The following is a 52,828-nucleotide window of genomic DNA, read 5'->3' as shown; positions in this document are numbered from 1 at the left end:
ATTCCGAACAGAGAAGTTAAGCCCGTTAGCGCAGATGGTACTGCTATTTGTGGGAGAGTATGTCACCGCCTTTTTTTTAAAGACCCTTACAGTTAACTGTAAGGGTCTTTTTTTTGCCCTAAAGTGAGGGGCTGTAAAATGTTATAGAAGTAGCTTAAAAAGTTAAGGATGGCCATCCCCAATAGGACCATGGCGTTTTTATTATATCCTTACACTTAAGGTCTACACTTCAAAGTCCTTGCTAAACCTGAACTTCCATTTTTTAAAAATTCCTTAAGAATTGTTAAACCTATTGTAAATCATATTTTTTGAATAATAGGCTTACTTCAACTCCGTTAGTATATCATATCATAACAAAGCTGAGTCTTATAGGGAAAAATTACTTGCGCAGGATGCGCTAAACCAAATCTATAAATTACTAACTGTTGTGTGAAACAACAAAAAACTAAACACTTATGAATTTGAAGTATTTGTTCAAAACGGGAGTTTTAATTTTATGCATGGGGCTTGTAGTCTCTTGTTCAGAAGAAGACAATGATTTAGATACTGACGAACCTGGTGCGCAGACCTACAATTCTGAAATTTATCTAACCGATGCACCTATTGACAATGCAGAAGTTGATGCTGTATTTATCACTGTTAGCGGTGTGAAGGTGAATGGGAAGGCTATTGAAAATTTTGAAAAAACTACTTTGAATATTAGTAGTTTACAAAACGGAGAAACCCAGCTATTAGGAGACCTGAAACTTGAAAGTGGCAGTACCTCTGAAATTAGTTTAATGCTGGATAATGAAACAGATGCTTCAGGAGAAGCACCAGGTAACTATGTGTTAACTACAAATGGTGAGAAAAAAGCACTTGCTACTACTTCGCAAGAAATTAGTATAGCAGATCAGGTGGACATTCAGGAAAATGATAACAACAAGATAATCCTGGATTTTGATCTTAGAAAATCTATTGTTACTAATGCAGAAGGGGAATATCATTTTGTAAGTGATAGTGAGCTTGCTCATAGTATAAGAGCAGTAAATAGTCTAGAAGCCGGTTCAATTACCGGTACAGTAAGTGATTTTGGTTCCACCGATGCTGAAACAATGTTGGTTTTTGCTTATGAAGAAGGCACTTATGATGAAGCAGAAACTTCTAAAAATGCTGAAGGCGTATTATTTGCGAACGCGGTGGGAAGTAGCAAAGTAGACCAATCTAATGGTGATTTTGGAATTTATTTTGTTGAAGAAGGAGATTATGAACTCCATTTCGCCTCTTTTAAAGATGAAGACGAGGATGGTAGTCTTGAATTTAAGGGAGAGGTAGAGGCAACCTCCGAATCGGAAATTGATCTTCTAGGGTTTTCTGTTGATGCAAATTCAGAAGTAAATCTGGAAGTTATTTTATTAGGATTACTAGGTTTATAAACCATCAAAAATTTACGACTAATTAAAACCACCTTCGGGTGGTTTTTTGTTATTATTTTGGTAAGCCCGAATTTTCCATCCTGCTAGAAATTTATTTATTTCAGATTTCCGATATCAAAGGAGTTTCTCTATTTCAAAAATGTGATTCATATCAGCTTTACATTCTTTTAGGATAAACTTAAAAGCTGTTTCTTTTAATTAAGTTTATTTTTGTTCAACAATTTATATACTATGAACAAAGGAATTTATATCGCCACTCTAGAATCTCACAGCGGTAAATCTATGATTAGCTTGGGACTTATGCGTACCCTTTTGGGCAAAATGGTTAAAGTAGGTTATTTTAGGCCAATTATAAATGATACCTCTAATGGGGAAAAAGATAATCATATAGACACAGTTTTAAGTTATTTTAATTTGAACATCCCTTATGAAGATACTTTCGCATTTACTCGAAGTGAAGTAATCCAAAAAAGAAATGAAGGTAGATCTGGGGAGATTATAGACACTATAATTACCAAATATAAAAGGCTTGAAGAGGAATTTGATTTTATACTTGTAGAAGGCAGTGATTTTTCTGGTGAAGGCAGTGTTTTCGAGTTCGATGTGAATGTGGTAATTGCAAAAAATCTTGGAATTCCGGTTATAATTGTCGTTAGTGGTCAATTTAAAAGCTGGGAAGAATTACTGGGGAATCAACAAATGGCTTATCGCGCTTTTAAAGACAAGGAGGTCCAGGTAATAGCTATGGTAAGTAATAAAATTCAGGAAGAAAACCTGGAGCCTGCAATAAAAAATATGCGAGGTTTTTTGCCTGAAGAAGTGGGTGTATTTGCGATTCCATTAATCGATACGCTTAATAACCCTACCTTAAAGGAAATAGTCAAAGTTCTTGATGGTGAAGTTTTATTCGGCCACGATTTTCTTGATAATCAAACCGGTAATTTTGGAGTGGGTGCAATGCAGCTTCGTAATTATCTAACCACCCTTAAAAACGAAAGTTTAGTAATTACTCCAGGAGATAGGGCCGATATTATCCTTGGCGCATTACAGGCTAATATTTCCAGTAACTACCCAAGGATTTCAGGGATTATTCTAACCGGTGGGCTTAGGCCGGAAGAATCGATTTTAAAATTGATTGAGGGCTTGTCGGATATTGTTCCTATAATATCGGTTCAGGAAGGAACCTTTGCAGTTACTAATAAAGTGGGTGCTATAAAGTCTAATATATATGCAGATAGTATCCAGAAAATTCAAACCACTATCAGTATTTTTGAGCGTTATGTTTCTTTTGATCCCCTGGTTGAAAAACTTACCAATTATAATCCACAAGGAATTACGCCCAGAATGTTTCAATATGGATTGGTCAAACGAGCCAGGCAGAGTAAAAAACATATCGTTTTGCCAGAGGGAACAGACCAGCGTATTCTTGCTGCAGCTAAACGTCTTATAGATATGGATCTGGTAGAACTTACCCTGTTGGGAAATTTTGATGCCATACAGAAAACTATAGCTAAAATTGCTTTGGATATTGACTTGTCAAAGGTTCATATTGTGGAACCTGTAAATTCACCGAATTTCCAGGATTACGCAGAAACTTTTTATGAATTGAGAAAACATAAGGGTGTGAACATGGATATGGCTAAAGATCGTATGAGCGATGTTTCCTACTATGGAACAATGATGATCTATAAAGGTCATGCAGATGGAATGGTTTCTGGTGCAGCGCATACTACACAACATACTATTTTACCGGCTTTACAATTTATTAAAACAAAACCAAATGTATCTGTGGTTTCTTCGGTGTTTTTTATGTGTTTAGAGGATAGGGTTTCCGTGTTTGGAGACTGTGCGATTAATCCCAATCCTACTGCGGAGGAATTAGCAGAAATCACCATTTCTTCAGCAGAAAGTGCTTTAGCTTTTGGTATTGAACCAAAGATAGCTATGCTTTCTTACTCGTCCGGAACCTCAGGAAAAGGAGAAGATGTAGATAGAGTAAGAGAAGCTACCGAAATAGTAAAAAGACGAAGACCGGATCTTAAAATTGAAGGTCCAATTCAATATGATGCAGCCGTTGACATTAGCGTGGGTAAAAGTAAATTACCGGAATCTGAAGTGGCAGGACAGGCGAATGTTTTAATTTTCCCAGATTTAAATACGGGTAATAATACTTATAAGGCCGTACAGCGTGAAACCGGAGCTTTGGCCATAGGACCAATGCTTCAAGGCTTAAATAAACCAGTAAATGACCTAAGCCGGGGTTGTACCGTAGCCGATGTATATAATACCGTAATTTTAACCGCCATACAGGCACAAGGAATCTAAATTTTACCATGAAAAATATTTTAATTATAAATTCAGGGAGTTCATCTTTAAAATTTCAATTAATACAAATGCCTTCAGAAGCTGTAATGGCTTCTGGTATGATAGAAAGAATAGGGCAAGTAGGTGCAAAATTACATTATAAAACCGAAATCGATTCGATTTATGAAGAACGAGAGGTACTAGATCATGCTATTGCCTTAAAGGCTATTACAGACCTTTTAATGGATTCTGAAAAAGGTGTTATAAAAAATGCTGAAGAAATAACTTCTATTGGCCACAGAGTAGTCCACGGAGGAGATAGTTTTTCTAAAACAATAGTGATAGATGAAAAAGTAAAGGCAAAAATTAAAGAATATTTTTCCCTGGCGCCCTTGCATAATCCACCGAATTTAAAAGGTATTGAGGTTGCAGAAGAACTTTTTCCGATGGCCCAACAGGTAGCAGTTTTCGATACGGCATTTCATCGAAGTATTCCAGAGAAAGCAGCGCAATATGCCATTCCTACTGATTTTTTTGATAAACATCATATACAACTTTACGGATTTCATGGAACTAGCCATAAATACGTAACCGAGAAGGCAATTGCACTTTTACAGAAGGAAAATTCAAAAATTATTAGTATTCACCTCGGAAATGGTTGCAGTATCACAGCCGTTAAGAATGGAAAAAGTATTGACCATTCCCTTGGTTTTGGCCCGGTTAATGGCCTTATTATGGGAACCAGAAGTGGTGATATTGATCAGTCAGTTATTTTTTACCTTATTAATCAATTGGGATATTCAGCACAGGATGTTAGCGATATTCTCCATAATAAAAGCGGGATGTATGGCCTTACCGGTTATAGTGACCTTCGTGATATTGAAGCGCAGGCCGAAAAAGGTGATAAACAGTGCCAGTTAGCCCTTGAGATGAACGCCTACCGAATTAAAAAGTACATTGGATCATATGCGGCTGCAATGAATGGTGTCGATGCCCTTGTTTTTACCGCGGGAATTGGGGAAAATAGTAATGTCATTCGCAGTTTGGTTTGTAAGGATATGGAATTTTTCGGAATTAAACTAAATGAAGAAAAAAATAAACAACATTTAAAGGAATTGAGAACTATTAATGCGGATGATGCTAAAGTTCAGGTCATTATTATTCCTACTAATGAAGAATTGGAAATTGCAAAGCAAACCTATAATATGTGAACTTAGCACAGAATGCTATTTTTTTAAATCAGGTATTTATTTACCAGGATTAATTGTTTTTGTAAAGGTTTTGAGGTGTGCTTATGAGCTAAACAGGTGTTTCTCAAATTTCCATCCGTCAAATTTGAAAGGGTGTGATGCAACTGTTTAATGAATTGCTTTTCCATCTCGATACATATTCGGCCTGATTTTAGGTTAGGAGTTTCACTCAATTTTCGCTGCATTTGAAGTATTTCTTTCTTGCATTTTTTAATAAGTATGTCAAGATATTCCTGATCCTTTGCTTCCAAAATATGCTTATCTAAATCATCTTTAAGAGTTTTTTTATGGTTGTATAAAGATTTAAAAAGCCTTTTTAAAAAAGGCTTTTTAGTGGATAGGACTCCATGTTTATAGTATATCGCCGCAGTATAGTTAGCGATATAATAACTTTCTAAATAATCTATTTCAGATGGTCTTCTCAACATGATTTTTTCTTTCAACTTTTGACAAAGACGGTAAAAAAGTAGCAAAAGTTTTATAATGAAATTACAGGAAATATGGAAAATGAGGTGTTAAATAAGATTAAACAATACTTAAAGCTTACTTAATATAAAAATGGGTTGAAAACATTTATGGTTATTAATAACCTCGGATTACATTTCAATTTAGCATATTACCCTTGGGGTTTTATCTTCAATTAAACCTGTTAATTTCATTTACTTCCACTTGAGGAAATGAAAAATCTCCTGGTAAAGATTTTATACTTAAAGAAAAAATAATTTGAACTTGGGCCTGATTCAGCTAGTTTGTTATTCAGACCATTGATTTTGGTGGTGAACATTTCTACTGTTGAAAATTATTTCAAAGGTGTCGGCTTAATTTATTGCTTTCACTTTAACTTAAAATTTTAAATAAAGTAAGCCAATAAAATACCTCCAATGATGACTGTCAGTTTAGAAATATTGAACTTATGATTTTTTGAAGCTTCAAATAAGATTGTTGTAGAAACATGCAAAAAAATGCCAATTACCAGCGCATTGATGTAAATTGAGATATCCTGTAGGAAGCTAAATTGTGATTTAAAGAAACTACCAAGGGGGGTCATTAAAGCAAAAACGCCTAGAAATAATCCGACTTTAATTTTGCTCAAATTAGAATGAATTAGAAATACCGAAAGAATAGTCGCCACAGGGATTTTATGAATAACTACGCCGTGCAAAATATGGTCACCTTCATCCATTGGAAAGCCTTCCAGAAATGCATGAATACTTAAACTTATCAATAACAAGATTGGAAATTTATTCAATCCTTCCTGGTGGTGCAAATGTCCATGTTCCACTCCCTTTGAAACAAATTCAAGGATGATTTGAAGCAGTAAACCGAGCATAATAAAAATCCCAACTTCCTGAGATGGTTTTGAATATACCTCTGGTAGTAATTCAAAAATTGTAATCGCCAGTAAATAGGCGCCACTAAAACTTAAAAGCAATTTAAAACCGATAGATGAAGTTGGTTTTAAGAACATAGCGACAAAATAACCTGCAAATACTGAAATTAGGGGTAAAATATAGATCATCAATTAGTGTCAAAAATAATTAGCAAATTTCCCTGGAATACACCTCAAGGTCTAAACTTTAAAAAAGCAATACTAGTTAAGATAATTTCCAGGCTCCTTTATTTAGTTGGAAATATAAGTCGTAAAAGCATCTGTAATATTTCAGCATCCCAGCCGGCAATACTATTATTCAGCAAAATTACCCTATTTTTGTGGACTGTAAAAAACCGATATGGAAAATAATTTTAAAATGATCGCCAAGACTATGTATGGTTTTGAGCCAATTTTGGCCAAAGAATTAATGGCACTTGGCGCTATGGATGTAAAAGAAGGAACAAGAAATGTCAGTTTTGTGGGAGATAACGGCTTTATGTATAAGGCAAACCTTTGCCTGAGAACTGCCATTAAAATTCTCAAGCCTTATCAAAGTTTTAAAATATATTCAGAAGAAGATCTTTACAAGCAAATCTATGAATTACCCTGGGAGAATTTTATGGATGTTGACGATACCTTGGCTATTGATGCAACGGTACATTCTGAAACTTTTACGCATTCTCAATATATTTCCCTTAAAACCAAGGATGCAATTGTAGACAGGTTCCGGGACAAATTTGATAAGAGACCAAATGTCGACCTTGATTTTCCAACTTTAAGAATTAATATTCATATTGAAAAGAATTTTTGTAATGTTTCTTTTGATTCTTCGGGGCAGTCTTTACATAAACGTGGGTATAAGACCGCGACTAATATCGCGCCTATAAATGAAGTTTTGGCCGCTGGAATGTTACTGCTTTCTGGTTGGGACGGACAATGTGACTTTCTAGACCCAATGTGCGGTAGTGGTACCATTTTAATTGAAGCTGCAATGATCGCTTGTAATATTCCGCCGAATTTAAACCGAAAAGAATTTGCTTTTGAACGCTGGAAAGATTGGGACGAAGATTTATTTGAGACCATTGAAGCCTCGGTGTTAAAAAAAGTAAGGGAATTTCATTTTACCATTAAAGGTTATGATAAGGCTCCCTCGGCAGTAAATAAAGCTATAGATAACATTGAAAATGCTAATCTTACCGAATTCATTTCTGTAAAAAGAGAGGATTTTTTTGAATCTGTAAAAGAAGGTGAAAGGCATTTGCATATATTGTTTAACCCTCCATATGGTGAGCGTCTGGAAATTGATATGCCGAAATTCTATAAATCAATAGGAGACACCTTAAAACAAGGTTATCCTGGCACCGATGCCTGGCTTATAACTTCCAATCTTGAAGCTATAAAACACGTAGGTTTAAGGCCTTCTCGAAAAATTAAGTTGTATAACGGAGCCCTGGAGTCTAAATTACTGAAATACCAGGTTTATCAGGGATCAAAGAAGACAAAGTACCAGGAATAGTAAGTTCAATACCTAGGTATTTTAAATTTAACCTTGAATTAAATGCTCTATTTTTTATAAAAAGGAATCAGATAACTAATAGTGTAGCCATATCCTACACCAATATTGCTATCGTCGTATGTTCGGTTAAAACCAGGAATAGCTAGATTGGCAAAATTATCTGGTTCGTTTTGAAATAGCATACGCTTTAACTGCACGTGTGCAGAGAGGTATAAGTTATTGAATAATTCCACTTTTATTCCTGCCACAAGTTCCAACCAATTAGCCGTTAGGCTTGTATATTCAATATTTTCTGTCCGAATATCAGGTTCGAAAAAAGAATTTGTAGTGTAGATTTGGTATTCTTCGATTTCCTGAGAAAAGGTAGAAAATCCATATCGAGCACCTACAAAAATAAGGTTTTGCATCCCTGTCCAGTTTTCATAGGCATTATAATCCCCCCCTAATTTTATATAACTTCCCCGTGAAGTTATACTTATATTGTCTTCCTCATAGCCAATAGTTTCATTGCCCAGTTCCGCTGCAGCATAATAATCCTTATAAACCCTGTAATCTCCCAGAATCTCAAATCCGGAATATTCATCCTGAAAAGCAGTTCTTAGCAATTTGCTGATATCTGTTCCCACCCGAAGTCCAAATTTCTCGCGATCGGCAAGACTATCATTTACCCCTTCTTCCTGGCCTAGTAAAGGACAGGTTAGCAACAGGAATAATAAACTAAAAAAATACGCTGATATGTTTTTGTGTTTCATCTTCAATATCGGGTTCTTCAATAATATAAGAATCTATCCATTGGCCATCTTCCCCGCCTTCAATTGTTACCTTTAAACTATTATAAATAACTTTGTAGGCGCAGGCTCGGTTTACATATACTTCTTCGGTACCATAGGTAAAACTTAAAGTATCGGTATTTGGCAGGAATTCTGGATCTTCTTCTTCCTCATCTTCTTCTGAATCAAAAATGGTAAAGGTATACCTTGTAATATTTTGATCTGTTCTCAAAGGAATAGGAATACTATCCTCATTTATTCTTTGATATAAGGTTTTAATAGAATCATTTACTATAGCTCTTATACTTAAATTGGTAGGAGTTGCCGGGTTTTCTCTTTCTTCAATATCATAAAACCGCATAATGAGGTTAGGCGTTGTTGGGGTGGTTGGAGGACAAATATCGTCCCTCTGGCATCCTAAAATAACCAGTAATAGAAATACTACTGGTACCAGTTTCTTAAAATAGCTTTTATTCATTTATTTTCTTTCTAAACAGACAACATTCTCTACGTGATGTGTTTGGGGGAACATATCCACAGGCTGCACTTTGGTGACTTTATAATACTGGTCAAGCATAGAGAGATCCCGGGCCTGTGTAGCCGAGTTACAACTGACGTAAACAATACGCTTTGGCAATATACCAATTATTTGAGCAATCACATCCTTGTGCATACCGTCTCTTGGGGGATCGGTTATTATAACGTCGGGTTGACCATGATTATTGATAAATTCTTCAGAAAAAACCTTCTTCATATCGCCTACAAAAAACTCTGCATTTTCAATCTTGTTGCGTTCTGCATTCTCTTTGGCATCAGAAATTGCTTCGGGAACAACTTCAACCCCAATTATTTTTTTAGCTTTTTGAGCAACAAACTGAGCAATAGTTCCTGTGCCAGTATAAAGATCATAAACAATCTCGTCTCCCTTTAGATCAGCAAAATCCCGGGTTATTTTATATAATTCGTAAGCCTGGGCAGAATTGGTTTGATAAAAGGACTTGGCGTTTATTTTAAACTGTAATCCTTCCATTTCTTCAAATATATGGTCCCTACCTTTGAAGCAGATCACTTCCTGATCATAGATGGTATCATTTCCTTTTTCATTAATGACATACTGAAGGGATGTTATTTCTGGAAACATTTCTACTATGGCATTAAGTAACAATTTACGTTTTTCCTCATTTTCATGAAAGAACTGGATTAGAACCATAATTTCACCATTAGATGAGGTGCGAATCATCAAAGTTCTTAATAATCCTTCCTGTTTGCGAGCATTAAAAAAACTCATTTCATTAGCTGTTGCGAATTCTTTCACAAAGTTTCTTATCGCATTGCTGGGGTCTTCTTGTAAATGGCATTTTTTTATATCCAGGATTTTATCCCACATTCCAGGGATGTGAAATCCAAGGGCATTTTTATCATCGAAATCTTTTCCACTATTAATTTCTTCAGGAGTAAGCCAGCGGCTATCACTAAAAGAGAACTCCATTTTATTACGGTAAAAATAGATTTCTTTACTTCCTAGAATTGGAGACATCTCTGGTAGCTCAACTTTCCCTACACGAATAAGGTTATTTAGAACCTCGTCTTGTTTATATTCAAGCTGAAATTTATAATCCATATTTTGCCATTTGCAACCTCCACAGGTACCAAAATGCTGGCAAACCGGTTCCACACGTTTGTCGGAAAATTGATGAAAATTAATCGCTGTTCCCTGGTAGTATGATTTACGCTTTTTGGTAGTTTTTATATCGGCGATATCACCAGGGACTACATTATCTATAAATATTACACGACCATCTGATGATTTACCAATTCCTTTTCCTTTTCCACCGGCTCCGGTAACCTCTACGGCCTCAAATACCTTATTTTTATTCCTTCTTCCCATAGCGCAAAAATAGAATAATTGTGAAGATTTATTCCCTGTGTTCTTCAAAATTTCGACAAACATTTAGTAATTTGCGAAAATTGAATAATGGATGATTTCTCTCCCATGTGACCGGGTTTTTAAAGGAAAAGGCACAAAAGAAGGAATTATAGAATTATTGATTTTTAAAAAAAATTGAACATGTCATTACCAAAAATCACATCTTCAAAAGAAGCTATTGAATTAGAAGACCATCACGGAGCTCATAATTATCATCCTTTGCCTGTAGTGCTTAGTCGTGGCGAGGGCGTGCACGTATGGGATGTAGAAGGAAATAAATATTACGATTTTCTTTCAGCTTATTCTGCGGTAAACCAGGGACATTGCCATCCGAAAATTGTAGAGGCACTATGTAACCAGGCTTCTACCTTAACCCTCACCTCCCGGGCATTTCATAACGATGTGTTAGGACCTTATGAAAAGTTTGCTACGGATTACTTTAAATTCGACAAATTGCTACCTATGAATACCGGGGCAGAAGCAGTCGAGACTGCAATTAAAATTGCAAGAAAATGGGCTTACGAAAGAAAAGGAGTAAAAGAAACTGAAGCTCAAATTATTGTATGTGAAAATAACTTTCATGGCAGAACCACCACAATTATTTCATTCTCGAATGATGAAGGAGCCAGAAAGAATTTTGGACCATATACGCCAGGATTTATCAAAATACCTTATGATGATATTGATGCCCTGGAAAAAGTGCTTAGGGAAAATGATAATATTGCAGGTTTTTTGGTAGAACCAATCCAGGGAGAGGCCGGAGTTTATGTGCCTTCGGAAGGATACCTGAAAAGAGCGCGTGAACTTTGTAAGGAGAATAATGCTTTGTTTATCGCTGACGAAGTGCAAACAGGAATCGCCCGTACCGGTAAGCTACTGGCAGTAGATCATGAAGACGTAAAGCCAGATATGCTTATTCTTGGAAAAGCTATTTCCGGAGGTGTTTATCCTGTATCAGCCGTTTTAGCCAATAACGAGGTGATGGATGTTATCCAACCCGGTCAACATGGATCTACTTTTGGAGGTAATCCTTTAGCCGGTGCTGTGGCAACTGCGGCTCTTGAGGTTATCCGGGATGAGAGTTTAGCTGAAAACGCTGAAAAATTAGGAAATCTTTTCAGAAAGCTACTCAATGATTTTATTCGCAATTCAAATATCGTAGAATTGGTAAGGGGTAAAGGTTTGCTTAATGCTATCGTTATCAATGATTCGGAAGATAGTTCAACAGCCTGGGATATTTGTATGGCGCTAAAAGAAAATGGACTTTTAGCAAAACCTACCCATGGAAATATTATTCGATTCGCTCCACCATTAGTGATGAGTGAAGAACAGATCAGGGATTGTGTAGATATAATTACTTCTACCCTGAAACAGTTTGAGAAATAAATAAGATTTCTGAACTGAAATATCAAATTAAAAAGCCAGCTTTTTTAGCTGGCTTTTTGATTCTAGAAAGAAATATTGATTATTGATTTTGTTCAATTCCTCTTAAAATTTCTTCTTGCATTTCATAGATTCCTTCTACTCCACCATACATTATAAGCATTACAATGGAACTTATTAAACTAATTGCGCTTAATGCAAGACCTATAATTGCCAGGATTTTTCCGGTTTTTACATTTTGGTAACCGGTGTATAAGTCGGGTTGAGCATTGTAGATTTCCGTGGCACGTTTTGACATCACCAGGGCGATAATTCCGAAAATGATTCCTAGTACTCCGTAGCAGCAGCAACCTATTATTGAAAGGATTCCGAAAATTAAAATTAAAGTTGAATTGGGTAATTGTTGTCTTTCCATAAAGTTTGGTTTATTGGGTTAGTTGTATAAAATTATTCATTTTTATTAAATAGCTAATTAGCATTACCGCGCCACTAAAAATAATTAGCGCGATTTTTATTTGAAAATCATACCTGAATTTCACAAAGAGGTTCAGAATTAAGAAACAGAATAAAAATAGAATGGGGTAAATAGCCGGGAACATAATAAAAGCCTGGTGAAATTCTGCCCGGAAAACCATTAATAAAGCTCGTTGTCCACCACAACCAAAACAGTCTACGCCAAAGAGACTTTTGTTAAGACAGGGCAACATATATTCTTCCATAACTAATTTTTATCGCTACTCCTGGTGAATATAAAATTTTTAATAGAGGTTGTTTTTAGGACATAATTCGCGTTCTGCAAATCTAAAAGCAGCAAAGCATATGTATCACTTCCCGATAGCATGATTTTATTATAGACTATTTTTTCTCTTTAGATATCTAAAGATTCTTGTTTCTTTTTGTTTCCACAAGGAAAGCACATCAGAGATCAAAGCTTTTTGTACTTTTCAGATATTTCAAATTGAGGTTTTTCCTCTTTTCCTGCATAAAACTAATAAAAAATCGATTACTATACCTGCCTTTTTTTAAGTCTATAAAAACATCACCTTTATGTAATTGATGATAGGTTTTTAATTCGGCATCAAAAAGATATATTTCATCAATCTCAAAAGATTCGAAATCCTGTAAACTGAAACGAAGTTTTCTAGCATGGATTAATTCAATAATTAATGGAATTTTATCGTTTTTTCGAAATGGCCTCACCTGAATATTGTAAAAAGTTTGCTGAATATTCCAGCCAACATCATTTTCCAATACGTTGCTTATCCTAGCATCCATAGCCCAATCTTCATCTCTGGATGAATCTTCCCTAAAAGTTAAAAGCAAGGCTCGTGAATATAGATTATTAAAATCTATGTCGAGCTTTATTAATGGAATTTTCCTTCTTTGTCGATTTTTAAACTCGAAGATCTGTGCATTATCTTTTTTAAATCCATGTGGAGTAATTTTTAAGCCAATATGACTTTCTTTTTTTCCGGTTTGTAAAAATCCATGATGTACGCAGCTGTATCCCACCCGGAGGTTTTCCTTAAGCCTTCCGATTTCTTTTTTTTGGTCGATATATGCTTTGAATACTCCGCAGGAAAAAGAATCATTACTTTTTAGGGCACAAAATCTGTAAGCATTTTTATAGAAAATCACGGTATCTATGATTGACCTTGGAGAAGAATGCAACTGGGCATTTGTGTCGTAAAAAGAGAAAATAAAAACTAAGAAGTACATTTGCCTCATAATTCCTGTAACTTTGCAGAAAATACAAGAACCGTTATTTTTATTAATTTATAAATAAGGGATAACAGGTAAAAAAATGAATAATTCTCAAGTATTAAATACGATCTTAATAGCAGTTGGAGGTGGACTTTTAATTTACGCTATTGCTGCTGAAAATGCTCATGCTTATTTTAAAATTGTCGGACTTATAATAATTATGCTAGGTCTCTACCGCGCGACAAATTTTTGGGTGGCAACAAAAGACGATCATAAGGAAGACGAAAATAACGAATAATGGAGCTAAAAATAGGAGATAAAGTTGCAGTTTTAGATGATGTGCTTGAAGGTGTGGTTGTAAAAGTTCAAGCTGGTTCTGTTTATATTGAAACTACCGATGGTTTTGAAATGGAATTTGCAATAGAAGAACTGGTGAAAATTGAAACACCAATTGAAGCTCTGCCTGAAGATGTGGATTTTGAGGAAGTTATAAAAGAAAAAAAACTGCCCCCAAAGCCAAAGTCGCAACGAGTAAAACCAAAAGAAAGAAACCTTCCTCCAATGGAAGTGGATCTGCATATAGAAAAGCTAACCCATTCTTCTCGAGGAATGAGTAATTATGATATGTTAAACCTTCAAATGGAAACAGCAAAAAGGCAACTGGACTTTGCGATGAGGAAACGAATCCAAAAAATTGTCTTTATTCACGGTGTAGGGGAGGGGGTGTTAAAAGCCGAACTGGACTTTTTACTCGGGCGCTACGATAACCTGAAATTTTATGATGCCGATTATCAAAAATACGGTCTCGGGGCTACAGAAGTATATTTTTTTCAGAATGCTTAAGGTGCGGTAGTTTCTTCTTCTTCTTCTTCCTGGTTTTCTAACTGCTGGTCGGTTAATTGTATAAAAATTATCTGGTCAGAAACAAATACCCCGAAGTCATAAAAATCAAACCGAATATTTTCTATTTCACCTTCATCGGGAGCTAAATCTAAATCCATAATTCGAATAAAAGACCGATAAGATCTTTGGATACTATGATCTATTTGAAGCTCATGGATAAAAGAAGGGTTTTCCAGTTCCTCCACCAGGTAGTTAGGAGTACCATCATCAGAAGTAGTCAGTAAAAGCGGATCTAAATTTCCGTCTTCTATATCAGACTGCCGTACTTCGTAGCGGGTTAAAACCCCATCGTCATCATCATCAGGATCTAAATAATTTGGCAGCCCGTCTTGATCTGTATCCAGATCTCCACCTTCCGTGGTAGGTTCACCAGGATCTGCAGTTAATTCTCTTTCAGTTGGTGCATTGTCGTTATCGTCATCAATATCGAGATAATCTGGAATTCCATCATTATCGGTATCTAAATGATTCCCTCCTTCCGGATCGAAACCTTCTTCACCATTTTCCAACTCATCACCATCGGAATCAGCACTGAAGGAAAGATCATTATAATTTGTTATGATTCTTACTGTTCCTCCTTGTGAAATATACTCTTCCAATACCCTGGGTGAACCGGGTGGAATCCCCTGGCAGAAATATTCATTCCCATTAATCTCTCCATCATAAATCCTGTACACAAGTCGGTTATTACCTGCTAAAGTGAATTCCAATGTATCCTCTACATTTAATGTTAATAGGTCTTCTTCCAGGTCATCTATTAAACTGCTTTCAGCAAGTTCTAAGGACATGGATTCATTTACATCGCTATTATTGACTACCCAAAGAATCTTTTTATCACCAATTTCGCAAATTTCAAGGTTACTTTCTTCAAAATCAAAATTGGTTACACTGATATCCCCGTCGTCACAAGAGTATAGGCCAATGGAAAATAAGAGTATTACAAGAATCTTTTTCATAGGAGAAATTAAATATGCTTATGAAACAAAAATAGCGGAATTAAGGATTTTTTGGGTAGGTTCTTTCAAATAATTTTATTTCGTTTAATTTTGCGGCCATGAAAAATGTATATCTCGATTCAGCCGCTACCACGCAAATGCGTGATGAAGTTATAGACCGAATGATTACTGTTATGCAGGAGGTCTACGGAAACCCTTCTTCTACCCATTCTTTTGGAAGATCGGCCAAGTCGCTAATTGAGCAGGCCCGTAAAACTGTTGCTTGTTATTTAAAGGTAAAAGCTTCAGAAATAGTGTTTACCTCCGGGGGAACTGAAGCGGATAATCTTGCGTTAAATTCTGCGATCCGAGATCTGGGAGTAAGGCGAATTATTACATCAAAAATAGAACATCATGCGGTTTTATATACCGTAGAGCAGCTTCAGGATTGTTTTGATGTTGAAGTAGTTTACCTCGAACTGGATTCTCTGGGAAATATAAAAACAGCTCATTTAGAAGAACTGCTAAAAATTTCCGATAAGAAAACATTGGTCAGTTTAATGCACGTAAACAATGAAATTGGAAATAAGCTGGATATTAAAAAAGTTGGCAGCCTTTGTAAAGAACATGGCGCTTTATTTCATTCCGATTGCGTGCAGTCAGTAGGGCATTACGATCTTGATTTCAGTGAAATTCCGGTTGATTTTACCGCGGTTAGTGCTCATAAATTTCACGGCCCGAAGGGCGTGGGGTTTGCTTTTATAAGAAAAAACAGCGGCCTAAAGCCACTTATTTTTGGAGGAGAGCAGGAGCGGGGACATCGAGCAGGTACCGAGGGGGTTCATAATATAGTTGGTCTGGAGGAGGCATTAAAACTTTCCTTAGATAATTTGGAGGAAGAAAAAACTCATATCACCGGTTTAAAAACTCACTTTATTGAAAAAATAAAGACCGAAATTCCTGAGGTGAAGTTTAATGGTAATTGTGCCGATCTGGATAAAAGTACCTATACATTGATCAATGTATGTTTGCCAGTTCCAGCCGATAAAGCCCTTATGCTTTTATTTCAGTTGGATTTAAAGGGAATTGCTTGTTCCAAGGGAAGCGCCTGTCAGAGTGGGAGTGATAAAGGTTCTCACGTATTGAATGCTTTTTTAGATGAAGAAGACCTTAAAAAACCATCAGTGCGTTTTTCATTTTCCAGGTATAATACCAAGGATGAAATAGATTATGTAATCAATACCTTAAAAGAGTTTATTTCGTCTTAAATCAATTCTCTTTACCCTGATGCTGATTTGAATCATATTTTATTGTGTTCAATGGTTGTTACTTTGTAGATGAAAATTACCCTTCTGGGTAGTAAAGAAATATAAAGCTATGGCTGAGCATCACAAATACCAGGTAGATCTTATTTGGAAAGCAGACCGAAAGGGAGAAGTTAGTTCTCCCGAATTAACTGATACTATTGAAACAGCAACTCCCCCGGATTTCCCCAAGGGAATGCCTAAAATATGGTCGCCGGAGCATTTTTTAGTTGCTGCGGTAGAAAGTTGTTTAATGACTACTTTTTTAGCAATTGCCGAAAATTCTAAACTAGATTTTATTAGTTTTCGATCTAAAGCGATAGGAAAACTTGATAAGGTTGATGGAAAATGGCAAATGACAGAGATTCTTTTAAATCCTATACTGGAAATCGCCGACAGGGTGAATGCCGATAGAGCAAAGCACATTTTAGAAAAAAGTGAAAAAGCCTGTTTAATCTCAAATTCTATAAAGAGCAAGATCATACTCCAGCCTGAGATTATAATTAATGCTATAGAAAAAGCATAAATCAAACAGATATTCTTTCACCGTTTTCAGATTTCCTGCCAGTAAGCTTCTTTAGGGCTTACCCAGGGTAGCAAAGCGTGAGCTTTTTGAGGTTTAGGATTAATTAGGAAATAATCATTTAAAGATTGATGAATCGGTTTATACCTACTGGAATCGATTCGGAAAAAAGTTCGAAAAAACAATGTTTTCTTAAAACAATTATTGTTGGTATCTTTGCAGCCCTAAAAATCGTTTAACTTCTACAGAAACAGGCAGGTGTATGAATAATAAGAAGGTCGCATTTTATACCTTAGGTTGCAAGCTCAATTTTTCAGAAACTTCTACCATCGCAAGATCTTTTAAAGAGGAAGGTTTTGAGCGTGTTGAATTTACGGAAAATGCAGATATTTATGTGATCAATACTTGTTCGGTTACCGAAAATGCCGATAAGCGATTTAAAACAATTGTAAAGCAGGCACAAAAAGTTAATGAAGATGCTTATGTAATTGCCGTGGGCTGTTATGCACAGTTAAAACCGGAAGAATTAGCCGATGTTAATGGGGTAGATTTAGTGCTTGGTGCCACGGAAAAATTTAAAATTACCGATTATCTGAATGATCTTTCTAAAAATGATTTTGGTGAAGTACACTCCTGTGAAATCGATGAAGCCGATTTTTACGTGGGGGCTTATTCAATAGGAGATAGAACACGAGCCTTTTTAAAAGTGCAGGATGGTTGTGATTATAAATGCACTTACTGCACCATTCCTCTGGCACGTGGGATTTCTCGAAGTGATAAACTTGATAATGTATTAAATAACGCCGCGGAAATTTCAGCAAAAGGAATCAAGGAAATCGTTCTTACTGGTGTAAATATTGGGGACTACGGAAAAGGAGAGTTTGGCAATAAAAAACATGAACATACCTTTCTTGACCTGGTAAAAGCTTTAGATGAGGTAGGTGGTATTGAACGTTTACGGATTTCTTCTATAGAGCCGAATTTACTAAAAAATGAAACAATAGACTTTGTTGCTCAAAGCAATAAGTTTGTGCCTCATTTTCATATTCCCCTGCAAAGTGGAAGTGATGATCTGCTCAAAAGAATGAAACGTCGCTATATGAGCTCTCTTTACACCAATAGGGTAGAGCAAATAAAGGAGGTGATGCCAAATGCATGTATCGGGGTAGATGTAATAGTTGGCTTCCCTGGAGAAACTGAAGAGCATTTTTTGGAAACATACAATTATTTGAATGAATTGAACATCTCTTACCTGCACGTCTTTACGTACTCTGAAAGAGATAATACTCCTGCTGCAAAGATGGAAGGCGTTGTTCCTCCTAAGGTGAGAAAAAAACGAAGCAAAATGCTACGCGGACTTTCAGCTAAAAAGAGAAGAGCTTTTTATGAAAGTCAGTTAGGAAATATTTGCACTGTGTTATTTGAAGGTGAAAACAAAGAAGGTTATATACACGGGTTCACAGAGAACTACGTCAAAGTTAAAGCGCCATGGGATCCTGGGCTGATAAACACTTTGCATCAAATTGAATTAACTTCAATAGACCTCGATGGAATGATTAGATTTGAATTTGTTTCGGAACAGGTTGCAGTCTAAATATTGATTCCAACCGGAAGTAAGTCTTTATATTTGCGTCTGTTTTTCCGCATAAATTTTGCTACATCTGGGCTGGTAGGCATTACGCGTGTATTTCGCTCTTTAATCTCCTCGAGAACCGCTTCAATAAACAGGTCCATATAACCCTCTTCTTTCAGGGCCTCGGGCATAAATACTTTAGTTAAGAATATTTTTCGTTCCTGTTGTGCGTATTCTATAGTGGCTAGTTGCTCGTTTAGGGTAGTTTCAAATTGTCTTAAGAACTCGTTGTCGGTAATTATAATTTCTTCAGCATTCATCATTTCTCGTTTTTCTTTTATAAACCTTTAGGCTAGCAAATTAAATCGCAAAGAGCGACAAAAATTAACTATTAAAATTTTTTCGGCGATATTGTAAAGGTAGTTAAATAAAGCTTTTGTAGCTGAACAATTAACAGCGTGAAATGAAATTAAAAGCTTTAAAAAAATCTCCATTATTTTTAATCTTTCAATTGTGAAAGCCAAATAAATAGCAGTAATTTTGATTAGCAGACTACCTTGGACTAAGTCGTAAGGCATAAGGGGAATAAAAACATTTTTAGTATCAGGACAGAAGCGTTTGCTTACTTAAGTAGTAAATTTACGGCAATAATGAAATTTCTAGTGTTATATACTTGTTAAAATGACGGAAGAAAACCAGTTGATTCACGTTTATTTTATGCCGGGAATGGCTGCTAATTCTTCTATTTTTGAGTTTATAAAACTTTCAGAGTCGCGGTTTAAAACACATTTTTTAGAATGGATAATTCCAACAGCAGACGAAAGCCTAGAGAGTTATGCTCTACGTATGAATAAATATATAAAGCATAAAAATGTAGTGTTGATTGGAGTGTCATTTGGCGGGATTATTGTGCAGGAAATGGCAAAGAGCCTTAAATTGAGAAGGTTAATCATAATTTCTAGTGTGAAGTGCAGAGGTGAATTACCAAAGCGAATGCGTTTTGCTGCCAGCACAGGTTTATTTAAATTAATACCTACAAGTTTATTAGATTATGTAGATCATTTTGAAAAAATTGCTGTGGGCGATTTTATTAAAAAAAGAGCAAAACTTTATAGGCAGTATCTATCAGTTAGAAATCAGCGATACCTAAACTGGGCTATTAAGAATATGGTTTTGTGGAATTGCGCCGAAGCTCGTAAAGATATTATTCATATTCACGGGGATAAAGATGAAATTTTTCCTATAAAGTATATTCCAGAATGTCTTATAGTAAAGGGTGGCACTCATATAATGATTTTGAATCGTTACCGTTGGTTTAATAAAAACCTTCCGGAATTAATCCTTACTGGAAAGATTAAGAAATAAAAATAAATTTAAGAACTATGAAAATTTTAAAATCTGCTTTATTAATAGTTGGCTTTTTTGCTATAATAGTAATAAGTATTCAAGCCACCCAGCAGGCACCAGATGCTAATATGGAGCAATACGTGGAAACTACAAAAAATAATAGACCAGTAAAAGATTATAATATTTACGCCTTGCCGATGCCCGAAAATATAGATTTTGCGGGGGAGGAAGTTCCTTTAGACGATCCGGATATTTATGAAAGAATGGATAGAGAATTATTGGTAAACACTTATTGGCAATCTAATGCATTGCTTTTGATAAAACGAGCCAATAAATATTTCCCTATTATTGAACCCATTTTAAAAGAAGAAGGTGTACCTGATGATTTTAAATATTTAGCTGTAATTGAAAGCGGATTAACCCAGGCGGTTTCTCCTGCTGGTGCCAGGGGTTTTTGGCAAATTATGGAAGGTACAGGAAAAGATTATGGTCTAGAAATTAATGACAACGTGGACGAACGTTATCATATTGAGAAAGCTACCCGCGTGGCAGCTGATTATTTAAAAGAATCTAAAGAGAAATTCGGAAGCTGGACCCTGGCAGCAGCAGCGTACAACGCAGGAAACTGGGGTGTTGAAAGACAATTGGAGCGCCAAAAGGTAGATGAATACTACGAATTATTACTTGGTGAAGAAACAGGGAGGTATATGTTTAGAATTCTGGCGGTAAAAGAAATTTTAAGCAATCCTGAAAAATACGGTTTCAATTTTAAAAAGGAACATCTCTACAAACACATCCCTACAAAAACGGTAAAAGTAGATACCGTTGTAAATGACTTTGCAGATTTTGCTAAGCATTTTGAAATAAATTATAAGATCCTAAAAATACATAATCCATGGCTTAGGGAAGCACATTTAAACAATGCTTCCAGGAAGGAATACGAAATAAAAATTCCGGAAAAAGATATTTATACAGCTGTAGATTAAATGAATGATCTTTTGGATAATCTTTGGTGGATTCTGCTATCCATCAACTTTCTAATTGTTTTTATAACGGCAGGTTATGAAGTAATGCATTTTAGGGAGCCTGTAAAAAGTATTTCCCTAATATTTGCACTTTTTATGCTACCGGTAATTGGCCTTTTGGTCTACTACTTTTTTGCGCAGGAATTTCGCAAAAGCAAATTATTTAATAGAAAGAAACTTTACGATCAAAGAATTATTCAGCACTGGGAAGATAAGCTCTTGCTCAAAGAGCAACAGCTGATCGATATCAATCAGGATTGTATAGCACAAAAAATAAAACTGGTTCGGCTTCTGCAAAATAATCAGAAAAAACCTGTCACATTTTTGAATAAAGTTCGGGTGCTTATAAACGGTGAAAATAAATTCACAGCCCTATTTGAGGATATTAAAAGTGCCCAGCACCATATTCATATTGAATATTATATTTTTAATAGCGGGCGAATAGGAAACCGACTCATATTATTGCTTTGTGAAAAGGCCAAAGAGGGTGTTAAAGTTCGGGTGAGTTACGATTATGTAGCGAGCAATCTTTCTAGGAAGGCAGTTAAAAAGATGAAATCCTGCGGAATTGAAATTTATCCGTTTATGCCTGTTTGGTTTCCAAACCTGACACGAAAATTAAACTATCGAAATCATCGAAAAATGGCAATCATAGATGGTTATGTTGGCTTTATTGGAGGAATTAACATTTGCGATGAATATGTAAATTTCGAAGAAAATCCTAAAGAAAAATTGTTTTGGCGTGACACGCATCTTAGAATTCAAGGGCATGCTGTAAAATCTTTGCAGGCCCAATTTATACTGAATTTTAATTTCATCAGTGGCCAGGAGTTGATTATTGAAGACAATTTTTTTCCAAAAATCGATTTTACTGATAAAACGGCTGTTCAAATTGCTGCAAGTGGTCCAGATACCGATTGGCAGAACATTATGGAAGCAATTTTGACCGCAATCAATACGGCCGATAAATATATTTATATTACCACCCCTTATTTTATTCCTAATAATCAAATTCTTACTGCCCTTTGTATGGCAAGTAGGATAGGCGTTGAGGTGAAAATTATTATTCCTGAAAAAGGAGATTCCGTAATTGCAAGATATGCTACCAATTCTTATATCGAAAAGTTGCTGGAATCCGGAGTGCAGGTTTTTCATTACCATAAAGGGATGGTGCATGCCAAGACGATGGTTGTAGATGGTGTTTTAACCAGTATTGGTTCCTGTAACCTGGATAACCGTAGTTTTGATATAAATTTTGAGATTAACGCATTCATATACGATAAAAAACTTGCTTTGGAAATGACCGAGGTCTATCATAAAGATTTAAAAGAAACCACCGAACTGACAATTGATCAATGGATGCAACGCCCGGCTTTGGAAAAAGTAAGGGAAGCGCTGGCAAGACTATGGGCACCATTACTTTAATATTGAAGATGCATCGAATTAATGGGGTGAAATAGCGCTTATTTTTGTTGTCTCTGGTTTTTGGAAGTTCGCTATCAGGTTATTCGTGATTGCGGATTTTATCGCTTTATAATTAAGTTCAAACGATTTTTCTTTCGAAACATTATAAGGATGAAAAACACTTCTTTTAATATTGGTGATTTGCCGATTTGTTGCAATTAAGTAACAGGTGGGAAGCCCAAAGGAATGTTTGAGATTCTCTACCACAAAAGAGTGGTTGTTTGTAGTTTCATCTATATAAAGTACATTAATATGAGAATTAAATTTCTTTGATAGGTCCTTAGCAATTTTCTTTTTATCCCAGAATACGATTACAAAATCTATTCTATCCTTGTATTGTTCTGCAAGTTCATTAAGAGCAGGAATTTCTCCTTTTCCTGGGACACACCAGGAAGCATAGGTTAACAGGTAAATAGGTTTTTTAAAGCTATATAAAGAACGCTTTTTTCCCTTTAGGTTTAAAAAATGGAAATTATCTATATGAGTTCCTTTGAGTTTGGTTTCCACCAGGGTGTCGAATAAACGTTCAGCTTGTTTAAATTGCCGGTGTCTGTAGGCTGCCTTGGCTTCTTTGTTGTACTTAGGTAAATAAATAGCTAGTGCGTCAGAGAAATAAAGCTTTTCCCAATCTGCTGTTTGAGCCTGAATATTTATTCCGAAAATTATAAAAAAGAGGAGTAAAAATCTCTCCATGCACTTTGTTCTATTTATTTAAACAAAGATACTTTGGAAGAAACTAGCACTGAAATATTATCGCTAAAGGGTCAATATTTCGGCTAAAAGTTTTAGAATTATCAATGAAAACAGAAATTAACTAAAATTATATTAAAATTAAATCTTTTTCATTTGTTGCTTCATCATTTTAATCTGGTCTTTGAGCATTCCATGTTTATCAAGTTTTTTAGCTTCGGCAAGTAAATTGGTGGCTTCTCTTTTTCTGCGTTTGGTCATCGCAATTCCAGCAAGATTAAGTTTAGCCATAGCCAGATCCTGATCCATTGCAAGACCTAATTTAATAGCCCTCTTAAAAAGTTTTTCAGCTTGTGTAATATTGGTTTGAGAAAGCATTAAACCATGTAAATACCAGTAATAGCCCTGTTGTTTTTGGGTAAGGGCGGCTTCGGGATTTTTTATTCTATCCAACCACTTTTTGGCACCCGGAAAATCCTGTTTTCTTAAGCGAAGAAAAGCAAGCAAAATCATTTCATTTTTAAAATAAAGGAAAACGAATATTATAGAAAGTAAAAAGAACATAATTCCATTCCCTATATTACCTTCTATAAATTGCCAAATAGCAAGGCCTAATACAGCCGCTGCTAAAACTATTTTGATTTTTTTATTAAACATACATGCATTTCTTTTGAAGCGGCAAAGGTAAGAAAAACAATTAAAAATAATTTAAATTAGGCCTTGTAATAGTTAAAAAGCTTTGTATATTTGCACGCAGTTTTACAGAGAGCTATAAAAACGATTATTCAGAAGATTTAAAGATATTTAAAATGAAAAGAACGTTTCAACCATCTAAGAGAAAAAGAAAGAACAAGCACGGTTTTCGAGAAAGAATGGCTAGTGCAAACGGAAGAAAAGTCCTCGCCAGAAGAAGGGCTAAGGGAAGAAAGAAAATATCGGTATCTTCTGAAAACAGACATAAGCACTAATGAGAATTAGGTTTTAAAATATTTAAAGGTGTTACTTTTTTAGTAACGCCTTTTTTTATATCCAATTGCTTCCTTACTTTTATATATCAATGCTACAATCCTGATAAAAATGCCCAAAAACAACAACCTTAAAAGTATTTTGATTATTGGCTCTGGACCTATCATTATAGGCCAGGCCTGTGAATTTGATTATGCTGGAACACAGTCTTTGCGATCTTTACGCGAAGATGGAATAGAAACTATTCTGCTCAATTCCAATCCTGCCACCATAATGACCGATCCTTCTATGGCGGATCATGTTTACCTTAAGCCTTTAACCACGAAATCTATTGTGGAAATTCTTAAAAACCATCCTAATATAGATGCGGTTTTACCAACAATGGGAGGCCAAACTGCTTTAAACCTTTGTATTGAAGCCGATGAAAAAGGAATTTGGGAAGATTTCGGAATTAAATTGATTGGGGTAGATATCGATGCCATCAATATTACTGAAGATCGCGAAAAGTTTAAACAACTTATGGGTAGAATTGGAATTCCTGTGGCACCGGCAAAAACGGTAACCTCATATCTTCAGGGGAAAGAAGTTGCTCAGGAGTTTGGTTTTCCACTTGTTATTCGTGCCTCTTTTACATTAGGTGGAAGCGGTGCTTCGTTTGTACATGGTCCGGAAGAATTTGACGAAAAACTTACTTACGGATTAGAAGCTTCGCCAATTCATGAAGTGCTCATCGATAAAGCACTTTTGGGGTGGAAGGAATATGAATTAGAACTTTTAAGGGATAAGAATGATAATGTGGTAATTATCTGTTCTATAGAAAATATGGATCCTATGGGAATCCATACCGGGGATTCTATTACAGTAGCCCCGGCAATGACTTTAAGTGATACTGCATATCAGCGAATGCGCGATATGGCTATAAAAATGATGCGTAGCATTGGCGATTTCGCCGGTGGTTGTAATGTCCAATTCGCAGTGAGTCCGGATGAAAAGGAAGATATTATTGCCATAGAGATCAATCCAAGAGTTTCCAGGTCTTCTGCCCTGGCTTCGAAAGCTACTGGATATCCAATTGCAAAAATAGCTACTAAACTTGCCATTGGTTACAATTTAGATGAGCTGGAAAATCAAATCACTAAATCAACTTCAGCATTATTCGAACCTAGCTTAGATTACGTGATTGTTAAAATACCACGATGGAATTTTGATAAATTTGAAGGTGCAGACCGTACCTTGGGACTTCAGATGAAATCTGTTGGGGAAGTGATGGGTATTGGCCGATCGTTCCAGGAGGCGCTTCATAAGGCTACCCAGTCCCTTGAAATTAAGAGAAACGGACTTGGAGCTGACGGAAAAAGTTATACGAAGTACGATGAAATCATAGAGAAATTAACTTACGCCAGCTGGGACCGCGTTTTTGTGATCTATGATGCCATACAGGCCGGAATTCCGCTGAGCCGTATTCATGAGATTACCAAAATAGATATGTGGTTTTTAAGGCAATATGAAGAGCTATACGCCTTAGATGTTGAGATTTCTAAATACGATAAAGAATCATTGCCCAAAGATCTGTTACTGGAAGCCAAACAAAAAGGTTTTGCCGACAGACAAATAGCCCACATGTTAGATTGTTTGGAAAGTGAGGTTTACAACAAACGTGTGGATCTTGGAATAAACCGGGTTTATAAACTTGTCGATACCTGTGCAGCAGAATTTAAAGCTGAAACTCCTTATTACTATTCCACCTTTGAAGCCGATATAGAAACTCCTGACGGAAAACGCTATGTAGATAATGAGAGTAAGGTGAGTGATAGGAAAAAAATTGTAGTGCTAGGTTCCGGTCCCAATCGAATAGGACAGGGAATTGAGTTCGATTACAGTTGTGTTCACGGGGTGCTTGCAGCTTCAGAATGTGGATATGAGACTATAATGATTAACTGTAATCCAGAAACAGTTTCCACTGATTTCGATATTGCCGATAAACTTTATTTTGAACCGGTTTTCTGGGAACATATTTACGAGATCATTCGACACGAGAAACCAGAAGGAGTAATCGTTCAACTTGGTGGACAGACCGCCTTAAAGCTAGCCGAAAAACTAGATCGTTATGGAATAAAAATTATGGGAACGAGTTTTAAAGCCTTAGATCTTGCCGAAGATCGCGGAAGTTTCTCAAAGTTACTTCAGGCCAACGATATTCCTTATCCGGAATTTGGTACTGCTGAAACGGCGGATGAGGCTTTAGCGCTTGCTGATGAACTTGATTTTCCAATTCTGGTACGACCTTCTTATGTATTGGGGGGCCAGGGTATGAAAATCGTAATCAATAAAGATGAGCTTGAAGAAACCGTAGTGGACCTGTTAAGAAAAATTCCGAACAATAAGTTATTGCTTGATCATTACCTGGACGGGGCTATAGAAGCTGAGGCTGATGCTATCTGCGATGGAGAGGATGTTCATATTATCGGAATAATGGAACATATTGAGCCTTGCGGAATTCACTCTGGAGATTCTAATGCGCTACTGCCTCCTTTTAACCTGGGTGATCTTGTGATGGAGCAAATTAAAGACCATACGCGTAAGATCGCTTTAGCGCTTAACACCGTTGGTTTAATAAATATCCAGTTCGCTATAAAGGATGATATGGTTTACATCATTGAGGCTAATCCACGAGCATCCAGAACAGTTCCATTTATTGCTAAAGCCTATAAAGAGCCTTATGTGAATTATGCAACCAAGGTGATGCTGGGTGAAAAGAAGATTAAAGATTTCAATTTTAATCCGCAATTGGAAGGTTATGCCATAAAGCAACCGGTTTTCTCTTTCAATAAGTTCCATAATGTAAACAAACAACTTGGCCCTGAGATGAAAAGTACCGGTGAAAGTATCTTGTTTATTGATAGTCTGCGAGATGATGAGTTTTACGATTTATATAGCAGAAGAAAAATGTATTTGAGCAAATAGCTTGGTAAAACGAACCTCACAGATTTCAAAATCTGTGAGGTTTTATTTTGCACTTTGATTTAATAGCTCAGTTTCAAAAAGATAGTATGCGAGAGTTAGTCTTTATTATTGGGGGGATTTATGGCACACTTGCTGTAATTTTTGGTGCCTTTGGGGCACACGCTTTAAAAAAGCGTTTTTCTAAGGATCAGTTAAAAAGTTTTGAAACCGGAGTAAAATATCAAATGTACCACGCGATTATGCTAATTATTTCCGGAATCGTATTTCCTTTTATTGGAATTTTTCAGCAACTTATTGCCTGGTTTTTTATACTCGGTATTTTTTTGTTTTCTTTCAGTATCTATGGGTTGACCTTAAGCGCTTCCGCTGGAAAGAAAATAAAGATTCTAGGTCCAATTACTCCTCTTGGTGGACTATTGCTTATTCTGGCTTGGATCTTTTTTACCATAAGTATTACTGAAATTGTTCCTTACCTATAAAATTTCTGCTGGGTTTCAGCGAGCAACACACGTTTTCTATATTTTTCAGCAAAATAAGCAATCAGTAATAACTGAAGGGAATGATAGATCATAATCGGTAATAATAATAATCCGGTATTTGCTGAATTTCCAAAGATTACCTTTACCATTACAGAACCGTGAACCAATGATTTTTTAGTTCCGCAAAACTGAGCTGTAATTTTGTCTTTTAATTTGAAGCCTAAAAAATTACAAACCAATCCAAGTCCGAAATACACTACTAAGAACAATAGAACAACCAGTGCAGTTAATTTAAGTAAATCCTCGGTTTCTACATTAGTAAATATTCTGGAAGAGAAGGAGTTACTAAAACTGGAGTAAACGATTAATATAATGGTAGTCTTGTCTAAGAATCCTAATTTTTTACTATGTTTTCTTGCCAAATTTCCCAAGGATTTCTGGAGTATCAGACCAAGAATCAATGGGATAATTATCTGCCAGCATAACTTTACAAGCACATCTAAGAACTCAAAATCAGCGCTTTTACTCAGGAAAAAACTGAGCCAGATGGGTGTGGCGAAAATTCCAATTAACCCCGAAAGACTTGCGTTAAAAATAGCTGTCGGAAGGTTTCCTTTTGCTAGTGAAACCATTACGATAGATGAGGAAACGGTAGAGGGTAGGGTTCCCAGGAAAAACAATGCGATCCATAGATCTGAACCGGTGCCGGTTTCAAAAAGTGGCAAAAATAGTAATACCAACAATGGAAAAACAACAAATGTGGAAAGCTGAATTACAATATGAACTTTATAGTTGAGAAGCCCTAATTTAAATTCAGCTGGAGACAACTTTAACCCATAGAAAAAGAAAATGAAGCCAACGCCAATGTCGGTGATGGTTTTAAGGGGAAAAAGAACAACTCCTTCCGGGACAAAATAGGCGATGATAATCGCCATAAAAATCGCCGCTATAAACCCGTTAAATTTCAAATGCTGATTTATCTTTCTAATTTCACCTTGTATTTTTCAAGTAAATGCACATATTCTTCCGAAGAAAAATCTGTCTCATGAAATTCCTTTTTACGATTTAGTTTCATTTTATTACGTTTTATGCTTTTGGCAAATCGACGTATATCGTGATCATTGGTTAGTATTAAACCTGGAACCTGAAGTGATTTTCCATCTTCATTTTTTGCTACCATGGTGAAATACGAAGAATTGCAATGCTTTTTTTCTCCAGTTCTTATATTTTCGGCCTCTACACGAATTCCAATCACCATAGAGCTGTTTCCCACATAATTGACGGAGGCCTTCATGGTAACGAGTTCACCTATTTCAATGGGTTTTAGAAAATCTACGGTATCTACGCTTGCAGTCACACAATACGCCCCGGAGTGCTTAGAGGCACAAGCAAAAGCAATGCGATCCATAAGAGAAAGGACGTAGCCTCCGTGAATTTTTCCATTGAAATTTGAATGTGAGGGTAGCATTAATTCTGATATGTCTACCTGGGAGTCTTTTACATGTTTAAATTCTGTCATAATTTATCTGTCTCTAAAGTGAGGTGATTGTGCTTCTTCCACTTCGGTTATAAAATATTTGGTATCGCCCCAAAAGAAAAACGTAGCATATCGTTCGAGATATTTGAGCCTTACGTAATTACCTTCGTTTTCCTGAAGAGCTTCTATAACATCTCTATTTTGATCTAAAACTGAAAACTGAAAAATCTGTGCGCCACTGATACCCTGGCTTATTTCACCTTCCCAGGTTTTTGAAATAACCCCCTTTTTACTGAATTTAATGAGCTCACCACTGCGGGTTCCCTCACTATAAGGCACATAATAGATAAAGGCAAACCAGGCGATAAAAAGCAGTATAATAACTGCCAAAATACCGAATAGTGTTTTTTTCATATAGTATTTCTTAATATTCTACAATAATAAAATTTCTACCCAAACCAGCAGCATAAAATATGCTGTTATCTGGATATTTACTTTCCTTAAATTTCTTCCTCTATTCTGGCAAGCATTTTTGGGTCTATTTGCTTATTGGCTTTTGCTCCAAGTTTTTTAAGTTTTTCTACTCGGCGAAGTAAGTTCCCTTTTCCCGTAAGCTTTTTCATCGCTCCTTCGTAGGAATTCTGAACAGTTGCCAACTGTCTGCCAATTTTTGTAAGCTCTTCGGTTAATGTGGTAAAAGAGTCATACAGTGCTCCTGCCTGTGTGGCGATAGCAAGAGCATTTTGTTTTTGTTTCTCATTTTGCCACATACTGTCTATGGTTTTTAACACCGCGAGTAGAGTAGTAGGTGTAACGATAATGATATTTTTATCAAAGGCTTCGGAATATAATCCTGGATATTCGTTTGAAGCTACAGCAAAAGCAGGTTCAATGGGAATAAAAAGTAGAACAAAGTCCGGGCTTTCCATCTGGTATATTTGGTGGTAATTTTTCTCTCCGAGCTCGCTTACGCGATTTCTGATTGCCGTAAGATGCTTTTTTAAATGTTGTTTTTTTTCCTCCTCCTCAGTTTCATTGCTGAAGCGTTCGTAAGCGTTGAGCGAAACTTTAGAATCTACGATCATTTTTTTATCACCGGGAAGGTTGATGATTACATCAGGCAAGATCCTTTTTCCATCGGCATTCATGAAACTTTGCTGAACCGTGTATTCACTTCCTTTTTGCAAACCACTGCGTTCCAGAACACGTTCCAGGATCATTTCACCCCAGTTACCCTGGGTTTTGGTGTCCCCTTTAAGCGCTTTAGTTAGATTAACGGCTTCTTTGCTCATTTGCTCGTTAAGCTCTTTTAAACCAATAATTTGCTGACGTAGCATTGCGTGCCTGTCTATACTTTCTTTATTTCCTTCTTCTATACGTTTTTCAAAATGAAGAATTTTTTCCTGTAACGGATTTAAAATGCTCTGAATATTTTCTTTATTCTGTAAGGTGAATTTTTCCGATTTTTGTTCCAAAATTTTATTGGCGAGATTTTCAAATTCCTTTTCAAACTTTTTTTGAAGCTGTTCCACTTCATTTTTTTGCTCTTTATTTCGTAGCTCTAAATTTTCAAATTCTGCGTTTCTACGAGTGAGTTCATTACTTATGAAATCTTTTTCCCTTCGGATTTCTTCGCGCTCTTTTTCTATTTTTTCTGTTTGTAGTTTGGCTGTGCTCTTGATCTCTGTTATTTCAGATCTGTAATTAGATAAGTTATTGTCGGATTGTTTTTTAAGCTCTTCTAACTGGAGACCAAGTTGATTGTTTTTTTCCTGAAGAAGTGTTTCTTTATTCTTGTTTTTTAAGCTTGAAATAAGATTTCCAAAATAAAGTCCGAGAAGAAGGGCAATGAAAATTAATGCGATGAGGATATAATCGTTCATAGAAAAATAGCAGTTTTCTCAAAGTTAATTATTTGACCGAATTGTACTACAATCCTACGATAAGATTAATTATTATTCTTTGTTTTCAAAGTATTGAAAACCGTCAATAATATCCAGGTAGACACCATCAAATCCGGCGTTTATAATCTTTTTAAGGTAGGCTTCTTCGTTTCCATAAATAAGTTCTTTCCAGGTATCCTTCCAGTATTTAACCTTAAAGTTACCTTCCCAGTTCGGATTTTCCTCGACGAACCATTCTGGAGGTTTTGAGTTCCAATTTTTTTTCCAGTAGTAACGGTAATTTTCTGCTTCCCCAACTGACATGTAGGCTATTACAAGTCGGTCACCCCCGTTTTTTTTCTTTTTCAACTGTGCAATATTCTCTTTAGTAAAAGCTTGATTCTGAAAGAAGAGATCTAATACGATAAGATCATAATTTGTAAAGGATAATTCGCTAATCAGTTCTTTTTTTGTTGAATAATTAGCATAATTGAGAAAGTATAAAAAATTCTTAGCTTCTGAAAGGTCGTCTATATTTTTGCTGTTCTCACAGAATACCGGGTAGGCTGGAATATGATCTAATTCCCGTCTTGGCGCAGCAAATGAGATATAGCCGCTTTCTTTATTACGTTTGTAAGAATCGGTTATTAATTCTTGAGTAGAAGCGTAGTCTATTGTTAAAACCTCTTTCTTATTTTTTTTTGCCAGATCAAGATAAGTTTTTAAGTATAAATTTTCCGATAGAGGGGTGAGTTTGTTGATTTTTGGGTAACCATAAAAAAGATCTTCCTGGGCCACCGCGTCAATTGCATTTAAATAATCTATGGCCCTGCTTTCTTGATTTTCAGATCCTTCAATTAAAAGTTCCACGCCGTTTTGGGGGATAATTATAAAATTAGGATGTTTAGTTTTGGCGCTTTCACTTAATTCAATAACTAAATCACGCATTTCTTTGCGATAATCTATAGTTTCCTGGGCAATCAAAGTTTGGTTTGTTAGAAATAAGCAACAAAATAATGCAGTACTTAATTTAATTACATTCATATGCTTAGAATTTTATAGCCGTACCAAACCTATATTGAAGTTTATAAATCAAATTGTTCTACCTTGATGCCTTGGATGAATCAAATGGTAAAGATTAAACAAATATACAAGAAATATCAGCGGCGAATTTGAGGATATTTTAAAAGTTATGGTAAAAAATTTCTGATTTTTGGTTTAGCTCATAACTTCAGAATTTGAGGTTGATAATTCAAGGGTGTGAAAAGGTGAAAATGAGCTACTTATTTAGTAACCTATAAATTGTATATTATTTTATTTTTCACATATTTTTGACAAAAATAGATGTAAATGGCAAAACCATCGGTAATGCTTATTTTAGAAGGTACCTATCCATTTAATGGCGGAGGGGTATCAACTTGGGCACATCATTTATGCAATAAAGTGAGTGACGTAGATTTTAAATTGTACTCCATAAATGCTTCTTTTGAGAAAGAACCCAAGTATAAACTCAGCGATAATATTAGCGAAGTTATCCAGGTTCCGTTATGGACGCCAGATGAGCCGTATGATTATATTAGTTATGGGGAAGAATATTATAAGACTGTTGCTAAAAAGGAATGGACCAATGACGAAATAGTGGAACAAAAGTTTATTCCCCTTTTTAAAGGCCTACTGGAATTCATTTATAGCGATGACCAGAATATGGAAGATCTGGATATAATTTTCCACCAATTATGGTTCTATTTTGAAGATTATGATTATAAAGAGACTATTAGAAGCAGGCATGTTTGGACTACTTACCGAGATACCCTGGCTAAATTTATAATAGGGGAGCGTAACCCTGATGCCTCTTTAATAGATATTACCATTGGACTACGTTGGATCTATAGGTTTTTAATACCTCTTGCCATAGTCAACATTCCTAAAGTTGATGTAGCTCATTTAACCCTTAGTGGTTTCCCGGTTATCCCTGCCTTAATAGCGAATTACAAGTATGGAACCAAAATTATGCTTACTGAACACGGCGTCTTTATTAGGGAAAGGTTGTTAGCCATAAGCAATTCTGAATATCCATATTTTCTAAAAAGCCTGTTAATCCGATTCTCTGAAGCTATTGCTCGTTTGGCTTATTACAAGGCTGATGTGATTGTATCCGTAACTACATTTAATCAAAAATGGGAAAAATGGTATGGTGCGGATCCTAAAAAATTTAAAATAATTTACAATGGTATTGATCCGGATATTTTCAGGCCTGGTCCAAAACCTTCACATTTAAAAGATATTCCGACCGTAGTAGCAGTGGCCAGGGTATTTGAATTAAAAGATATTTTAACGATGATAGGCTCTTGCGCAGTAGTGAAAAGGACTTTTCCGAAGGTTCAGTATTTAGTGTATGGAGATGACCAGGCAGTTCCGGAATATACTAAGGAATGCCTGGAACTTATAAAGGAACTGGATTTAATGGAAAATTTCAAATTTATGGGGCCCAGGAGTGATCCTCAAAATATTTTCCTTGAAGGAGACCTTTCTATACTAACATCGATTTCTGAAGGTTTTCCATATACGGTTATTGAATCTTTGGGTTGCGGAATTCCCGTGGTGTCCACTGAAGTGGGAGGTGTTAAAGAAGCCCTCGATGAAAGCTGTGGCTTTACCTGTAAACCAAAAGATGTTGAAGGAATTGGAGAGGCTGTTACCAAATTACTTCTAGATGAAAATTTGCGAAAAACGATGGGAAAAAATGCCCGGGAAAAAGTTTTGAAAAACTTTACCTTAAATAAATTTGTAAGTGAATATGAAGATGTTTATCAGGATATTATGAAAAGTAAAAAAGTTCAGCCTAAACGCACAAAGATCGGAGATTTATTATAGAAATGAATAAAGACCAAATCAAGGCTATTGCAAAACTTGTAGTTGCGGTTAAAGAACGCAATGGCAAACCGGTAAACGTGTATGTTGTAGCCGCAACTATAGAGTCCTTTGGTATTCGCGAGAACGATGTTAAAGAAGATTATGGTTTTGAAAGCATTTTTCATCTATCCAAATATATCTATAAAGCATACGATGCGGTAACTCTGGCCAATCTCAAGAACAATAACCAACGTATTGCAGAGGCAAAAACCTACAAGAGGCTCGCGTTAACCGATTATATAACTACTAAGAATACTAAACGATTTATCGCTGATTATAGCTCGGGACTCATCCATTTGTTTCCAATTTTTTTACAGGTATTTGCAATAATTCTTTTTGGTTTCTCTCTCTGGACCTATTCAAGGTTTAACAATCTGCAGTCTACCGCTGTGGTACTGGGAGTAATTCTTGGCTTTGTAATCAGCGGCGGTTTTATACAGGTTATTGGTAAACAGGTTTCTTACTATTGGTATAACAAAGATTATCATATGGCAAGTTATTCTACCAAAAGGATTATTAAAAATGGTACGCTCGCTATCTTCGGCTTTTTTATAGTTTCTGTTATCATAAATTTTATTTTTCCACTCTACAGTTTCCTTTTTGTTTTAATAAGCTTTTCATATGCCTTGCTTATTGGTTTTTTACTACTGGTCTTAGCACCGCTCTATGCCTTAAAACAAAGGTGGATGCTTTCTGTTAGTGTTTTCATAGGTACAGCATTAGCGCTTTTACTTCATTTTAATTCGGAATTGCATCCTTACTTTATACATTGGATTGGTATTCTTACGGCTTCGTTAATATCTGTAGGTTATATTTATTTATTCTTTAGGTATAAACTGAAAAAGCATGTTGCCGTAAAAAAGAAACCTAAAGTAATGCTTTCATTATATAGAAATTTCAATTACTTTCTTTACGGTACATTTATTTTCCTTTTCGTTTTTTTAGACAGGATAGTAGCCTGGTCTTCCACTCTAAACAGAGATATTCCTTATGTTATTTATTATGAAAAAGATTATGAGATAGGGATGGATCTTGCTATTTTAATTTTCTTCTTGCTGGGCGGGGTCATGGAATATGCAATTCATTCCTATATAAGACATATGGATTTTCACCAGTTGGAAATAAAGTATTCTGAATATTATAACTTCAATAATAAAATGAAAAGGATGTACTTTAAACACTTGCGTCTATTTGGGGTTAGTGCTATAGGTATAGCTATCTTTATATATTTCTTAATTACCCAACCCTGGGGTTATAAATCAGGTTTCGAAGAAATTCTCAGCCCCTTGAGTATCAAAGTTTGTATCTTGGGAAGTATTGGTTATTTATTCCTTAGCTTGGGGATGCTTAATGTATTATACCTTTACACCCTAGGCCAACATAGAAAACCTTTAGTAGCAATAGTTATTGCTTTTTTGGTGAACTTATTTATTGGCATTCTTGCAAGCAGGTGGATTGGTTACGAGTATAGTGTCATAGGAATGCTGATTGGTTCTTTTATTTTTATGTTATTAACCACGAGTGTAACCTATCGCTTTTTTAAAAATCTGGACTATTATTATTATGCATCTTATTAAATATTTTATGATTATAGGAACAATTTGTTTCACCGTTCCCCAGATTGTGGCCCAAAAAACTGTGGAGAAAAAACAAGTGCTTTTCACCTACGGCGATTTTTATCCTAAGGATGTTTCCGGTTACGAAATACTGGTAATTGAGAGCGCACATTTTGATAGTGAAGATATCGAGGTTTTAAAAAAACAAAACGACAAGGTTTTAGGTTATGTAAGCCTGGGAGAAGTTAACGAAGCTGCCGCTCATTATCTAGAACTAGAAAAATTTACACTGGGAAAAAACGAGATTTGGAATAGTTATATTCTGAATATGGAGAATAAGAGAACCCAGAAAGCACTTATGGAGATCTTTGATTATAATATGCAAAAAGGTCTAGATGGAATGTTTCTGGATAATATTGATAATTATACCGAATTTGGGCCCACTCCTGAAAAAAAAGAAGCACTTCTAGCTTTCTTAAAAGACTTAAATAATACGTATCCGGATATTTATTTGATTCAGAATGCCGGAATCTCTATTGTAAAAGACACCAATCCATTTATAGACGCAATAGCAAAAGAGAGTATTGCTACAGATTATGATTTTAAGAATAAGAAATACCAATTACGAGATGACAAAATTTTCACAAGGCTCTTGAATGAACTTAAAGAGATGTATAAAGATTTTGAAGTTCCGATAGTATTGATTGAATATGCCGATAATGCAGAACTAAAGGAACAGGTAGAAGAAAGATTAAAAAGAACTTCCTGGCCCTATTTTATAGGAAAGATCGAACTGCAAAAAATTCCTGGTAAAAACTAAAGTTAAATATGTTTTTAGAGCCCTACCTACTATCTGGTCCATTGCGGATAATATTTCTATTTGCATTAATCCTAATAGTGCATAGATTAATTTCAACCAGGATTTCTGCACTCACTGCCTTGAACTTTTTAATCCCTACCATTACCCTGGTACTTGCTGCAGTACTTACGGGGAGTTTTGTCCTAGTCTTGACCAGGACATTTGATCTATTCGTCCTAATTAGCATAGTGATAATGCTCACTATGGTTACATTTATGAAACTGGATTTTAGCAAATCTTTAAAGGATCAATTGCAGCGAATTTATTCCCGTACTATTTTGTATGCCACTATAAAACTTGAGAAACGGAAGAGTTTTTTAGATCGTGATAATATCATTAAGCCAACCTATAAAAATAAGGAACAGGGATTATCACGGTATCATAAAAACTGGCAGTTAGCCATTGGTTTTCTATTACCCGTTATCACATATATTTCTAGAAATTCCCTTTTTCAACAAGATATTTACACGCTTTCTTCGAGTTGGTTTAATAATCTGGAGCTTATAAATGGGCTGTCATTAGATAAATGGTTTTTTCAGTCAGGTGAAATGATGGGAGATTATTTGCTTATCAACCTTTATTCTAAAATAACCCATATTACATACGCCCAGGCATTACAATCTTTCGGAGTACTGGAGTCTGCCTTACTTTCTTTAATAATCTATTGGGTGGTATTTAAGATTTCCAGAAAACATTCTTCCGGTATCATGGCGGGGCTGAGTTTCGCCTTACTTTATTCATTTCTTCCAATAAATATAGAATTGTTAGCTCAGCATAAGTCCGTTTTTACCGCGCTTGTTATTGCTTTACCAACGATGTTCTTTTGTATTTATCCTCAAAGTTTTCGTCTTAATAGAAGGATGAGTTTTGGTTGGATGCCGATTTTATTCAGCGCTGTGTTAATGATAGATATTTTTGTCGGCATTTTTGTCCTATTCCCATTTTTACTTATTTTATTTTTATTTAAATTCAGGGATAACCTTAAGCAAATTTCTCAACTAATTTTTGCTTACCTGGCTTCAGTAATTTTAATAGGAAGTATATATGGTCTTGCCGCCCTAATTAAGGGGGAAGATTTTCTAGCTTTTTTAATGTCTAACTTCTATTCCTTCGATACCTATACCTATAATCCACATTTAATTATTCCCTTTGACGAACTTATTTATTATTATCAATTTGCAGGGATAGTTTTTTTAATCATTACTATTTTCAACTATATCAAAAAACCCCAAAAATGGTTAGCAAGCATCGTTTTTCTAATTTTTATAAATATCTTTTTTGGTATTTACCAATTAGATGAAGTTTTAGTAGACCTGGATATTTTGAGTCAGGTCCTTTGTATATTTATTCCAATTTTCTTCGGAATCATTCTTAACATTTTAATCGATCTTCTTTCTTTTTTCAATTTGGCTCCCAGACGGGCTATAACCATTGAAGTAAGTGGAGGGATATTAACTATTGGGGCATTGGTGTTATTTACCTTTCCGGGGGCAGCTAGCCTTAATTTTGAAACGGATAAAACAAAGAACCTTATTTTCGAAGCCTATTCAAAAATACAATCGAAGCATTTGCCTTATTCTTATGCTGTTGTAAATTCAACACCATATTCCAGCTTTAGTAAAAACAGTCATTATTACTATGATTACGATTATTTTAATAATAGGTATATCACACGAGACCGAGAATTCAATAAATATAAAGATGATACCCAATACCTTAATAATAATCCAAATGTAATTTTACCTCAATCGCTGTTTGTGTTTATTTATAACAATATGGAAGATAGCAAGTTTGCTAAGAATGAAAAGATTAAAGATCAACAGGTTATCGCGCAGCAAAGAATAGATCTTTTAAAAGCTAAAGGGAGAAATATAGATACGTATTACCAAAATAATGATTTAACTGTTTACCAAATAGTAAATAAGACAGGTTCCAGTAATGTTAATGAATTATTATACTGATGAAGAGTATGATCCAGTTACCAGAAAAATTCCTAAACTCTATTATTTTACTCTTGTGCTCTTTTGCAATAATTAGTTGTGAAACTGATAAGAAATCAGAAAGAATCCAAGAAAATAGTCCACGAGTAATATACGATGCCAATAGTAGCAATCCGTGGGTAACTTATATCCTGGAGCCTGATGATGATTTAAGTCTTAGGAATAAAAACCATATTAAAAAGGCTTTAAATTACGCAAAAATTCCATTCGCAGAAATTGATCTCGATGGTTTTAATAAAGAACCACAGTTAAACAATACTGTAAAAGTCATAGTGATTTATGATTTAGCTGCCTTGAATAAATCTGCTATGTCTTTGCTTATAAAATTTGTTTCTAATGGGGGGCATATAGTTATTCCAACAGTAGGAACTAATAAAAATTATGGGTTTTTGGCAGGGGTTACAGCAGATGCTAATTATGAAATTGATACCGCGGCGCAGGGTTTTTTGTTTCGCACAAATTTTCTCCCAAATTTTAAAGGAAAGTTTTATCAAAATCAAACGAAACACTATGGACTTAAGGCTAACAATTTCAGGAAAGATATCGAGATTCTAGCAAGCTCGCTCTCTGAAGAAAATTATCCTTTAATAATTAAAAATAAAATAGGAAGGGGTGCTGTAATCTCCTTCAATACGGAACAATTTACTGAAAAACGAGAAAGAGGCCTGTTCTTTTCTGCGATTTTATCCGGTTTAGAGGGTGTTCCCTATCCCGTAGCAAATGCTTCCAGTATAATGCTAGACGATTTTCCAGCGCCGCTTTATAATGTAAAATTGGAACCTGTAGATTCAGAAATGGATATAACTCAAGCCCGATTTTACACAGAGGTTTGGTGGGAGGATATGCTGAAATTAGCTCAGAAATATAATATAGATTATTCAGCTTATGTTTGTTTTGATTATTCTAACCAAACCACCCCACCCTTTAATTTTCGGGAATGGGACAATTCCATTTTAAATAGTTCGGATGTTGGCAATTTAGCCGATATGCTTATGATTGACATCAAAAAATCTGAACACGAAGTGGCATTGCATGGGTATAATCATGCTTCTCTTACATTGGAAGAATGGCCTAATAAGGATTATATGGGTTTAAGTATTGAAGCTGTTAAAAAGCGTTGGGCTGCACGTAATTATGGAACCCTTCCCATTTCTTATGTACCACCTTCAAATATTATAGATAGCACTGGTTTTATCGCTTTAGAAGAAAACATTCCTAGTATTATTTATAACGCAAGTATTTATTTGGGTGATTTTAAGGAAGGGGGGGATAGAGAGTTTGATCCTGAACCATATAACAGTCATTTTTTTAATTATCCACGGATTAGTAGCGGATATGTTATGACTCCTTCTCGTGAATTTAATCAGCAATCCCTGTATCTCTATACCGGTATTTGGACGCATTTTATACACCCGGATGATATTTATGAAATTCCTGGCGAAGATCCCCTAAAAAGAACAGGGGATTATACCTTACGTAATAAAAACAGCTATGGTTGGATAATATCTGAAGATGGTACGCCTGGCCTTTTACCAAGGTTCGAGAATTATATTAAAAAGGTGAAGAGTACCTTTCCGTTTATTCGTTTTTTAAAAGTTTCTGAAGCTGCAAAAATCACCCAAAACTGGCGTGAAGAACCTTATGAGTTCGAGCAAACTGAAAACAATATCATTGTAAAGTCCGGCATTAAAAAGACTGCTAAGAGTGAGAATTTTTGGTTTGCATATGTTCGTGAGCCAAATATTTCCAGGGTAGAAGATTTTTTAATGGATAAACAACTTAAGTTTACTAAAACTGCTTTTTTAGAAGGATTTCTATTTAATATAAAAACCCCGAGAAAACATCTGAGCCTACCTAAGTTCGAAGGAGAAAATGCACAAAATCTCCTCAATTCAACAATAGAAGAGTTTGAAGCTTATCGCCTAATGAAACCTTCAGGAATTCTTGAGAGTGTTGATACAGAAATAATTGAATTAAAATCTAAAATTGGTAGAAGTGATAAATTTGTCAGCGAGGATTGGTTAGAGTTATTTAAGTATTTGGGCTGGAAAAGTAGGCAGAAGGAGATATGGACATTGCTGGAAAAGAAATACAATCAGAATAGATCTTCTGAATACGTAAAACTAGCTGCGGAGTTCACAAGACAAAGTGATTATCCTGATATGCAAACCAGGAAACGTTGGATGTTAAGGCTTATTGATATGTATCCCGATAATATAAAACTCAGAAAGGATTTTATAGCCTATTTTGGAAGCGATACCCAGGTGCAGCTAAGTCGCGAAGAGTTACTGCAACTTATTGAAAATACACAGATTAATCAAGAGCGCTTTACCTATTTATTATTGCTTAATGAGAAGGATCCTGAGGCTGCATATAATCTGGTTGAAAACATAAAGGCTTGTCGAGATGACTTTAAACTTGCTTCTTCCACAATTGCATGGATTTTTGCCGATGCCAATAACTATAAGCAAGCTATTTTATGGGCAGAATGCAGCGAAAATATTTCAGAAAATGTAATAAGGGACTGGCGCATACAGTCAGGGGAGTATGAATTTCTAAAAGAAACTAATTTTTCTCTCTACATAGAGTATCTCCTTGCCGATAACGCTAAAAAAGCTACGCAGGAATTACTTGAAGTTAAAGCATGCAGGAAGGAACTCCAACCTTTAGCTACGACAATTGCCTATGCCTACGCCGGTCAGGGAAGCTATAGAAAAGCCTTGGAGTGGTCGTTATGCGCCCAGAATTTTTCTTTAGTAGAACGTATGTTTTGGCTAAATTCTTTAGGAAATTACAGTGAAATTGAGCGTATATATGCCAATTATTCAGGAAATAACGGCGAAGATAAATTGGCTGTACGAGAGTTTATGGCTGAATTTTATATGGGTCGAGGTGATATTGTTAATGCCTGGAAAATAGTTGCAGAACTTCCAAATTCAACAAAAAAAGAAGGTTTAAGGGCCCAGTTAAACAAAGATGTTGTTTATTTAAAACCAGATCAAAAAAGACTTTTGCTGAAAGAGCACGCTTCTCTTTTTTATCCAGAGGTAGCCTCGCAGATAAAACAGAACTTAAGAATAACCAAAGGTAATTTTCTTCAAATTGGCAGCAATGTGATTAGTGATAGGTTAGATCCTACTGCCTTTGGTGCAGAAGCTATTTATGGAATTCGGGACAAAGGACAAAATCAGCATCAATTTGGTGTGAGCCGTTATACGGCCTACGAGATTCCTTTTCAGCCAGAACTGCAAAACAATAGAGAAGCCAATTTAAGTGGGTTTATTTATAGGTTTCAAACCAGGGAAAGATTAGAAAAGTTCAATTATGGATTTGGGACCAGGTTAGAATTTAATAATGCCGGCAAAACCTATCTTCATCTACAGGCTTCCGCATCTATTGCAAAAGACAGTCTATACAGTTCGTTTACTTTTTTTAGAAAACCAGCTTTGACAGGCCCTGCCTATAATTTAAATATATATCAAACCCAGGTTAATATATACGAGGAACTTCAGTTTAAAGAAAAATTCCAGGCCGTTTTTTATGTAGAAGGAAATCATTATGACGATGAAAACGTTGTAGATGTTCAGGCACTTACCAGTTTATCGATGGATTTTAAGCTGAATAAAAGATCGAAATTTAGGTCTTATACTGAATTATCTGGTATGCTAGGAAACACTAAAAGGCCAGGAGGATACCCGTATTGGACTTTGGATGAAAGATTATACGGCGGCCTTGGTATTGCTTATGAATATTTAAATCAAAAGAATTTCTGGAAGGTAAATCTCGATGCGGGGTATTTCCTCGATACTTTTTCAGAGGAATTTCAGCGCTACCGCGGCAGTTTATTATGGCCAATTTCAAAATACCTTCATTTTAATACCCAATTAGAATTTTACACACTTAAAAACTTCTATTCAAATAACTTTAGCTTCGGGTTAAAATATTTTTTGAAAGAAAATGATTAAGGATTAATTTTAAACGAAGCTGTAGCTTTATCAAAGACGATTAAACCTTCAGGGAAAACCGTGGAGAATGCACCGGATTCCAGTAGGCCTGTTGGGGAGCCTGTAATTACGTTGCTCTCCTGCATCAAAATAATCTTATCACACAGCTGAATAGCAAGATTAATTTCGTGCGAAGCAAAAACAATGGCTTTATTGGTTTTTCGAGTCAGTTTTTTTAGCAACTTCAGTACGTAAGCTTTATGATATAAATCTAAATGTGTAGTGGGTTCATCTAAAATTACCAGGGGCGTATTTTGAGCAATAGCCCTAGCAATTAAGACCTTTTGCAGCTGACCATCGCTTAATTCAAAGCATTTTTTGTTTTGTAAATCTTCAATCCCCACATTTTGTAAAGATTTCTTGATTTGTCGCAAATCGTTTTTCCCGAGTCTTCCAATCCAATTGGTATAAGGTTGTCTACCTAATGCTACAAGTTCAAACACACTTAAATTTTTAGAAATCGGTTGTTCAGTAAGGACCAGGCTCACTAAAGAAGCAAGTTCTAAGGAATCTATTTGTTGAATTTGTTCATTTTTCACCAAAACTTTTCCCTTCAATGCATCCTGCACCCCGCTTAATGTTCGTAAAAAAGTAGATTTTCCAACACCGTTTATACCAATTACGGCCACAAGCTCCCCTTCATTTACTTCAATATTTATTGCTTCAGCAATAATTGTTTTTTTTGCTTTATTGCTGTAACCAATATCCAGATCGATGGTTCTGAGAATGCTATGATTTTGGTTCTGGTTCAATTTTAGAATAAAAATTTACGTTTACGCACCAACAGCCATATTACCACCGGAGCTCCAATTAGCGAAGTTATGGCATTTATAGGTAATGTATATTCCTGACCCGGCATTTGTGCCACGATATCGCAAATAAGCATTAAGGCAGCACCACCTAAAATAACGGCGGGCACCAGGATACTGTGATTGTTAACTGGTATTATTTGTCGTATTAAATGGGGAACAGCTAACCCTACAAAAGCGATAGGCCCGGCAAAAGCGGTAATACTACCTGCCAGTAGACTGGTAGCAATTATAATTATAAATCTGTTTTTTTGAATGCTAACACCCAGGCTTTTGGCGTATTTCTCACCGAGCAAAAGGGTGTTAAGGTTTTTGATACAGGAAATAGCTAAAATTATTCCAACTACCCAAAACATGGTCAGGATTCCTACTTCATCCCAGGAAAGGTCTCCCAGGCTTCCAAAAGACCAAAACACATATTGTTGTAACTGTGTCGCCGGGCTAAAATAAGAAAGTACGCTTACTACAGCTGCAGTTAAGCTTGCAAACATTAGGCCGATTATTAGAATTGCCATGGTATCTCTAAGCTTCAGGGAAGCTAACATTACAGCGATTAACACCAATAAACTTCCAAAGCTGGAGGCAATTACCAAACTCCATTGTGAAAGTAAAATTCCTGCAAAACCTCGGCCAAATACAGAAGCTCCCATGATTACAATTGCCACACCCAAACTTGCGCCGCTACTTAAACCTAGCACATATGGGCCGGCTAGTGGATTTCGAAATAAGGTTTGCATTAAAAGTCCGCTTATAGCCAGGCCTGAGCCTGTTATAATTGCTGTTATTGCTTTTGGCAGACGGTATTCTACGATTATGTACCGCCAGGTTTCTTTAGTAACTTCTAAATTAAGAATTGAAGCAAAAACATCTTTAAGTGGAATATCAACCGAACCCAGACTGATATTCAAAAAACCAAGAAAAATCACTCCTAAAAAGAGGAGCAATAGCGGAAGAACATATTTTTGGGACTGCAACAAGGCCGGTTATTTATTTCGATGTAAATATCTGAAATAAATTGAGGAGATAAAATTAAAGAAGATCTATAATGGAATTTCATCTGATATTACGAAAATAAAGTACATTATTATTCTCCTTCAGATTAGTCTTCCAGGGCCTTAAAAAATATCCTCTTGTGATTTGGAAGCAATTCGGGATGAAAAATGGAGACCAGGTCTTTTAATACCAAATCTGGTCGTTGGGGGGCGAGTTCAAAATAAATAACGCCGCCGGTTTCACCTTTTGTTAAACTTACGCTATAGACATTTTTATCCTTTACTGCATCAAATTGCTGATAATGTGGAGATTCTTCTAAAAGTTTGGAATAGGAAGTGAATTGACCGGCGCTAATCCAAAATTCTACATCCCTGGCTTTTGCGAGTACACTTTCAAAAGATAAGGCCATACTGCCGTTTCCCTGGGTTTCGGAGTATATGTAATTCGCATTGGCATCTTTTAAAAATTGCGCTTGCCAAGAATTCCCATAGGGTAGATACCACTGATCTTTATACATTGCACCACTTAGAACTTTAGGACTTTTTTCGGCCGATTTCGCCAATTTTTTGGCATCAACATAGGCCGTTTCAATATTATTAAAAATCCTCTCAGCATCTTTTAATTTATCATAAAAAACGCCGAAAAATTTAATCCATTCTGCTTTTCCCAGCGGTGTTTTTTCAGTCCAGTCCCCATTGTACATTACTGGAATTCCTGTTTTCTGGATTGTTTCGAAACTTTTGTTATTTCCATTTATCGCGAAACCTACCACCACATCCGGATTAAGATCTATAAGAACTTCGGTATTGATACTTTCATTTCTTCCCAGTTCTTTGATTTTTCCTGAATTAATTAATTTTCTTGTTTGCTCTGAAGAAATATAATCCAGACCTGGAAAACCTATCAGGCTGGTTTCTTCATTTAAAATCTCTAATGCCGGTATATGAGTGGTTGAGGTTACCACCATTTTTTCTACCGGAATCTGCACTCTTTGATCATAATCTAAATGCTCAGGGATTTCAGCGTTTTTTTTGGCAAGTAGGTAAGTAAAGGAATTTTCAGCATTTGGCCATGGAGTTGTTGTTTTAAGAAGATAATAATCTCCAAAATCACTAATGCTAAAACTTTTAGCATAGCTTAATTCAACTGAATTTCCAGTCTGTACAGAATCTGGTTTTTGTTTTTTCTGATCGGTTTTACAGGCGGTAAATGCTAAAAACAGCAGAAGAACTGTAAGTGCCTTTGCAGTGTTTCTTTTCATTTTTTAATAGGTTAAATGAAATGGAATTAATGAGATATTATATGGTATAATAATTTTCAAAAGTAAGATTATTTAGAATTTTATGATGCCAACTCAGATAAATGTTTAATTTCGCATTGAAATTTTTGGTTCGGATGTGATTTTTTTCACGCCGATTAAAAGGGAATCAGGAAGAAGAAAGAAATAATGTTTTTCATTATATATTTCAAACTTTGCAAAGCCTGAGCTGTTCCCGCAACTGTAAGCTTAGTCCCCAACGGGATGCTTGTTGTTATCACTTCAAAAACCACTGTTCCCTTTTGGGGATGGGAAGGTAAACAACAAGACGCGAGCCAGGAGACCTGCCAGAATATAACCAATAAATTCTTAGACTTTCGGGATAAAAGTCAGAGGGCAGATGAAAAAAACGCAATTTTATATCCTATTCCTTAGTCTGTTATGCAGCATGACCGCCTTTGCTCAAAACGATACAGTTAAGGTTTTAGACGAGGTTTTCCTGACCGATACAAAACTGAAAGATTTTTCTACCGGCCAGCAGGTTACGGTTTTAAACGATTCAGTTTTAAAGAAAAACGGGGCACTGCTTACCTCAGCCTTAAATTTTAATACCAATATTTATTTTAAAGAAAATGGCCTTGGGATGGTTTCCTCACCTTCCTTCCGCGGAACCACAGCTTCCCAAACTGCCGTGTTATGGAATGGGATAAATATCAATTCCCAGTTTAACGGTCAAACCGATTTTAATACTTTAAATGTTGGCGGTTACGATAATGTTAGCGTTCGAGGTGGTGGTGGAAGCGTGGTATACGGCACAGGTGCTATTGGTGGTACTGTCCATTTGAATACCAACCTTGATTTTAGCGGAAAAACCAAGCAGGATATTTTTTTACAATACGGAAGTTATAATACTGTAGATGCCCGATATAAAGTAAAAACTTCGGAAAAAAAATGGAGGTTAAGTATAGCTGCAGCCAGGAATTCTTCTGATAATGATTATGAATGGCCGATTGGAAACCGGGAAAATGAAAATGGCCAATTCTATAATAATAATTTGGATTTAGGTCTGGCTTATCGCTTAAATAAGAAAAACACTTTAAAATTTTACAGTCAGTTTTTCGATGGAGAACGGCATTTTTCATTGATTCGATCTTCGGAAACCAAAACTAAATACACTAATTTAAATACGCGGAATTTACTGGAATGGGTAATTGAATTTGGTGATTTTATTTCTGTTTCCAGGTTTGCGCATTTGAATGAAAATTACAGGTATTATGCCAGTATTGTCTCAGAGGATAATTCTTTTGGGAAAGCCAAAACGATTATTGGAAAATATGATTTAAAGTATGCGGCATCCAAAACGCTGGAATTTAATGGCGTATTAACCAATACATATACCGATGGTAGCGGGTCTGGAATTGAAGAAAATACTCGAAATATATTTTCTTCAGCATTATTAATGAAACACAGGCCATTTCAGAAATTTCAATACGAATTGGGAATCAGGAAAGAAATAACCGATAATTATAAGAGTCCCTTGTTATTTTCTGCAGGAACAAATTATGATTTTACCGAATTCTATAGTTTAAAAATGAATATTTCCAGGAATTTTAGAATTCCAACTTACAACGATCTTTACTGGGCAGGAGCCGGAAACCTGGATTTACGTCCTGAAACTTCCAATCAGATTGAGATAGGAAACCATTTTAAATACAAAGACTTCAAGTTAAGCCTAACCGGGTATTATATTCAAATCGATGATATGATACGCTGGTTGCCATCAGTAGGAGGGCTCTGGCGCCCCAGAAACGAAGAAAAAGTAGAAACCTCCGGACTTGAAGTGTTGGCCAACTGGCGGAAACAAATTTTCCCAAACCATCAAATGGGCGTATCTGGAACATATGCCTATACGGTTTCAAAGAATAGTAATACCGGCTACCAGCTTATTTATGTGCCATTTCACAAAGCTACGGGAGCATTTACATATGGTTTTAAAAACCTTAGCATAGATTATCAATTGCTATATAATGGCGAGGTTTTTACCAGGTCAGATAATAATTCCCAATACAATATGGCTGCTTATGTGGTCTCAAACCTTGGATTTTCATACGATTTCGGTAGAAAAAATTCCTATAAGATTGGGACCAGGGTGCTCAATATTTTTAATGAAGAATACCAAAGTGTAGAAAACCGGTGGATGCCCGGTAGAAATTTTAATATATACCTAAACCTTAATTTTTAATCAGCATGATGCGGGAAGCAAATATTCTTAAAATCAGATCATTTGCTCCGCTGTTCGCTAAAATTCTAACCAATGAAAAGAAGAAGTAAACTTTTAGCCATCGCCATTTTAAGTGGCTTATTTTTAAATTCCTGTAGCAGTGACGATGATGCTATTAATGAACCTGAAAAAGAACAACCGGAAGGAAATTATACCAATGGTTTTTTTGTATTGAATGAAGGAAGTTTTGGTAATAATAACAGCACTGTTACCTATGTGAGTAATGACTTTTCTACAAATGAAATAGAAATTTTTCTTAAGGCAAATGATGAATCTTTAGGGGATACTGGGCAAAGTATCACCTTTGATGATGATTATGCCTATATTATTGCCAATGCTTCTAATTTGATTAACGTGGTAAACCGCTACACTTTTGAATTAGTAGGCCAAATTGATAGTGGTCTTGTATCTCCAAGATATGCGGTTGTGGAAAATGATAAAATGTATGTAACAAATCAAGGGTCTTACGAAGATTCAGAAGCAACTGCATTTGATGATTTCGTAGCAGTAATTAACCTGGAAACTTTGGAAGTTGAGAAAACCATAGAAACAAATACATTACTTGAATATATTCACGAAGAAAATGGAATGATCTATGTTCAAAATGCTGCTTTTGGTAGTGGAAATGGAATTACTGTTATTGATTCTACTATCGATGAAATTATAGACACTATTGAGACAGAAGATAACCTTATTTCTTTTGAAATTGAAGATGGTGTTCTGTATGCCTTAAGTTCTGCCATACTTGAGAAAATTGATCTGATTACAGGTGAAGTGATTTCTGAAATTGTTATTGAACAAGGAAGTGCAAGCAACCTGCAGATTGAAGACGGAATGATTTATTATACTATAGGTACGAAAGTATACAGGCTTGGACTTAACGATGAGACTGCGCCCGAGGCCCCCGTTTTGGAGTATAGCTCAAATTCAACTTATGGTGGCATGTATGGATTTGAAGTAGAAGGGGACTATATTTATACCGCAGAAGCCCCTACTTTTACTGAAAATGGAACTATTAGGATCTACGATTTAAATGGAGACCTAACAACTGAATTTGATTCAGGGGGAATTGGTCCAAATGGTTTCTATTTTAACGATTAAAAACTGTTTTTCTGTTTATTTAAATTTGATTAAAAAGCCCCGTTCCAATTAAGGAACGGGGCTTTTTATATACAAGGTTTAAAATTATTTCTTCAATTCAGCAGCTTTTTGCCTTATAATTTCTGGTATTTCGTCAACATACATTCGCTGATAATCCACATCACTTTCGCCTCGTTCTCCAATTTTAGAAAATCGGGAATCATAAGAAACTGATGGAATAGCCATTCTGTTTCCGGTAATATCAGCCAAAGCCGCTGCAAGTAAGGTTTCTTCTGGAGTACCTAGTGCTTTTAGATTAAAGATATCTTCTTCAACCAAAATATCGGGAATTAAACCTTCTTCGTAATAGGCATCCTCATCGGCATTTTTGGATTCATAGATAAGTGGCTGAATTACATATTTATGGTTTGGATTACGCTCCTCTCTTGTAAAGTTTGGAGAATCATATAATGGTGCTGCCGCCTGGAATTTACCAACAGTAGAAGTTCCTACGTGCACAACATTTATATATGGAGCAAGACCGTTCATTACCAATTCACTGGCGGAGGCTGTAGAGCCGGTTCCAATTATATAAACTTTACTAAGGCCAAGACTATTAATCATTTCTTCAGTTCTAATTTGGCCGTTAAATCGATCTACAAGTTGTTCCTGAGTAAATTGACTTTGTAAAAGCTCATTCCAGGTTTGCTTAGAAAAAATTTCTCCTTCAAATTGACCAGTAATCATACTTGAAAGGTCCACCGCACTTTCTACAGAACCACCACCGTTATATCGAAGGTCTAAAACTAACGCATCTACATTTTGGGTTTTTAGCTCACCAAAAGCAGCATTTAATTCATCATCAAAATCAGCGGTAAAACTATTATACATAATGTAACCAACTTTTATACCATCTACGGTTAGGGTTTTAGTATGTAAAACTGGGTTTTCAGTAATTTGTTCCCTTGTTAAAGCGATAGTTTCTCCGGTTTCGCTAATAATATTATCGTTTACCTGTGCAAGCGAAATTTCAAAACCATCACGACCTAAAAGAGATTGATAGTTAGTACGATTCAAAGATTCTCCATCAATTTCTGTAAAAAGCATACCTCTTTCAACACCGGCTTCATCTGCCGGACTTCCGGGAATTATATAACGAACATACCCAAAAACCCCGGTTTCACCGTAAGCAACAAGACCGTAATCCATACCAGTTGTAGTACTAATTCCGCTTTGGCTGTTTTCTAAGACTGTATAGTCGTCTACTATAAAACTAAAGCGATCTTTTGGTGCCGGTACCTTTAGCCCGTTTCTAAATAAATCTTCGGGTGATTCAAATTCACTCAACCATTCGTTTTTATCCTCTGAAGTAGCAAAATAGTTTACTCCTAATTCGGGTACATCAGCTTCATAAACATAATAGATGCTCATGGCATCATATAGATAATTTTCGATTTCTAAATTAGGGGTTTCTTCTGGATTTTCACCACCAACCACGGGGATAACTTCATCATTGTTGTCTTTAGAACAAGAGGTGAGTACCCCGGTGGCCAGGAATAAAATTAAAATTAGTTTGTTAATCTTCATAAATTTTAAGTTTGTTTTGGATTGCTAAAAATACCTACAATTAATTAAATTGAAAATCCTATTGTAACAAATATTACCGTTAATCGTTTAAAAGGTAAGAAGGTTATTAAACCAACTATAAATGATACAACAAGCCTTCCTGGTAAAAATTAATCCGGTAAAACAAAAGATGTACCGGCTTGCATTACGGCTGCTTATTTCAAAAGAAGCAGCAGAAGATGCTACACAGGAAGTAATTATTAAACTGTGGAATCGTAGAGATAAAATCAAGGACTATACCAATTTTGAAGCTTTTGCAATGACAACTACAAAAAATTACTGTTTGGATGAGCTAAAAGCCAAAAAGAACAATAATTTAAGAATTGTTCATCAGAATTTTGAGAACAACTCAATTTCCCTGCAAAGAGAGCTTGAGGTGAAAGATGAACTTAACTGGATAGATAAAATTGTAAATGACTTACCGCAACAGCAGAAGATTATATTTCAGCTAAGGGATATTGAGCAATTGGAGTTTGATGAAATCATTGAAATTACTAAGATGAAACCCACTGCCGTTAGGGTAGCATTATCCAGGGCAAGAAAAAAAATAAAGGAAAGTCTAACAAACAAGCATAATTATGGACTCAAAAAAGGTTAGAAAATTACTGTTGAAATATGATGCTGGTGAGAGTACATTAGACCAGGAAAAAGCACTTCGTGAATATTTTCAAAATAATGACGTTCCGGATGATTTACAGAGTTACCGTTTGATATTTTCTTTTGCACAAAAAAGCAGGGATCAGCAAATCGATCGCAAAATGCATCTTCCTGAATTGGAAAAGGAGCGTAAATATTTTTGGACGGCTATAGCAGCAAGCGTGATTTTGGTAATGGGACTTTTCTTTTTTCAAAATAGACCTATAGAAATATACGATAATGATCTCGGTACTGTTCAGGATAAAGAAGAAGCATTACAAAAAAGCATGGAAGCCTTAAGAATGGTTTCCCAATTAATGAACGAAGGTAAAGAAGACCTTATTTATTTAAAAGAGTTTAATAACACCAAAAATAAATTTTTAATAACTGAATAACTTATGAAAAAGATAGTAGTAATAATTATTATTGGCCTTTTACCGATAATAACGCAGGCACAATCATTTGCCAAGTATGAAAATATGAAGGATGTTGATGCTATGGTAATGACTAGTAAGATGTTTAAAATGCTTGCAAAAGTAGATTTAAGTGAAGATAACCCGGAAGCCAGGGAATACCTAAAATTGATAGAAAACCTGGACGAGATCAAAATGTTTACAAGTTCAACTGCTTCAGTGAGGAATGAGATGCAAAAGGACGTGGAAGCTTATCTAAATTCAAATTCCCTGGACCAGTTAATGCGGGTAAAAGAAGATGGTAAAAACATTAGATTTTATTCAAAAAGTGGTAAAAACGATAATTACGTTAGCGAATTGTTTATGTTTATGGAGGGTGAAAAAGAAGGAGAGCCAATATCAGTCATCCTTAGTATTACTGGTGAAATAGACCTTTCACAATTATCACGTCTTACTTCGGACCTTAAAATTCCGGGTGCAGAGGAGCTGAAAAACGTAGAAAAAAAATCCTAGATTAACTTTAATTCAATAATAATGAAATCGATAAAACTTTTGACTCTGGCCTTTGCCTCTTTTGCTTTTGTTTCATGCAACAGCGATCCAAGTTTACAGGAATATTATGTAGAAAATCAACAGGATAATAAATTTATTGCCTTAGATATACCTACAAGTATGTTCGCAAATACTGAAGACCTGGATGAAAATCAAAAAGCTACCCTGGAGAGTGTAAAAAAGATAAATGTACTGGCTTTACCGGTTAAAGAAAGCATAGAAGCATATGAAGATGAAAAAGCAAAATTAACTCAAATTCTCAGGGATGAAAAGTACCAGCTTTTAATGAAATATGGCTCAAATGATCGCAGAGCCGAAATTTATTTTACCGGGGATGAGGAGGCTATAGATGAAATTATCGTATATGGTTACGACGACGCCAAAGGAGTAGGAGTGGCCCGGGTTTTAGGTGAGAATATGAATCCACAGAAATTAATGGAATTCATCAAATCGCTAGATGAGGGTGATTTAGATATAAATGGCCTTAAAGAAGTTGCAGGCATCTTTAAGGGTGAATTAGAACAGTAGTTTTTAGTTGATGAAAGAGGTTGTTTGAAATAGTTGTCAAACAACCTCTTATTTATTGTGTGCCGTGCATGGCGTATAACTCGACGGTGAAAGTCCGTTATGAGGGTTTATAGCTACCTATCATTAGCTAAGAGCAAGGGTGTCCA

48 protein-coding genes and 1 riboswitch are annotated in these 52,828 nt (G+C 35.6%); of the genes, 27 read left to right on the top strand and 21 right to left on the bottom strand.

Going from position 1 to position 52,828, the window contains the following annotated elements:
* Positions 1-455 precede the first annotated feature (455 nt).
* From DET49_RS16325 to DET49_RS16315, 3 genes are all read left to right on the top strand, one after another.
* The gene (locus DET49_RS16325; RefSeq protein ID WP_133549635.1) at positions 456-1,415 is read left to right on the top strand and encodes a DUF4382 domain-containing protein; all 960 of its coding nucleotides are present in this window, start codon (positions 456-458) and stop codon (positions 1,413-1,415) included.
* Positions 1,416-1,646: 231 nt separating this feature from the next.
* On the top strand, positions 1,647-3,740 hold the full coding sequence (gene pta, locus DET49_RS16320) for a phosphate acetyltransferase (RefSeq protein ID WP_133549633.1): 2,094 nt from the start codon (positions 1,647-1,649) through the stop codon (positions 3,738-3,740).
* A gap of 8 nt (positions 3,741-3,748) precedes the next feature.
* Entirely contained in the window at positions 3,749-4,930 is a 1,182-nt protein-coding gene (locus DET49_RS16315) for an acetate/propionate family kinase (protein WP_133549631.1), read from the top strand.
* Positions 4,931-4,953: 23 nt separating this feature from the next.
* Here the strand turns inward: DET49_RS16315 and DET49_RS16310 are convergent, their stop codons facing one another.
* Positions 4,954-5,412: a hypothetical protein gene (locus DET49_RS16310; protein WP_166636599.1), complete on the bottom strand. Its 459-nt coding sequence runs from the start codon at positions 5,410-5,412 to the stop codon at positions 4,954-4,956.
* Between the two features lie 407 nt (positions 5,413-5,819).
* The gene (locus DET49_RS16305) at positions 5,820-6,488 is read right to left on the bottom strand and encodes a ZIP family metal transporter (protein ID WP_133549627.1); all 669 of its coding nucleotides are present in this window, start codon (positions 6,486-6,488) and stop codon (positions 5,820-5,822) included.
* A gap of 211 nt (positions 6,489-6,699) precedes the next feature.
* Between DET49_RS16305 and DET49_RS16300 the strand changes: the two genes are divergently transcribed.
* Positions 6,700-7,857: a class I SAM-dependent RNA methyltransferase gene (locus DET49_RS16300; RefSeq protein WP_133549625.1), complete on the top strand. Its 1,158-nt coding sequence runs from the start codon at positions 6,700-6,702 to the stop codon at positions 7,855-7,857.
* 47 nt (positions 7,858-7,904) lie between these two features.
* Here DET49_RS16300 and DET49_RS16295 read toward each other — a convergent pair whose 3' ends face one another.
* Genes DET49_RS16295 through rlmD form a run of 3 tightly spaced genes read right to left on the bottom strand, consistent with a single transcriptional unit; the run spans position 7,905 to position 10,515 of the window.
* On the bottom strand, positions 7,905-8,609 hold the full coding sequence (locus DET49_RS16295) for a DUF6048 family protein (RefSeq protein ID WP_243729702.1): 705 nt from the start codon (positions 8,607-8,609) through the stop codon (positions 7,905-7,907).
* Positions 8,575-9,105, bottom strand: a complete 531-nt coding sequence (locus DET49_RS16290) for a DUF6452 family protein (RefSeq protein WP_133549623.1) — start codon at positions 9,103-9,105, stop codon at positions 8,575-8,577. The genes DET49_RS16295 and DET49_RS16290 overlap by 35 nt, the downstream gene beginning before the upstream one ends.
* Positions 9,106-10,515 carry a 23S rRNA (uracil(1939)-C(5))-methyltransferase RlmD gene (gene rlmD / locus DET49_RS16285; protein ID WP_133549641.1) on the bottom strand — a complete coding sequence of 470 codons (1,410 nt, stop codon included), beginning with the start codon at positions 10,513-10,515 and terminating at the stop codon, positions 9,106-9,108.
* A gap of 180 nt (positions 10,516-10,695) precedes the next feature.
* Here rlmD and rocD point away from each other — a divergent pair, with 180 nt between their 5' ends.
* Positions 10,696-11,940, top strand: a complete 1,245-nt coding sequence (gene rocD, locus DET49_RS16280; protein WP_133549621.1) for an ornithine--oxo-acid transaminase — start codon at positions 10,696-10,698, stop codon at positions 11,938-11,940.
* A 79-nt stretch (positions 11,941-12,019) separates the two neighbouring features.
* Here the strand turns inward: rocD and DET49_RS16275 are convergent, their stop codons facing one another.
* The 3 genes from DET49_RS16275 to DET49_RS16265 form a co-directional block, all read right to left on the bottom strand.
* On the bottom strand, positions 12,020-12,352 hold the full coding sequence (locus DET49_RS16275; protein WP_133549619.1) for a CCC motif membrane protein: 333 nt from the start codon (positions 12,350-12,352) through the stop codon (positions 12,020-12,022).
* A gap of 10 nt (positions 12,353-12,362) precedes the next feature.
* A complete protein-coding gene (locus tag DET49_RS16270) occupies positions 12,363-12,656 on the bottom strand; it encodes a DUF2752 domain-containing protein (protein WP_133549617.1) in 294 nt (97 codons plus the stop codon).
* 199 nt (positions 12,657-12,855) lie between these two features.
* Positions 12,856-13,665 (bottom strand): hypothetical protein, encoded by an 810-nt coding sequence (locus DET49_RS16265; RefSeq protein ID WP_133549615.1) that lies wholly within the window; start codon positions 13,663-13,665, stop codon positions 12,856-12,858.
* Positions 13,666-13,741: 76 nt separating this feature from the next.
* Between DET49_RS16265 and DET49_RS16260 the strand changes: the two genes are divergently transcribed.
* The gene (locus DET49_RS16260; protein WP_133549613.1) at positions 13,742-13,939 is read left to right on the top strand and encodes a hypothetical protein; all 198 of its coding nucleotides are present in this window, start codon (positions 13,742-13,744) and stop codon (positions 13,937-13,939) included.
* Entirely contained in the window at positions 13,939-14,484 is a 546-nt protein-coding gene (locus DET49_RS16255; protein ID WP_133549611.1) for a Smr/MutS family protein, read from the top strand. The genes DET49_RS16260 and DET49_RS16255 overlap by 1 nt, the downstream gene beginning before the upstream one ends.
* On the opposite strand, the gene DET49_RS16250 is transcribed toward DET49_RS16255, so the two are convergent.
* Positions 14,481-15,500 (bottom strand): hypothetical protein, encoded by a 1,020-nt coding sequence (locus DET49_RS16250; RefSeq protein WP_133549609.1) that lies wholly within the window; start codon positions 15,498-15,500, stop codon positions 14,481-14,483. The two genes, DET49_RS16255 and DET49_RS16250, sit on opposite strands and share 4 nt — an antisense overlap.
* 98 nt (positions 15,501-15,598) lie before the next feature.
* Here DET49_RS16250 and DET49_RS16245 point away from each other — a divergent pair, with 98 nt between their 5' ends.
* The 3 genes from DET49_RS16245 (at position 15,599) to mtaB (ending at position 18,900) form a co-directional block, all read left to right on the top strand.
* A complete protein-coding gene (locus DET49_RS16245; RefSeq protein ID WP_133549607.1) occupies positions 15,599-16,747 on the top strand; it encodes a cysteine desulfurase family protein in 1,149 nt (382 codons plus the stop codon).
* A gap of 109 nt (positions 16,748-16,856) precedes the next feature.
* Positions 16,857-17,309: an OsmC family protein gene (locus DET49_RS16240; protein ID WP_133549605.1), complete on the top strand. Its 453-nt coding sequence runs from the start codon at positions 16,857-16,859 to the stop codon at positions 17,307-17,309.
* A gap of 259 nt (positions 17,310-17,568) precedes the next feature.
* Positions 17,569-18,900 (top strand): tRNA (N(6)-L-threonylcarbamoyladenosine(37)-C(2))-methylthiotransferase MtaB, encoded by a 1,332-nt coding sequence (mtaB, locus tag DET49_RS16235; protein WP_133549603.1) that lies wholly within the window; start codon positions 17,569-17,571, stop codon positions 18,898-18,900.
* Here the strand turns inward: mtaB and DET49_RS16230 are convergent.
* Positions 18,897-19,199, bottom strand: coding sequence for an N-acetyltransferase (locus DET49_RS16230; RefSeq protein ID WP_133549639.1), 303 nt, complete (start codon positions 19,197-19,199; stop codon positions 18,897-18,899). The two genes, mtaB and DET49_RS16230, sit on opposite strands and share 4 nt — an antisense overlap.
* Positions 19,200-19,560: 361 nt before the next feature.
* Here DET49_RS16230 and DET49_RS16225 point away from each other — a divergent pair, with 361 nt between their 5' ends.
* Genes DET49_RS16225 through cls form a run of 3 tightly spaced genes read left to right on the top strand, consistent with a single transcriptional unit; the run spans position 19,561 to position 22,676 of the window.
* A complete protein-coding gene (locus DET49_RS16225; RefSeq protein WP_133549601.1) occupies positions 19,561-20,244 on the top strand; it encodes an alpha/beta fold hydrolase in 684 nt (227 codons plus the stop codon).
* 17 nt (positions 20,245-20,261) lie between these two features.
* Complete coding sequence (locus tag DET49_RS16220; RefSeq protein ID WP_133549599.1) at positions 20,262-21,212, top strand: lytic transglycosylase domain-containing protein; 951 nt, start codon at positions 20,262-20,264, stop codon at positions 21,210-21,212.
* On the top strand, positions 21,213-22,676 hold the full coding sequence (cls, locus tag DET49_RS16215) for a cardiolipin synthase (protein ID WP_133549597.1): 1,464 nt from the start codon (positions 21,213-21,215) through the stop codon (positions 22,674-22,676).
* 18 nt (positions 22,677-22,694) lie between these two features.
* On the opposite strand, the gene DET49_RS16210 is transcribed toward cls, so the two are convergent.
* Positions 22,695-23,408 carry a TlpA family protein disulfide reductase gene (locus DET49_RS16210; protein WP_133549595.1) on the bottom strand — a complete coding sequence of 238 codons (714 nt, stop codon included), beginning with the start codon at positions 23,406-23,408 and terminating at the stop codon, positions 22,695-22,697.
* A 138-nt stretch (positions 23,409-23,546) separates the two neighbouring features.
* On the bottom strand, positions 23,547-24,062 hold the full coding sequence (locus DET49_RS16205; RefSeq protein WP_133549593.1) for a DUF2892 domain-containing protein: 516 nt from the start codon (positions 24,060-24,062) through the stop codon (positions 23,547-23,549).
* A gap of 152 nt (positions 24,063-24,214) precedes the next feature.
* Here DET49_RS16205 and rpmH point away from each other — a divergent pair, with 152 nt between their 5' ends.
* The 3 genes from rpmH to DET49_RS16190 all read left to right on the top strand — a co-directional run bounded on the left by rpmH (position 24,215) and on the right by DET49_RS16190 (position 27,814).
* A complete protein-coding gene (rpmH, locus tag DET49_RS16200) occupies positions 24,215-24,373 on the top strand; it encodes a 50S ribosomal protein L34 (RefSeq protein ID WP_075327124.1) in 159 nt (52 codons plus the stop codon).
* Positions 24,374-24,482: 109 nt separating this feature from the next.
* On the top strand, positions 24,483-27,335 hold the full coding sequence (gene carB / locus DET49_RS16195) for a carbamoyl-phosphate synthase large subunit (protein WP_133549591.1): 2,853 nt from the start codon (positions 24,483-24,485) through the stop codon (positions 27,333-27,335).
* A gap of 86 nt (positions 27,336-27,421) precedes the next feature.
* Positions 27,422-27,814 (top strand): DUF423 domain-containing protein, encoded by a 393-nt coding sequence (locus DET49_RS16190; RefSeq protein ID WP_133549589.1) that lies wholly within the window; start codon positions 27,422-27,424, stop codon positions 27,812-27,814.
* Here the strand turns inward: DET49_RS16190 and DET49_RS16185 are convergent.
* From DET49_RS16185 to DET49_RS16165, 5 genes are all read right to left on the bottom strand, one after another.
* The gene (locus DET49_RS16185) at positions 27,805-28,782 is read right to left on the bottom strand and encodes a bile acid:sodium symporter (protein ID WP_133549587.1); all 978 of its coding nucleotides are present in this window, start codon (positions 28,780-28,782) and stop codon (positions 27,805-27,807) included. The genes DET49_RS16190 and DET49_RS16185 overlap by 10 nt on opposite strands.
* Before the next feature lie 8 nt (positions 28,783-28,790).
* A complete protein-coding gene (locus DET49_RS16180; protein ID WP_133549586.1) occupies positions 28,791-29,333 on the bottom strand; it encodes an acyl-CoA thioesterase in 543 nt (180 codons plus the stop codon).
* A gap of 3 nt (positions 29,334-29,336) precedes the next feature.
* Positions 29,337-29,705 carry a 6-phosphogluconate dehydrogenase gene (locus tag DET49_RS16175; protein ID WP_133549584.1) on the bottom strand — a complete coding sequence of 123 codons (369 nt, stop codon included), beginning with the start codon at positions 29,703-29,705 and terminating at the stop codon, positions 29,337-29,339.
* Between the two features lie 86 nt (positions 29,706-29,791).
* A complete protein-coding gene (locus tag DET49_RS16170; protein ID WP_133549582.1) occupies positions 29,792-31,174 on the bottom strand; it encodes a DNA recombination protein RmuC in 1,383 nt (460 codons plus the stop codon).
* A 72-nt stretch (positions 31,175-31,246) separates the two neighbouring features.
* Positions 31,247-32,218: an endo alpha-1,4 polygalactosaminidase gene (locus DET49_RS16165; protein WP_133549580.1), complete on the bottom strand. Its 972-nt coding sequence runs from the start codon at positions 32,216-32,218 to the stop codon at positions 31,247-31,249.
* 306 nt (positions 32,219-32,524) lie between these two features.
* On the opposite strand from DET49_RS16165, the gene pelF reads away from it, so the two are divergent.
* From pelF to DET49_RS16140, 5 genes are all read left to right on the top strand, one after another.
* Positions 32,525-34,048 carry a GT4 family glycosyltransferase PelF gene (gene pelF / locus DET49_RS16160; RefSeq protein WP_133549579.1) on the top strand — a complete coding sequence of 508 codons (1,524 nt, stop codon included), beginning with the start codon at positions 32,525-32,527 and terminating at the stop codon, positions 34,046-34,048.
* Between the two features lie 2 nt (positions 34,049-34,050).
* A complete protein-coding gene (locus DET49_RS16155; protein ID WP_133549578.1) occupies positions 34,051-35,664 on the top strand; it encodes an exopolysaccharide Pel transporter PelG in 1,614 nt (537 codons plus the stop codon).
* A 7-nt stretch (positions 35,665-35,671) separates the two neighbouring features.
* Positions 35,672-36,463 (top strand): endo alpha-1,4 polygalactosaminidase, encoded by a 792-nt coding sequence (locus DET49_RS16150; RefSeq protein WP_166636598.1) that lies wholly within the window; start codon positions 35,672-35,674, stop codon positions 36,461-36,463.
* A 77-nt stretch (positions 36,464-36,540) separates the two neighbouring features.
* Entirely contained in the window at positions 36,541-38,463 is a 1,923-nt protein-coding gene (locus DET49_RS16145) for a hypothetical protein (protein WP_133549575.1), read from the top strand.
* Entirely contained in the window at positions 38,463-42,467 is a 4,005-nt protein-coding gene (locus DET49_RS16140) for a DUF2194 domain-containing protein (protein ID WP_133549573.1), read from the top strand. The genes DET49_RS16145 and DET49_RS16140 overlap by 1 nt, the downstream gene beginning before the upstream one ends.
* Here DET49_RS16140 and DET49_RS16135 read toward each other — a convergent pair.
* The 3 genes from DET49_RS16135 to DET49_RS16125 all read right to left on the bottom strand — a co-directional run bounded on the left by DET49_RS16135 (position 42,464) and on the right by DET49_RS16125 (position 45,569).
* Positions 42,464-43,258 carry an ABC transporter ATP-binding protein gene (locus DET49_RS16135; protein ID WP_166636597.1) on the bottom strand — a complete coding sequence of 265 codons (795 nt, stop codon included), beginning with the start codon at positions 43,256-43,258 and terminating at the stop codon, positions 42,464-42,466. The two genes, DET49_RS16140 and DET49_RS16135, sit on opposite strands and share 4 nt — an antisense overlap.
* 2 nt (positions 43,259-43,260) lie before the next feature.
* Entirely contained in the window at positions 43,261-44,292 is a 1,032-nt protein-coding gene (locus tag DET49_RS16130; RefSeq protein WP_133549571.1) for a FecCD family ABC transporter permease, read from the bottom strand.
* Positions 44,293-44,414: 122 nt separating this feature from the next.
* Positions 44,415-45,569, bottom strand: coding sequence for an ABC transporter substrate-binding protein (locus DET49_RS16125; RefSeq protein ID WP_133549568.1), 1,155 nt, complete (start codon positions 45,567-45,569; stop codon positions 44,415-44,417).
* 109 nt (positions 45,570-45,678) lie between these two features.
* Positions 45,679-45,933: riboswitch (cobalamin riboswitch) on the top strand.
* Between the two features lie 33 nt (positions 45,934-45,966).
* Here DET49_RS16125 and DET49_RS16120 point away from each other — a divergent pair.
* Both DET49_RS16120 and DET49_RS16115 read left to right on the top strand, forming a co-directional pair.
* The gene (locus tag DET49_RS16120) at positions 45,967-47,808 is read left to right on the top strand and encodes a TonB-dependent receptor plug domain-containing protein (protein ID WP_133549566.1); all 1,842 of its coding nucleotides are present in this window, start codon (positions 45,967-45,969) and stop codon (positions 47,806-47,808) included.
* Positions 47,809-47,880: 72 nt separating this feature from the next.
* Complete coding sequence (locus tag DET49_RS16115) at positions 47,881-48,948, top strand: YncE family protein (protein ID WP_133549564.1); 1,068 nt, start codon at positions 47,881-47,883, stop codon at positions 48,946-48,948.
* Between the two features lie 84 nt (positions 48,949-49,032).
* On the opposite strand, the gene DET49_RS16110 is transcribed toward DET49_RS16115, so the two are convergent.
* Complete coding sequence (locus DET49_RS16110; protein WP_133549562.1) at positions 49,033-50,514, bottom strand: S41 family peptidase; 1,482 nt, start codon at positions 50,512-50,514, stop codon at positions 49,033-49,035.
* Between the two features lie 121 nt (positions 50,515-50,635).
* Between DET49_RS16110 and DET49_RS16105 the strand changes: the two genes are divergently transcribed.
* From DET49_RS16105 to DET49_RS16090, 4 genes are read left to right on the top strand one after another with little or no spacing between them, the layout of a single operon-like run.
* Positions 50,636-51,151 carry an RNA polymerase sigma factor gene (locus DET49_RS16105; protein ID WP_133549560.1) on the top strand — a complete coding sequence of 172 codons (516 nt, stop codon included), beginning with the start codon at positions 50,636-50,638 and terminating at the stop codon, positions 51,149-51,151.
* Positions 51,132-51,584, top strand: a complete 453-nt coding sequence (locus DET49_RS16100; protein WP_133549558.1) for a hypothetical protein — start codon at positions 51,132-51,134, stop codon at positions 51,582-51,584. The genes DET49_RS16105 and DET49_RS16100 overlap by 20 nt, the downstream gene beginning before the upstream one ends.
* 3 nt (positions 51,585-51,587) lie before the next feature.
* A complete protein-coding gene (locus DET49_RS16095) occupies positions 51,588-52,115 on the top strand; it encodes a DUF4252 domain-containing protein (RefSeq protein WP_133549556.1) in 528 nt (175 codons plus the stop codon).
* Between the two features lie 21 nt (positions 52,116-52,136).
* A complete protein-coding gene (locus tag DET49_RS16090) occupies positions 52,137-52,682 on the top strand; it encodes a DUF4252 domain-containing protein (RefSeq protein WP_133549554.1) in 546 nt (181 codons plus the stop codon).
* The last annotated feature ends 146 nt before the right edge of the window (positions 52,683-52,828 follow it).

It is taken from the genome of Salegentibacter sp. 24 (assembly GCF_004362395.1).
In the GTDB taxonomy this organism is placed as follows: domain Bacteria; phylum Bacteroidota; class Bacteroidia; order Flavobacteriales; family Flavobacteriaceae; genus Salegentibacter.
Note: the sequence above shows the minus strand (reverse complement) of the source record. Positions and strands in the feature narration are given on the sequence as shown.

Coding starts and splice junctions, on each gene's coding strand:
- DET49_RS16305 (WP_133549627.1), bottom strand. CDS start 6,488: ATGATCTATATTTTACCCCTAATTTCAGTATTTGCAGGTTATTTTGTC.
- DET49_RS16120 (WP_133549566.1), top strand. CDS start 45,967: ATGAAAAAAACGCAATTTTATATCCTATTCCTTAGTCTGTTATGCAGC.
- DET49_RS16210 (WP_133549595.1), bottom strand. CDS start 23,408: ATGGAGAGATTTTTACTCCTCTTTTTTATAATTTTCGGAATAAATATT.
- DET49_RS16225 (WP_133549601.1), top strand. CDS start 19,561: ATGACGGAAGAAAACCAGTTGATTCACGTTTATTTTATGCCGGGAATG.
- rlmD (WP_133549641.1), bottom strand. CDS start 10,515: ATGGGAAGAAGGAATAAAAATAAGGTATTTGAGGCCGTAGAGGTTACC.
- DET49_RS16250 (WP_133549609.1), bottom strand. CDS start 15,500: ATGAAAAAGATTCTTGTAATACTCTTATTTTCCATTGGCCTATACTCT.
- DET49_RS16230 (WP_133549639.1), bottom strand. CDS start 19,199: ATGAATGCTGAAGAAATTATAATTACCGACAACGAGTTCTTAAGACAA.
- DET49_RS16315 (WP_133549631.1), top strand. CDS start 3,749: ATGAAAAATATTTTAATTATAAATTCAGGGAGTTCATCTTTAAAATTT.
- DET49_RS16290 (WP_133549623.1), bottom strand. CDS start 9,105: ATGAATAAAAGCTATTTTAAGAAACTGGTACCAGTAGTATTTCTATTA.
- DET49_RS16260 (WP_133549613.1), top strand. CDS start 13,742: ATGAATAATTCTCAAGTATTAAATACGATCTTAATAGCAGTTGGAGGT.
- DET49_RS16110 (WP_133549562.1), bottom strand. CDS start 50,514: ATGAAGATTAACAAACTAATTTTAATTTTATTCCTGGCCACCGGGGTA.
- rocD (WP_133549621.1), top strand. CDS start 10,696: ATGTCATTACCAAAAATCACATCTTCAAAAGAAGCTATTGAATTAGAA.
- DET49_RS16175 (WP_133549584.1), bottom strand. CDS start 29,705: ATGAAAAAAACACTATTCGGTATTTTGGCAGTTATTATACTGCTTTTT.
- DET49_RS16095 (WP_133549556.1), top strand. CDS start 51,588: ATGAAAAAGATAGTAGTAATAATTATTATTGGCCTTTTACCGATAATA.
- carB (WP_133549591.1), top strand. CDS start 24,483: ATGCCCAAAAACAACAACCTTAAAAGTATTTTGATTATTGGCTCTGGA.
- mtaB (WP_133549603.1), top strand. CDS start 17,569: ATGAATAATAAGAAGGTCGCATTTTATACCTTAGGTTGCAAGCTCAAT.
- DET49_RS16180 (WP_133549586.1), bottom strand. CDS start 29,333: ATGACAGAATTTAAACATGTAAAAGACTCCCAGGTAGACATATCAGAA.
- DET49_RS16265 (WP_133549615.1), bottom strand. CDS start 13,665: ATGAGGCAAATGTACTTCTTAGTTTTTATTTTCTCTTTTTACGACACA.
- DET49_RS16325 (WP_133549635.1), top strand. CDS start 456: ATGAATTTGAAGTATTTGTTCAAAACGGGAGTTTTAATTTTATGCATG.
- pelF (WP_133549579.1), top strand. CDS start 32,525: ATGGCAAAACCATCGGTAATGCTTATTTTAGAAGGTACCTATCCATTT.
- rpmH (WP_075327124.1), top strand. CDS start 24,215: ATGAAAAGAACGTTTCAACCATCTAAGAGAAAAAGAAAGAACAAGCAC.
- DET49_RS16295 (WP_243729702.1), bottom strand. CDS start 8,609: ATGAAACACAAAAACATATCAGCGTATTTTTTTAGTTTATTATTCCTG.
- DET49_RS16245 (WP_133549607.1), top strand. CDS start 15,599: ATGAAAAATGTATATCTCGATTCAGCCGCTACCACGCAAATGCGTGAT.
- DET49_RS16165 (WP_133549580.1), bottom strand. CDS start 32,218: ATGAATGTAATTAAATTAAGTACTGCATTATTTTGTTGCTTATTTCTA.
- DET49_RS16150 (WP_166636598.1), top strand. CDS start 35,672: ATGATTATAGGAACAATTTGTTTCACCGTTCCCCAGATTGTGGCCCAA.
- DET49_RS16220 (WP_133549599.1), top strand. CDS start 20,262: ATGAAAATTTTAAAATCTGCTTTATTAATAGTTGGCTTTTTTGCTATA.
- DET49_RS16115 (WP_133549564.1), top strand. CDS start 47,881: ATGAAAAGAAGAAGTAAACTTTTAGCCATCGCCATTTTAAGTGGCTTA.
- DET49_RS16255 (WP_133549611.1), top strand. CDS start 13,939: ATGGAGCTAAAAATAGGAGATAAAGTTGCAGTTTTAGATGATGTGCTT.
- DET49_RS16105 (WP_133549560.1), top strand. CDS start 50,636: ATGATACAACAAGCCTTCCTGGTAAAAATTAATCCGGTAAAACAAAAG.
- DET49_RS16190 (WP_133549589.1), top strand. CDS start 27,422: ATGCGAGAGTTAGTCTTTATTATTGGGGGGATTTATGGCACACTTGCT.
- DET49_RS16170 (WP_133549582.1), bottom strand. CDS start 31,174: ATGAACGATTATATCCTCATCGCATTAATTTTCATTGCCCTTCTTCTC.
- DET49_RS16205 (WP_133549593.1), bottom strand. CDS start 24,062: ATGTTTAATAAAAAAATCAAAATAGTTTTAGCAGCGGCTGTATTAGGC.
- DET49_RS16125 (WP_133549568.1), bottom strand. CDS start 45,569: ATGAAAAGAAACACTGCAAAGGCACTTACAGTTCTTCTGCTGTTTTTA.
- DET49_RS16270 (WP_133549617.1), bottom strand. CDS start 12,656: ATGGAAGAATATATGTTGCCCTGTCTTAACAAAAGTCTCTTTGGCGTA.
- DET49_RS16140 (WP_133549573.1), top strand. CDS start 38,463: ATGAAGAGTATGATCCAGTTACCAGAAAAATTCCTAAACTCTATTATT.
- pta (WP_133549633.1), top strand. CDS start 1,647: ATGAACAAAGGAATTTATATCGCCACTCTAGAATCTCACAGCGGTAAA.
- DET49_RS16275 (WP_133549619.1), bottom strand. CDS start 12,352: ATGGAAAGACAACAATTACCCAATTCAACTTTAATTTTAATTTTCGGA.
- DET49_RS16155 (WP_133549578.1), top strand. CDS start 34,051: ATGAATAAAGACCAAATCAAGGCTATTGCAAAACTTGTAGTTGCGGTT.
- DET49_RS16240 (WP_133549605.1), top strand. CDS start 16,857: ATGGCTGAGCATCACAAATACCAGGTAGATCTTATTTGGAAAGCAGAC.
- DET49_RS16100 (WP_133549558.1), top strand. CDS start 51,132: ATGGACTCAAAAAAGGTTAGAAAATTACTGTTGAAATATGATGCTGGT.
- DET49_RS16090 (WP_133549554.1), top strand. CDS start 52,137: ATGAAATCGATAAAACTTTTGACTCTGGCCTTTGCCTCTTTTGCTTTT.
- DET49_RS16300 (WP_133549625.1), top strand. CDS start 6,700: ATGGAAAATAATTTTAAAATGATCGCCAAGACTATGTATGGTTTTGAG.
- cls (WP_133549597.1), top strand. CDS start 21,213: ATGAATGATCTTTTGGATAATCTTTGGTGGATTCTGCTATCCATCAAC.